We start from the raw sequence: 57,671 nt of genomic DNA on the forward strand, positions 1-57,671 counted from the left end.
GGGTCAGCTCGAACTTGACCGTATAGGGATCGACGACGGTGACGCCGGAGAGGCTCTCGGCCTTGCCGGCGGCGACATCGTCATAGCCCTTGATCGAGCCGAAAAAGCCGGCGCCGGGGCTCTGGGTCTTTGGATTGGTGACGCGGTCGAGCGAATATTTCACGTCGTCGGCGGTCATTTCGCGGCCGTTGTGAAATTTCACGCCATGGCGCAGCTTGAAGGTGAAGGTCTTGCCGTCGGGCGCGATCTCGTAGCTTTCGGCAAGGTCGGGCTTCAAATTGGTGGTGCCCGGTTCGTAATCCATCAGCCCGTCGAACAGGCTCTTGATCATCGACCAGTTCTGCCAGTCATAGCCGATCGCCGGATCGAGCGTGGCGACATCGTCCTTGTAGGTGATGGTGATGGCGCCGCCCTGCTTGGCGTTCGGATCGATCGCGTCTTCGGCGCGAACACTTGTCATGCCGAGCATCAGCGCCAGCGCCGATGCCGCTACCGTGGATGCGAGAAACTTTTTCATTTTTATGTTCCCTTTCTCTGTCTGGTTTTCATTTTCATCTGAGCTTGATGCGGGGGTCGATGAAGGGCGCGATGACGTCGGCCAGCAGATTGCCGAGCACGATGGCGAAGGCCGAGACCAGGGTGACGCCCATGATGATCGGGATGTCCACGCGCTGGATGGCCTGCCACGCCAGCTGGCCAATGCCAGGCCAGCCGAACACGCTTTCGACGACAACAATGCCACCCATGAAGATGCCGATGTCGATGCCGATCATGGCGATGACCGGCAGGATGGCGTTGGGCAGCGCATGGCGGAACAGGATGGCTCGCCGCGCCAGGCCCTTGGCGCGGGCGGTGCGGACATAATCCTGGCGCAGAACATCGATCATCGACGAGCGCATCATGCGGGCGTACCAGCCGGCGCCGAGTATGCCCATGGTCAGCGACGGCAGCACGAGATGACGCCAGGTGCCATAGCCGCCGATCGGGAACCAGCTGAGCCGCACGGCAAAGACGTAGAGCAGCAGCAAGCCGACGACGAATTGCGGCGCCGAGACGCCGACGAAGGAGGCGACCATCAGCGTCTGGTCGGTGGCGGTGCCGCGCTTGACGGCGGCGATCAGGCCCATGCTGAGGCCGAGCAGCAGCTCGCACAGGATGGCGCCGACCATCAGCAACAGGCTGGCCGGCAGCCGCGAGACGATCAGCTCGGTGACTTCGGAGCGCTGGATGTAGGAGCGGCCGAGATCGCCGCTGATGAGCTTCGTAAGATAGCGCCAGTACTGGACGATGAAGGGCTGGTCGAGGCCGAGCTGCTGGCGGATGTTCTCGACCGTCTGCGGCGTGGCGCTGCGGCCGGCGATCTGGCGCACCGGGTCGGCCGGCAAGAGATAGAGCAGCGCGAAGGTGATCAGCGAGACGCCGAGCAGGATCAGCAGCGACTGGATCAGGCGGCGGCCGAGATAGGCGATCATGCCCGGCCCCTTTGCGTCGGATCGAGGATGTCGCGCAGCGCGTCGCCGATCAGGTTGAAGGCCAGCGCCAGCGCCAGGATCGCCGCGCCGGGAAAGAACACCAGCCAGGGTGCTGCCTGGAAGTAGGTCTGGTTCTCGAAGATGATGTTGCCCCAGGACGCGGTCGGCGGCTGCACGCCGATGCCGAGGAAGGAGAGCGTCGCCTCCAACAGCACCGTGGTCGAAATGCCGAGCGTGCCCCAGACGATGATGGTCGGCAGGAGATGCGGCAGGATGTGGCGAAACAGGATGCGCGGTGCGCTCGCGCCGATGGTGCGCTCGGCGTCGATGAACTCGCGTTCGGCGAGCGAAGAGGTCTCGGTGTAGATAACGCGGGCGGTCTGCACCCAGTTGACCAGGGCGATGACCATGGCGACGATCCACAGGCTTGGCTCGAACACCGCGGCCAGGCAAATGGCGAGCAGCAGTGCCGGAAACGCCATCATCAAATCGGTGAAACGCATCAGCGCACTGCCGATCCAGCCACGGAAATAGCCGGCGACAACGCCGACCAGCGTGCCGATGAACAGCGCCACGCCATTGGCGACGATGCCGATGATCAGCGAGGTGCGGGCTCCGTAGAGGATGCGGGTCAACAGGTCGCGGCCGAGCAGGTCGGTGCCGAGCCAGAATTTTGCATCCGGCGGCAGTGGCGAGCCCTCGATGGTCAGGCCGTCGAACATCTGCTCGTTGGGATCATAGCCGGTCAGCCATGGCGCCAGCACGGCGCCGGCGACAACGGTGGCGACGATCACCAGCCCGAGCAGCGCCAGACGGCGTTTGACCAGCCGGCGCCAGACGCCGGCGCGCGGCTTGACCGACATGCGCCCTGGTGCGGTGAGATCAGGCGCGATGGGACTGGTCATCGCCGCCTTCTTCCCCCGTTGCTTCTTCACTTGTCATGGCCACGATCCGCCGCGCGGCATCCTCGACGCTGATCTGCCAGCTCATCGCCAGCGAGCGAAGCTGCGCATAGGCGCGGCCGTCATCGGCGCCTTTCGCCAGTGCCGTCACCGCGCGCACGATGGTCTGGCGCTCGGCGACGCGCTGGCGAAGCGAGGCGATTTCGCTGGCCAGGTGTTTTCGCGCCTCGAAACTTTGCCTTGCGATCAGCAGTGCGCTGTAGACGCCGGCATTGCCGACCGGCTTCAAGAGCTGGGCGTCGGCCTTGTGCGACAACGCCCATTCGATGCGGCCGGGCGCCTCGGAACCGATCAGCGCCACCAGCGGCATCGGCGCTTCGCCCGGCTTCCACGGGAATTGCTCGTCGAAGCCGAGATCGGCGTCGAAGAAGACGAAATCGGCCGCCAGCGCCTCGGGCGGCAGTTCGGGCCAGCAGTCCAGCGTGATCAGGCCGATGGCCGACAATTGCCTGGTGATCGCCTGCACCGTCGGATGCGGGCGGTGCAGGATGAAGGCCCTGGCGCCGCCGAGATTGGGGATGCGTGGGGTTCTCGTCACGACACCACCCTCAGGCGCGGGCGGCCGAATGTTTTTGCCGGGTCGTAGCGCGACAGATACGGGTCTGGCGCGACTTCGTCCTCGCGGCTGACGACCTCGAAGAAGCCATCCGCGATGCGCCCGATGATCACCGGCAGTGTCGCGTGCTGGGAATGGGCGTCGATGGCTATCGGCCCGAGCCGGGTGGAGAAGCGACGTTCTGCGAAGGCTCTGGAAAATTCCGCCGGACCGGCTTCGTGATTGCTGGAGAGCACGTCGGCCATCACCTGCACGGAGGCATAGGCGGAGGCCTCGAAAGACGAGGCGAAGGCGGCCGGCCGCGGCGCGAAATACGGCCCGACCGACAGATGTCCCTTGCCGGATTCACCGATCGCCGGCAGCTCACCTTCGGTGAGGTTGCAGGAGATGACGGGACAAGTCTCGGGACTGAAGGCGGCATCCTCGTGACCCAGGTCGCGATAGGCCGCGAGGAAGGCGTAGGACGAGGTGCCGATCAGGTTGTTGAGGACGAAGTTCGGCCGCGTGGCGCGGATCTCCGCGATCAGCCGCGACACATCGGTCTCGCCGATGCGCAGGTAGCGTTCGCCCAGAACCTTGCCGCCGGCATCGGCGATCAGGTCGCGCGCGACGCGGTTCATCTCCCAGCCCCAGATGTAGTTCGAGCCGAGCAGGAAACCGTTGGCGCCGAAACGCGGCACGACATGCGCCATCAGCGGCACCAGATGCTGGTTGGGGCAGGCGTGCATGTAGACGACGTGCTCGTTGGCCTCGAAGCCCTCATAGGGGCAGGCGTACCAGAGCATGCCGCCCGCCTTCTCGAGCACCGGAATGGTTTCCTTGCGGCTCCACGAGGTGACGCAGCCGACGACATGGCGCGCGCTGCTGGTCCTGAAAATATCCTCGCACAGCGTCGCGTAGCGGTCCGCATTGCTTTGCGGATCGCGCTCGACCGGCACCAGTTCGATGCCTGAGCTGCGATCGGCGTTGATGTCGGCGATGGCGCGCATGGCGCCGATGCGGCACGCATCGGAGACGAGCTGATAGCTCCCCGAGCGGGAATACAGGATGCCGATCTCGATACGCCGTTTCAAACAGATCCCCAAAATGACAATGCCCCGCAGCCAGCGCCGCAAGGGCGAGGCATACGAGGCATTCTTGCCGCCCGGCGATCAGAGCCGGTATTTTGCGCTAGCGTATTCTGTCCGGCGGGTCAGTCAAGCCCTCAACGATATTTGCGTGACCGTCATCGCTGTTTCGCTGCCGCCGGCTATCTGGCCGCCGGCCTCTGAGCGTGTTGACGGGCATAGGTCACACAGGCGTCCACCGTGCTGACACAAAGCGCGTCGCGCCTGTTCGGCAAATTGTTGTCGCCGGCATAGGCAACTTCGGCGACGCGGCCGTCGACTATGCGAATTTGCGTGTCGCAATAACCGCCGGGAGCGACATTGACGGAGCCGCCGACCGCGGGGATCGCGCCGACCGCCAAAGTCGGAACCACAATGCTGAGATTGCCGCGCTGGACGATGCGCTTGTAGGTCCAGATCTGGCCCGATCGGCCGGCGTCGGCGGTGGCGGTCGGAAACCCGGCGCACATTCGAACATCGGCTTCGCTGAGGCCGACCATCTCCTTGCGGGCGGCCGCCGCCGTTGGATCAACCTTGGCGATACGCGACGTATCGTCGGGAACGACGCAGGAAGACTGGATGCCGACACAGAGAACAGCGAGGGCAAGCTTTTGAATGCAGGAAAATATCATGCCGACTGTCAGATTGGTCCGATGTCAGATTTGCGTGGCGCCCGCCGCTCCTTTCTACCTAGGCAGACAGGCGAAGGGATCAACCCGTTCAGCTTCACGAAAAAGTGGCTGTGGCTGCAACATGGAGAATTGCGCGTCACGGGTCTGCATTTCACGCAGGATCAATGGCCCTGCAAGTGCCTCCGGCGCCAGGCGGCGGGCGCTTCGCCGACCCGCGCGCGAAAGAACCGTGAAAAATACGCCGGGTCGTCGAAGCCGATCTCGTAGGCGATGTCCTCCACCGTGCGTACGGTGAACAGCAGCAGACGCTTGGCCTCCAGCAGCCGCCTTTCGCTGACGACCCGCTTGACGCCGACGCCCAGCACCGCATGGGCAGCCTTGTCGAGAAGATGCGGCGTGGTGGCCAGCGCCTCGACGTAGCGATCGACCGGCCAGTTGTCGCGGAAATGCGCGTCGGCGAGCCGACGCAGGCCCCGCGCCAGCGAAGCATCGGAAGAGGCGGCGGATGCGGTCACGCCGGGGCTGAGGCGCGCAATGTGGGAGAGTGCGACTGCGATCAGCGCCGGCAGGACCCTGTCATTGCCGGCTTGCGCCTCGGCATATTCGGCGGCGATCATCTCCAGCACCGCCGCCAGTCTCGCCCACGCCGCGTGTCGTGGCAGACCGTCGGCAAAGACCGGCCTGTCCAGCGGCAGCAGGCTGTGAGCGGCGATGGCCGCGAGCGCGCCGTCGGCGACCGAGACGACGATGGCGTCGGTGCCGGGTCCGATCGAGAAGCCATGCACGACAGCGCTCGGCACGAAGCTGACGGCAGGCGCCGAAAAGTCCCAGGATCGGTCTTCGATACGGTAGTTGCCGGAGCCGCTGGTCCAGTAGGTGATCTGGCCCATCTGCGGATGCTTGTGCGCCGCAACCTGACCAAGATGGATATTGCTGCGCGCAAGCACCGTCTCGACATGCAGGAAGCCGACATCGAGCGGCCTTACCGGCTCGCCATAGACGAAGAAGTCGGGGATGGAATTCTGGCTCATGGCGCCCGAAAAAGTCCAATCGGTTTTGCCGTTCCGTCCATAACAGATGCATGCCCAAGGTGCTAGTGTTGCGGCTTAAGAGGAGGACCATCATGCGATCAGAAGACTTCCGCGCCGACAAGGCACGGCCGTTCACCGGGGCCGAGTATCTGGAGAGCCTGCGCGACGGCCGCGAGGTCTATATCAATGGCGAACGCATTGCCGATGTCACCACGCACCCGTCGATGCGCAATTCGGCGCGGTCGCTGGCGCGCCTCTACGATGCGCTGCATGATCCCCTGCGACGGGACACGCTGACCTCGCCGACCGACACCGGCTCGGGCGGCTACACCCACAAATATTTCCGGGTTGCCAAATCCTCTGGCGAACTCGCCGCCCAGCAGACGGCGATCGCCGAGTGGTCACGCATGTCCTATGGCTGGATGGGGCGCACGCCCGACTACAAGGCGGCGCTGATGAACACGCTCGGCGCCAATGCCGACTGGTACGGGCCGTTCAAGGACAATGCCCTGTCCTGGCACAGGCGTGCCCAGGAAGCCGCACTGTTCATGAACCATGCCATCGTCAACCCGCCGATTGACCGCCACAAGCCGGCCGAACAAGTGAAGGACGTCTTCGTCCACATCACCAGGGAGACGGATGCCGGCATCTACGTCTCCGGCGCCAAGGTGGTGGCGACGTCCTCGGCGCTGACGCACTATAATTTCCTGGCGCAGGGATCGGCGACGGTCACCGAGGATCCGTCGCTGTCGGTGATGTTCATCGTGCCGATGAATGCGCCTGGAATAAAGATGTTCTGCCGCGTCTCCTACGAGCAGACCGCCAACACGATGGCGGCACCCTTCGACTATCCGCTGTCGTCACGCTTCGACGAGAACGACGCGATCCTGGTGCTCGACAATGTCTTCATCCCCTGGGAGGACGTTCTGGTGCTGCGCGACGCGCAGAAAATCCTGTCCTTCCATCCGGCATCCGGCTTCATGCATGGCTATTGCTTCCAGGGCTGCACGCGTTTCGCCGTCAAGCTCGATTTCCTCGCCGGCCTGCTGGCCAAGGCGCTGCGCGCCACGGGCGGCGATGCTTTCCGCGGCAACCAGGCGGCACTGGGCGAGGTCATCGCGCTCAGGCACATGTTCTGGAGCTTTTCCAACGCCATGGCCTACAACCCGATCCCGTGGGCGAATGGCGCGGTGCTGCCCAATCTGGAAGCCGCGCTCGCCTACCGCACCTTCATGTCGGAAGCCTATCCGCGCGTCATCGACACCGTGCGCCGGGTGATCGCGTCCGGGCTGATCTACCTGCCGTCGTCGGTGCGCGACTTCAACAACCCCGAGATCGACAAGTATCTGGCGCAATATGTGCGCGGCTCCAACGACATGGGCCACATCGAGCGCATCAAGATCATGAAGCTTTTGTGGGACGCGACCGGCACCGAGTTCGGCGGCCGCCACGCGCTCTACGAGCTCAACTATGCCGGCGCGCCGGAAGAGGTGCGGCTGCAGGTGCTGAAAGGAGCTGAGCGCGGCGGGCGGCTGAAGGCGATGGAAGAGCTCGTCGACACCTGCATGGCCGACTATGACGAGAATGGCTGGACGGGCGATACCTGGTTCAATCCGCTTGTCTCAACGGCCGAGTGAAACCAGATGGCCACGCAGATTTCGAAAGCCGATTTCCGCGACGCCATGGCGAGGGTCTGCGCGCCGGTCAACATCGTCACCACCGATGGCCCGGCAGGGCGCGGCGGCTTCACCGCCACCGCCATGTGCAGCGTCTCCGACGAGCCGCCGACGCTGCTGGTGTGCATGAACGGGCGCTCGACGCAGGCCGCCATGTTCCTGTCCAACCAGCGCTTCTGCGTCAACGTGCTGACGCATGACCACATGCATCTGGCGGGAAAATTCGCTGGCGCGGCCAGGGACATGGAGGCACGCTATGCCTCGGCGCGCTGGCAGACGCTGACCTCCGGCACGCCGGCACTCTCGGATGCGATCGTCAATTTCGATTGCGAGATCGAGACTGTACATGTCGTCGGCACGCACAATGTCATGATCGGCCGCGTCATCGACGTCCGGCACGGCAGCGGCGGCTCGGCCCTGCTCTATGTCGACCGCAGCTATACGCAGCCCACGCGGCTGGGCAGCTTTGGCGGGTGAAGCCGGGCGTCAGACGGTTTGGTGGCGGAAAGGCCTCCGCCTATCCCGTACGCGGCCGTGCCATCAGCCAGTCTTTCACCCCCGCCGATCCAGCCTCGCCACCAGCCGGTCCCCCGCCCACTGGATGCCGCAGACCAGGATGATCAGCACGATGACCACCGCGATCATGACGGACGTCTCAAATCGTTGATAGCCGTAGCGGATGGCGAGGTCGCCGAGGCCGCCGGCGCCAATGGCGCCGGCCATGGCCGAGGCACCGATCAGCGTCACCAGCGTCACCGTGAAGCCGGCGACGATGCCGGGCAGGGCTTCCGGCACCAGCACCTCGCGGATGATCGTCCAGCGGTTGCCGCCCATGGCGCGCGCCGCCTCGATCAAGCCACGGTCGACCTCACGCAACGACACTTCGGCAATGCGCGCGTAATAGGGCGTGGCGGCGATCGACAGCGGCACGATGGCTGCCCATGTGCCGATCGAGGTGCCGACGATCAGCCGCGTCACCGGGATCAGTGCCACCAGAAGGATGATGAAGGGCACCGAACGGAAGCCGTTGATGACGGCGCCGAGCGCCCGGTTCACCCACAGGCTTTCGGCAATCCCGCCGCGTTCGGTGGCGATCAGTGCCAGGCCGAGCGGCAGGCCGAAGACCAGCGAGATGAGGCCGGAGGCGGCTGTCATCAGGACGGTTTCCCAAATCGAACGCAGCAGAAGTTCAAACAGGATCGGCGACATGGCCAAGCACCTCCACCCGCGCCTGGCGGGTCTTCAGGAATGTGATGATGTCAGCGAGATGATTTGCATCGCTGCCGGGAACAGACAGGAACAGCGTGCCGACGGGCTGTTGCTGGATATGGTCGATGCCGCCGTGGATGAGGCGGAAGGCGCCTGGAACAGCCGTGGCAAGGTCGGACAGCAACGGGCCGCGTGCCGCATCGCCGGCCACGTCGACGCGCAGGATCGTCTCCGCGCCGGCCGCCGGCAGCAGCCGGGCCGCCAGTTCGGCTGGCAGCTGCGGCCGGATGGCGCCGAGCAGGCTTTTGGTGATGTCTGATTGTGGGTCGGCAAACACCGACCAGACCGGCCCTTGCTCGACGATGCGCCCGGCGTCGATCACCGCAACGCGGTCGGCGATCGAGCGGACCACCTCCATCTCATGTGTGATCAGAAGGATGGTCAGCCCAAGCTGCCGGTTGATGTCCTTGAGAAGGGCGAGGATGGAGCGCGTTGTTTCCGGATCGAGCGCCGAGGTGGCTTCGTCCGACAAGAGCAGCGCCGGGCGTGCTGCCAGCGCCCGGGCGATGCCGACACGCTGCTTCTGGCCGCCCGACAGTGACGCCGGATAGGCTTTTGCCTTCTCGGACAGGCCGACGAGGTCGAGCAGTTCGGCGGCGCGCTTCAGTCGCTCGGCCTTCGGGCGGCCCTCGATCTTCAGCGGCAGCGCCACATTGTCTTCGACGGTCTTGGCCGACAGCAGGTTGAAATGCTGGAAGATCATGCCGATGCGCCGCCGCAGCGGCTGCAGCTCGCGCTCGCCAAGCCGGCTGATCTCTCGGCCTTCGATGAACACCTCGCCGGAGTCAGGCCGTTCCAGCCCGTTCAGGCAGCGGATCAGCGTCGACTTGCCGGCGCCGCTGCGGCCGATGATGCCGAGGATCTCGCCCTTGCGCACGGTCAGCGAGATGCCGTCGAGCGCCGCTGTCACACCGAAGCGGCGCTTGAGCTCGACGAGGCGCACGACGTCCTGAGACGGGTCGGGCCGGCCATGGGTCGGATCGGCGGTTTCTCCGGATGCCGTGATATGCTGGTTCATGAATGTTCCTGTTCCCGAAAACGCAATCGCGGCCCGCGCCTAAGCGCGGGCCGCTGTTGCTCTCGAACCGGGCTTCCGGTCGACGATCGGATCAATAGGCGCTGAGGCCGGTGCCCTTGTAAACCTTGTCGAACTCGGCCTTCACCGCCTCGTTCTGATAGGAGGCGACCAGCGTCTTCACCCAGGCTTCGTTCTCGTTGCCAGCCTTCACCGCGATGAAGTTGCGGTAGGGATTGTCGGCGATCGGCTCCTGCGCGATGCGGTTTTCCGGCGTCAGGCCGCTTTTCAGCGCCCAGTCGGTGTTGACCACCGCGGCGTCGAGATCCTCGACCGAGCGGCCGACAATGCCGGCGTCCAGCTCCTTGATCACCACCTTCTTCGCGTTCTCGGCGATGTCGGCGGTGGTGGCCAGAATACCGGTGCCGTCCTTCAATTTGATCACGCCTTCATTCTGCAGCACGCGCAGCGCCCGGCCTTCATTGGATGGATCGTTCGGCACGCCGACGACCGCGCCCTCGGGCAGGTCGGCGACTGCTTTGTACTTCTTCGAGTAGAGGCCGATCGGCCACACGCCGGTATAGCCGACGCGCACGATATGATACCCTTGAGTCTTGATCTGGTTGTCGAGATAGGGCTGGTGCTGGAAGGCGTTGGCGTCGATTTCGCCGCGCTCCAGCGCCTCATTGGGCTGGGTGTAGTCGTTGAACACCACGGTTTCGATGGAGAGGCCCTTTTCGGCGGCCTGGGCGACGACGACTCGCCAGACATCCTCGTCCTCACCGCTGATGATACCCACCTTGATCGCCTTTTTGTCCTCGGCGAACGATGCGCCGGGCGCCATCAGGCTGCCGATCGCCACGGCCGAGGCGAACAGCAGAGCAAGGCCACTGCGCCGGTTGACGGTTGACCCCGGGGAAGATGGCAAAGTGTTCTTGAAGTCGGACATGATTGATCTCTGTGGTTGTGAAGTCATGGCAGCCAGGCGGATTGCCTAGCCTTGGTCACATCCTCAGAAATTCTATCAAGTTTATCAAAGAACGGGTTTCGCCGTTCTCGCCAAAGCCGGGAATATTCTCTCAAAATTTTCAAGAGCGTGAGCAAAAGCCGCCGCTTGACCGGCCGCAGCGGGTCGCGGCGCGATCTTGCGCGCCTCTGGAGGTCGTCAGATTCTCAGAGAGCCCGGCGTGCCGTCAAAGCGCGATCCACGCCGTCTTCAGTTCCAAATATTTCTCCAGCGCGTGAAGCGACTTGTCGCGGCCGAAACCGGACTGTTTGACGCCGCCGAGCGGCACGGTGATGTCGGCGCCGCCATAGGTGTTGACGTGGACGACGCCGGCATTGATGGCGCGCACCATGCGGTGTGCTGTGGAGAGGTTGGCGGTCCACACCGCCGAGGCGAGCCCGTAGACGGTCGAATTGGCAAGCCGCACCGCCTCCTCCTCGGTCTCGAAGCGCATGACGCCGAGCACTGGCCCGAACACCTCCTCGCGCGCAAGCTGCATGTCTTGCGTGACATTCTCGAAGATCGTCGGCGCCATGTAGCTGCCGCCGGTCTCGGTCAGAATCCGCTCGCCACCGGTGACCAGCTGGGCGCCTTCTTCCGTCGCCCTGGCAACGAAACCGAGGTTCTTGTCCAGCTGTTCGGCGCTCGATACCGCGCCGACATCGCTGGTGAGATCGAGCGGATCGCCGACTTTCAGCTGCGTGGTTGCCGCGACAAGTTCGTCCATGAACCGATGATAGACCGCTGACTGGACCAGAAGCCGCGAGCCGGCGACGCAGACCTGGCCGGAATTGCGAAAAATGCCGTTGGCCGAGACGACCGCCGCCTGTTTCAGGTCTGAGGCATCGGCAAAGACGATGTTGGGCGACTTGCCGCCGAGTTCGAGGAAGACGCGCTTCAGATTGGAGCGAGCGGAATATTCGAGCAGCCGTCGACCGACCGGCCCCGAGCCGGTGAAGGCGATGGCGTCGACATCCATATGCAGGCCGAGCGCTTCGCCGGTGACCGCGCCACGGCCGGTGACGACATTGAGCACACCGGCGGGAAGTCCGGCCTCGCTTGCCAATTCGGCCAACCGCAGCAGCGTCAGCGAAGCGATTTCCGGCGGCTTGACCACCACGCAATTGCCGGCGGCAAGTGCGGGCGCGATCTTCCAGGCGCCGATCATCAGCGGAAAGTTCCACGGCACGATGACGCCGACGACGCCGAGCGGCTCCTTGTGGATCAGTCCGAGCACATTGTCGGCCGTTGGCGCGATCTCGCCGTAGACCTTGTCGATCGCCTCGGCATAGTAGCGGATGGTGCCGGCGGCCGAGAGCGGTTCGGCCTTGTAGGCCATGCCGATCTCGGTGCCATTGTCGCGCACGCCGAGCACGGCGAGCTCGTCGGCATGCTTTTCGACCAGCTCGGCGAACTTCGTCAGCACCTTCTTGCGAAAGGCCGGCGCTGATCGCGACCACGAGCCCCTCTCGAACGCCTTGCGCGCCGACTTGACGGCGCAGTCGATATCGGCGGCATTGCCGTCGGCGATGCTGGCGAAAGGTCGGCCGTCGATCGGCGACGTCACCGGCAGGCTTTCGCCGCTTGTTGTCTCGATCTGCACGCCATCGATGAACAGGCCCCGTGCGCCGATCTCCGTCTGGCGCAGCGTGTCGATGGCATTCTGACTGATCATGGGTGACGGACTCCCAGGGAAACATGCAATGTGGTTGGCGCGCGGAATTCCCAGCCGCGAAACACCGGCTCCTTGCCAGGCACAAGGCTGAGATGGGGGAAGCGCAGAAGCAACAGCCTCACCGCAAGGCACATCTGCTCGCGTGCGAAAAACCGGCCCGAACAGAAATGATGGCCGAAGCCGAAGGCGGCATGATTGCCTTCGTCGCGGTTGATGTTGAAGCGGTCGGGATCGGCAAAGCGGCTCTCGTCGCGGCTTGCCGAGGAGACGAGTGCGGCGACCGCGGCGCCGGCCGGGATCGTCACGCCGCCAAGCTCCACCGCCTGCGTCGTCTGCCGCGTCTGCGTGCCGATCGGCGCCACCCAGCGCAGGCCCTCGTCGACCGCCTTCGGCACGAAGGTCTCGGGATCGGCGAGCACCTGCCGCATCTGTTCGGGATGGCCCAGCAGACCGGCGAGGATCGAGCCGGCGCCATGTCCGGGTTCCTGCATGCCGCCAAGCAGGATGACCTTGATGCTTGGCATCAAAAAATCGATTGGCCGCGTCGTGCCCTCCGGCATGCCGTCATGCAGCATGTGCGACAGCGCCGAGTCATCTGGCTGGCGCGCAAGTCTTTCCAGCGTCGGCAGGATGGCGTCGCCGACCTCGGCACTGATCGCGTCGGCGATCTCCTGCCGCTTCGGGTCGTTCTCGAAATTGATGGCGCCCTGGGCAAGGCCATAGAACCAGCGGCGCAGCGTCGGCATGTCGATGTCGGCAAGGCCGAGCGAGCGTGCCAGGCTGAGCGTCGACACCGGTTCGAAATAATCGGCCATCAGCTCGGCGGAGCCTTGGTTGGCGATCCGGTCGAGAAAGGGTTCGGCAATCGACCGCACGAGGTCGCCGGCATAGGCGGCGACGGTGCGCGGCCGGTATTTCGGATCGACGCCTTGGCGCAGTTGTTTGTGCGTCTCGCCATCGGTGGTCAGGATGGTCGGCTTGCCGAAGGAGCGCTCGACCGGCGACGAGCCGACGACGGCGGAGAAGATGTCGGGCGACTTGGCGACGCTCTCGACATCCTTCCAGCGGGTGACGAACCACAGATTGACCGCGGGCACGAAAGCGACAGGCGCACTGCGCCTGAGCTCTGCATAGATCGGGTAGGGATCGGCTTCCAATGCCTCGACGGTTATATTTTCGGCAAAGCTCAAATCCGCCACTCCCCTTGTGGTGTAAGGGCGGCGTGGCACGCCGCCCCTTTGCTTTTCTCAATCTTTCAGCGGCTGGCCGAGGTTTTCGAAGGCTATGGGATCGCGGCTCTTCAGCGCGCTGGCCAGCAGCAGGCCGACGATCGCGGCGATCAGCACCAGCCCCGGCAGGAACACGCCAAGAAAGCCGCCCGCCCCGGACAGGCTGCCGAAATTGATGACGATCAGGTAGATGATGATGACGAAAGCGATGAAGGTCAGCCCGGGCAGGATGGTGGTCTTCAGCGCGTTCTCCTGGGCTGCCGGGTTGGCGCGGAAGAACATCACCACGGCAAGCGATGCCACCGCCATCATGACGATGACGCCGAGCGTCGCGACATTGGTCAGCCACGAAAACAGCGCCAGCACCGGATCGAGGCCGAGCACGGCGAACAGGCCGACGACGATCGCAGCGAGCACGCTCTGGATGACGGAAGCGACATGCGGGCTCTGGTGCACCGCATGCGTCACGCCAATCGTCTGCGGCAACAGTTTTTCGCGGCCCGAGACATAGATATAGCGCGCAACCGCATTGTGGAACGCCAGCACGCCGGCAAACAGGCTCGACACGAACAGGATGCTCATCGCCTGCGACAGCATCGTTCCGGCGTAGCGGTCGGACAGGCCGAACAGGAAGGTCGTTGGATCCTGCAGCCCTTGCAGCGTCGGCAGCAGCTTGTCGACACCGGCGCCGACCGCCATCAGCCATGCCGTGAGCATGTAGAAGACGCCGATCAGCACGACCGAAAAATAGGTGGCGCGCGGAATGGTGATCTTTGGATCGCGGGCTTCCTCGGCATAGATCGTCGTCGCCTCGAAACCGATGAAGGCGGCAAAGCAGAACAGAATGGCGATGGCCGGCGAGCCCGATGTGATCTGGCTCCAGCTGAACGGCGCCGCCGACAGGCCGCTATCGCCGCCGGTCTTGAGGATGGCGATGTCGAGGACCAGAACCACAAGATATTCGCACAACACCAGCACCGTCAGGATCTTGGCGGAGAGGTCGACCTGCCGATAGCCGAGCACGGCGACCAGCGCGATGGCGATGAAGCTCCACACCCACCAGGGCAAATTGATGCCCCAGCCGGCGAACAGGCCTGATGTCGCGGCGCCGAGCAGGCCCATGACCCCGATCTGCATGGCATTGTAGGACAGGATGGCGATCAGCGCGGTGGCGCCGCCGGCCATGCTGCCGAGGCCGCGCGCGGCATAGGCATAGAAGGCGCCGGCATTGCCGACATGGCGTGACATGGCGACATAGCCGACCGCGAACAAAAGCAGCAGGATGGTGACGATCAAATAGGTGCCGGCAAAGCCGGCGCCATTGCCCATCAGCATGCCGAGCGGCGTGCCGCCGGCGACGGCCGTGAGCGGGGCGGCCGCCGAAATCACCATGAAGGTGATGGCGCCGACGCCAAGACTGTTCTTGCGCAGCCTGTTGGCCGGCGCCTGTTCTGCAACTGCTGTCATCGATCCCTCCTGTTTGCAAACCCTTGAGTTCGCCGGCCGAATGGCCTGTCCCATGCACTCTGGCGGTTGGTTCATTATTTGAACCGCTATTTTGAATATAGACTTGCAAACAATGCCGATGCCTGTCAAGTTAATTCACACGTTAAATGATTATCCCGAACCGGGAGGCAAATTTGAGTACGGTCGGAAAAGCGATCTCGCTTCTGGAGCTGTTCAGCGTCGACGAGCCCGAGCTCGGCCTGTCCGATCTGGCGCGCCGCTCGGGCTTCGACAAGGCGACGACACGGCGGCTGCTGGTTGCGCTGGCCGGCCATGGTTTTGTCGAGCAGGATATCGGCACGCGGCACTATCGCCTCGGCGCCGGCCTGTCGCGGCTGGCGCGCATCCGCGAAGCGCGCTTTCCTTTCCTGCAGACAGCTGTTCCGCTGGTGCGGGACCTGGCAGCATCGACGGCCGAGACCGTGCATTTGTCGGAATTCGGCGTCGACAGGCTGGTCACCGTTCATGTCGAGCATCCGGCATGGGCGAACCGGGTCAACATCGACATCGGTCAGTTGCTGCCCCTGCATTCGACCGCGTCGGGCATCGCCTATCTGGCCTTCGCCCGCGACGAGACCGTCAAGGTGTGCCTGACGGGTTCGCTCGACGCCTTCACGGCCCATACGCTGATCGAGGCAGCGGCCATCTCAAGATCCATGGGCGAGGCGCGCGAGCGCGGCTATTCGATCTGCGACCAGGGCTATGAGGAAGGCGTGATCAGCGTCGCGGCGGCAATCCGCGCGGCGGATGGCTTTGCGCTCGGCACCATCGCGGTGGCGGCGCCAAAGGCCAGAACGACGGCAGCCGCGATCACGGAGCGGGGACTTGCCGTGAGGGAGGCGGCACGGGAGATTTCCATGCGCCTCAACGGCGAAAACCTGCAAATCTTGAGGAGGCAGGCCTGATGCCCTCGGAGACTGCGGCCCGCATCCTGGTCATCGGCACGGGCGACACAAAGGCCGAAGAGCTGTTGTTCATGAAACAATGCATCGAGGCATCGGGCGGCCGCGCCGTGATGATGGATGTCAGCGTGCTCGGCGACCCGCCCTACAGCCCGGACCACGACAAGCACGCCGTGGCGCGGGCGGTGGATGTGACGATCGCCGAGATCGTTTCGAGCGGTGATGAGAACACCGCCATGACGCTGATGGCCGGCGGCGCGGTGCAGCTGGTGCGCAAGCTCCATCAAAGTGGCGAGATCGACGCCTTCATCGCCATCGGCGGTTCGATGGGGACAGATCTGGCGCTCGACGTGGCGCTTTGCCTGCCGCTCGGCGTGCCGAAATTCGTCGTCTCGACCATCGCCTATTCGCACCTCATCCCGCCCGAGCGCGTCGCGCCCGACCTGATGATGATCCTCTGGGCCGGCGGGCTGTACGGCCTCAACTCGATCTGCAGGCTGGTCCTGTCACAGGCCTGTGGTGCGGTCGTCGGCGCGGCCAGGATTGTGCTGGAGGCCCGCATGTCGGCTCCGGCAATCGGGCCGACCATCGGCATGACCTCGCTCGGCAGCAGCTGCCTGCGCTACATGAAGACGCTGAAGCCGGCGCTGGAACAGCGCGGCTATGACGTTGCCGTCTTCCACACCACCGGAATGGGCGGCCGCGCCTTCGAATCGATTGCCGGTCAGGACCATTTTTGCGCGGTGTTCGACTTCAGCCTGCAGGAAATTACCAATCATCTCGCGGGCTCCGTCGTCAGTTCCGGCACCGACCGGCTGGAGAATGCCGGCGCTCGCGGCACTCCGCAGATCGCCGCACCCGGGGCGGTCGACATGGTCGATCTGCCGACCTGGCAGGATTTGCCGGCTAAATTCTCGACGCGGCCCTTTCATGCCCACAACAGGCTGATCGCGTCGATCACCGTCGATGCCGACGATCGTCGACAGGTCGCCAGGACCATCGCCGCCAAGCTCGGCGCCGCGAAAGGCCGCTCCGCCTTCATCCTGCCTACCGGCGGCATCCAGGAATGGGACGTGCAGGGCGAGCCGCTCTATGAACCCGAGGCTCTCGCGGCCTTCGCAGATGAAATGCGCAGGGCTATTCCCGCCGGGGTCGAGTTCCACGAGATCGACGCTCACATCAACAGCGACGACTTCGTCGGCAAGGCGCTCGAGATATTCGACCGCTGGGTCGAGGAAGGCATCGTCCCGCGCGGCAAGCCGGCCAAGGGAGTGGCAGCGTGAGCGCTGTTCCCGCCCAGGCACTGGTCCTCGATTTCGGCGGCGTCGTCACCCGGACGCTGTTCGAGACGCATGCCTTGACCGAACAGGCGCTCGGCCTCGCGCCGGGGACGCTGCAATGGCGCGGGCCGTTCGATCCGGGCAGCGATCCGCTGTGGCGCGCCATGCAGGCCGACGAGATCAGCGAGCGCGACTACTGGCGCTCCCGCACCAGTGAGGTCGGCCGGCTGGTTGGCGAGGACTGGCAGACGATGGAGACCTTCGTCCAACGAGCGCGCGGCGCCGAGCCGGAAAAGGTGGTGCGGCCCGAGGCCGACAGCGCCATTCGCACGGTGCATGCGGCCGGTTTTCGGATGGCGATCCTGTCCAACGAACTCGACCTGTTCTACGGCGCCGATTTCCGCCGGCGGCTGCCATTGCTCGGCCTGTTCGACCTCATCGTCGACGCCACCTATACCGGCATCCTCAAGCCCGACCCCCGCGCCTATGCCTTGGTCACCGAGGCGCTCGGCCTGCCTGCCGGCGCTTGCGTCTTCGTCGACGACCAGCGGCGCAATGTCGATGGCGGCTGTGCTGCCGGCATGCGCACGGTCCATTTCGACGTCGCTCGCCCGGCTCATTCCTATGCCGAGGCCCTCGGTCATTTCGGCCTCGTCCCAATTGCCTGAGATTTTTTTGCGGAGCCTTGTATGCGCGACATCAATTTTCTCACCGAAACCAACGCCAAGCCGATCTGGCACCCGATGGCGCATCCGGCCGAGATGCGGGCCAACCCGCCGAAGGTGATCATGAAAGGCGAGGGTGTGATGGTCACCGACATAGCCGGCAACACTGTGCTCGACGCCGTCGGCGGTCTGTGGAACGTCAATCTCGGCTACAGCTGCGACCCGATCAAGCAGGCGATCGCCGACCAGCTTTCGGCGCTGCCCTATTATTCCGGTTTTCGCGGCACTTCGACAGGACCGTCGATCGAACTCGCCTACGAACTCTGCGAATGGTTCGAGCCGGAAGGCATGGTGCGGACCTTCTTCACCTCGGGCGGCTCGGATTCGGTCGAAACGGCACTTCGGCTGGCGCGGCAATACTGGAAGATCCGCGGCCAGGCCGACCGGACAAAATTCCTCGCCTTGAAGAAGGGCTATCACGGCACGCATTTCGGCGGCGCGTCGGTCAACGGCAATGCCAATTTCCGCCGCAACTACGAGCCGCTGCTGCCCGGCGTCTTCCACATTCCCGCCCCTTGGACCTTCCGCAACCCGTTCGATGAGACCGACCCAGCGCGGCTGGCGAAACTGTGCGCCAAGGCGCTGGAGGACGAAATCGCCTTCCAGGGCGGCGACACCATCGCCGCTTTCATCATGGAGCCGGTTCTCGGCGCCGGCGGCGTCATCGTTCCGCATGAGAGCTTCATGCCACTGGTGCGTGAGATCTGCGACCGCCATGAAATCCTGCTGATCGCCGACGAGGTAGTGACGGGCTTCGGCCGCACCGGCGCATGGTCGGGCTCGCGTCTGTCCGGCGTGAAGCCGGATTTCATGACCATCGCCAAGGCGATCACGTCAGGCTATTTCCCGCTCGGCGCGACCTTGATCGGCGGAAAAGTCGCCGATGTCTTCGAGGCCGACAAGACCAGTTTTGGTGCGATCGGCCACGGCTATACCTATTCCGGCCACCCGGTCGGCTGCGCGGCGGGTCTGGCGGCGCTTGCCGAGACCAAACGGCTTCGCCTGAACGAGAACGCTGCGGCACGGGGCGTCGAACTCGCGGCCACGCTGGAGGGGCTGAAGGCCAGGCACGCGATCGTCGGCGATGTCAGGTACAAGGGCCTGATGGCGGCGCTGGAGCTGGTCTCGGATCGCACCACCAAGAAGCCGACCGACAAGAAAACCATGGCCGTGGTTTCGGAGGCGGCCTACGAAGCCGGCGTCATGCTGCGTGTCTCCGGCAACGCCATTATCCTGTCGCCGCCGCTTATCATCACCGCTGCCGATGTGACGAAGATCGGCGAAGCATTGGATGCAGGCCTGTCGAAGGTGTGACGGTTTAGCTGGACACAACGGAGTTTCAAGACGCAATGAGTCAACCGCAAGAAGCACTGGTTAGCCGGCGTTCGCGCCTGCTTGGCGCGAAATCGCAATTGTTCTACGACGAGCCCGTGCATCTGGTGCGCGGCGAAGGCGTTTGGCTCTACGATGCCGATGGCCAAAAATATCTCGACGCCTACAACAATGTTGCCCATGTCGGCCACTGCCACCCGCATGTGGTCGAAGCCCTGTGCCGGCAGGCCAGCCTGCTCAACACCCACACGCGCTATCTGCACACCGCCATCCTTGATTATGTCGAGCGGCTGACCGCGACCTTCGATGCCAGCCTGTCGTCCGCCATCCTGACCTGCACCGGCAGTGAGGCCAACGACATCGCGCTGCGCATGGCGCAGGCCGCCACCGGCCGCATGGGCGTCATCGCCACCGACGCCACCTACCATGGCAACACCACGGCGGTTTCGCAGCTCAGCACCCGCATGCCGCCGGTCGGTGGCCGCGCCCGCAATGTCAGGCTGGTGCCGGCGCCTGACAGCTATCGCCATCAGGATGCGATGGCCAACGGCAAAGCCTTTGGCGACGCGGTGCGCGAAGCCATCGCCTCGCTGGAGCAGGATGGCATCGGCCTGTCCGGCATCATCCTGTGTCCGCTGCTCGCCAATGAAGGCTTTCCGACGCTCCCATCCGGATTTTTCGACGACGCGATGCGCGCGGTGCGTGACGTCGGCGGACTGGTCATCGCCGATGAGGTGCAGCCTGGTTTCGGCCGCACCGGCAGCCATTTCTGGGGCCACCAGCGCGCCGGCTTCGTGCCCGACATCGTCACCATGGGCAAGCCGATGGGCAACGGCCATCCGGTCGCCGCGGTGGTCACCACCAAGGACACATTGGCGACCTTCCGCAACGCTTTCCGCTACTTCAACACCTTCGGCGGCAACCCGGTTTCCTGCGCGGTGGCGAATGCCGTTCTCGACGTCATCGAGCAGGAAGATCTCGTCGCCAACGCGCGTAATGTCGGCGCCTATGCGCTTGGGCTGCTGCGCCCGCTGGCGGATCGGCATGAATGCATCGGCGAGGTCAGGGGCGCCGGCCTGTTCTTCGGCGCCGAGCTGGTTCACGACCGCGAGACGCGCGAGCCGGCGCCCGACATTGCCGAGCAGGTCGCCAACCGCATGCGCCACCGCGGTGTGCTCATGGGCAAGACCGGCATCCACGGCAATGTGCTGAAGATCCGCCCGCCCATGCCGTTCTCGCGCGACAATGCCGACGTCCTGATCGGCGTCCTCGACGAGGTGCTGGGTGAAGTCGGCGGAGTGAAGGCGTGAACGCTGTTTCCACGCAATCCGAGCCCGAGACGGCAGCCGATGTCACCGAGCTTGCCAGGCGTGCGCTCGCCCATTGGGGTATTCGTGAGGGTGAGCCGGAGCTGCTGAAATTCCGCGAGAACGCGGTGTTTCGCGTCATCTTGCCAACAGGCCAGCCGGCCGCCATGCGCATTCATCGGCTTGGCTATCACACGGATGCCGCCCTGCGCTCGGAACTGCAATGGATGGGCTTTCTGCAATCGGCCGGCATCGCCACGCCATCTGCGGTCGCCACGCCGGCCGGCGATCTGTTCGTGCTTGCCAGCGCGAACGCCTCAATGCAACCCCGGCAAGTCGATTGCCTGAGCTGGCTGGAAGGCCGCGCCGTCGGCGCGCGAGGCGTGCCGCTGGATTTTACGCCCGAGCAGGCTAGACAGGTCTTTACCGCGATGGGCCGAACCATCGCCCACATGCACAATGTCACGTCTGCCTGGACGCCGCCCGCCGGCTTTGCCCGCCATGCCTGGGATTTCGATGGCTTCTTCGGCGCGAACCCGAATTGGGGCCGCTTCGAGACCTCGCCCTTCCTCGACGGCCCTCATCGCGAGCTGGTTTTCCAGGCGCGGGAAAAGGCCGTGAAGGTGCTGTCGGAGCATGAACGCAGCGCCCGCAATTTCGGCATCATCCACGCCGATCTGGTGCGCGAGAATGTGCTCGTCCATGACGGCGCGATCCGCATCATCGACTTCGACGATTGCGGCCATGGCTGGCACATGTACGACCTTGCCGTCGCGCTCTACCAGAACCGCGATGAGGCGATCTATCCGCTGATCGAGGCCGCTTTGCTCGACGGCTATCGGCAGGAGCGGGCACTGACCGCGCGCGACATCGCCGCGCTACCACTGTTTTCGGCCTTGCGCGCCTTTGCTTTCCTCGGTTGGGTGCAGAGCCGCGTCGAAGGCGACATCACCAGGGATGTCGGCCAGCGTATGTCGGCCATCGCAGCCGATGTGGTGATTGCCTATCTGCGTGGCGAATAGGGCCGATCGATAAGAACTGGCGGGTCGTCAGCCCTTCGCGAAATGGATGCTGACCGTGCCCGAACTGCCGAAATCGGCGACGATCGTGTCGCCGGGCCGCGCCTCGACCGGGCGCACGAACGATCCCGAGAGCACCACCTCGCCAGCCGCGATCGACATGCCGTAGCGGGCGAGCCTGTCCGCCAGCCAGGCGATGCCCATGGCCGGGTGGTTGAGCACGCCGGCGCCGAGCCCGGTTTCCTCGACCTCGGCGTTGCGCGAGACGATGGCACCGATCCAGCGCATGTCGGCCTCATCAGGACGTTGCCGCCGGCCGCCGGTGACAATGCCGGCATTGGCGGCATTGTCGGAAATCGTGTCGAAGAAGGTGCGCACCTTCTTCGTCTCGGCATTGACGCGCTCGATGCGCGTATCGAGGATTTCCAGCGCCGGTGTGATGTAGTCGGTGGCGTGGAGCACGTCGGAGATGGTCACGCCGGGGCCTTTCAGCGGCGCCTTCATGACGAAGGCGATCTCGGCCTCGACGCGCGGCTGGATGAAGCGGCCGGCCGGCACCGTCGCGCCGTCATGGAAGAACATGTCGTCGAACAGCACGCCCGAATCCGGCGTGTCGATGGCAAGCGCGTACTGCATTGCCTTCGATGTCAGCCCGATCTTCCAGCCCTTCGGCTTCAGCCCGGCATCGATCTTGCGCGCCACCAGCGCCGCTTGCACGCGATAGGCGTCCTCCATCGTCGCATCGGGAAAATCGAGGCTGAGCAGACGGATCTGGCGGCGCGACCGCTCGGCCTCGAACAGCCGTGCCGCGGCGTCCTCCACCTGTTCCGGGGTCATTGCGCTGCCTCGTCGACGACACCGTTTCTGAGCACGCCGATGCCTTCGGCCTCCACCTCGATCACGGCGCCGGGCTTCAGCCAGATCGGCGGCTCAAAGCGGGCGCCGGCGCCGGCCGGCGTGCCGGTGACGATGATATCGCCCGGCACCAGCGTGGTGAAGGTCGAGATGTAGTTGATGATCTTGCGGAAGGAAAAAATCATCCGGCTGGTGCGGTCCTGCTGGCGCAACTCGCCATTGACGCGGGTGGTCAGCGCGATATCGGCGATCTGCGCCTCTTCGCTGAACGGCACCAGCCATGGGCCGATCGAGCCGCTGCGGTCGAAATTCTTGCCTTGCGTGACGTTGAACTTGGCATGCCGCACCCAGTCGCGGATGGTGCCTTCATTGCACAGCGAGAGCGCCGCGATATGGCCGAGCGCGTCGGCCTCGGCAATGCGCCGGCCGGCCTTGCCGATGACGATGACGATCTCGCCCTCATAGTCGAGCTGCGGTGATTCCGGCGGCCGCACCAGCGGCGCGCCATGGCCGACGAAAGATCGGGGGAAGCGGATGAACAGTGACGGGTTGGAGGGCGCTGCCTGGCCGTCCTTGTACTCCTCGTTGCGGTCCGGATAGTTGACGCCGACGCAGATGATCTTTTCCGGTGACGGGATCGGGATTTCATAGGCGATGGCGTCGAGCGGGAAATCTGCGGCGAAGGCCTCGGCCGCTTCCGCCAGCCGCCGCAAGGCGCCGGCCTCGATCACTTCACGCAGCGTCGGCCATTGGCCGTAACGAGCCGACAGGTCGATGACGCCCTTGCTCGTGATCGCGCCATAGCGCGCCTTGCCGCCGACTGTGAAGGTGGCGAGCCGGCCATGTCCAGTCATCCGTGTCTCCTCGTAAGGTTCATCGTCACGGCGCAATGATCGGCGAAGCCGCCAAATCCGGCTGGCGTGCCTTCGCTCCGGCAAACACACTGCCCTCCTCGAACCAGCTTTTCGGCGCCGGCGCGCCCCACAGCGTCTGGCGTTGCCGGTCCTTGAGGTCCCATTTGATCGGCTCGAGGTCCGGATCGACCGTCTGGTAATCCGAACAGTAAATCTCGATGCGGTGGTTGTCCGGGTCTCTGACATAGAGGAAGAAGGCGTTGGAAATGCCGTGCCGGCCGGGGCCGCGTTCGATGTTCGGCAAATAGCCCGTCGTTGCCATCAGATCGAGCAGGTCGATGATGTTGAGCGGCGTCGGCACCCAGAAGGCGACATGGTGCAGGCGCGGCCCGATGCCGTTGGTGAAGGCGATGTCGTGCACGCCGCCCTTGCGGTGCGTCCACGCCGCCCACAGCTTCCCGCTGCTGGCATCCTCGGTGTATTCGGTGACGCGAAAGCCGAGCTCGTTGTAGAAGGCGACCGACTCGTCGACGTTCGGCGAGAAGCAGTTGAAGTGGTCGATGCGCAGTGGCTTGACGCCCTTGTACAGCGCATATTTCTGGTGGATCGGCGGCAGCCGCTCCATCTCCGCGTAGAATTCAAGCGGAATGCCGTGCGGATCGCGGGTGCGGAAGGTGCGCGACTGGTAAGGCCGCTCGACCCATTCCACCGGCAGGCCCTTGTCCTTGAAGAAATGCACTGCCTTGTCGAGGTCTTCATCCGAGAAGACCTTGAAGCCAAGGTCGCGCGCTTCTGCCGTGGCCGCCTTCTTCAGCACGATGCAATGGTGCCCACGCTCCTCCAGCGCCCTGAGATAGATGGTGTCCGATGTCTCGTCGGTGACCTGCAGGCCGAGCGTATCGACATAGAAGGCGCGGGATTTGGCGAGGTCGGTGACGGCCAGCTCGACATGGCTGAGGCGCACGATGTTGAAGGCGGGGTAGAGATTGGGCTTGGGCAAGGGCATCTGATTTCCTCCGGTCAGCCGCCGAGTTTCTGGATCGCGTGCGCCGTCGTCGCAAAGGCTACGTTCTTCGTCTCCATGTAGAAGTCGAAGGAATGGTCCCCGCCGTCGCGGCCGATGCCGGAATTCTTGACGCCGCCGAACGGTGTCGGCAAATGGCGCACATTCTCCGAGTTGACCCAGATCATGCCGGCGTCCAGCGCATCGGTGAAGCGGAAGGCGCGGGTGACGTCCGAGGTCCAGAGATAGCCGGTCAGGCCGTATTGCGTGTCGTTGGCCAGCGCAAGCGCCTCGGCCTCGTCGTTGAAGGGAATGGCGCTCAGCACCGGCCCGAAAATCTCCTCCTGCGCAATGCGCATGCCGTTGGTGACGTTGGTGAACAGTGTCGGGCCGACATAACAGCCGCCGCCCGGCCCATCGACCTTGCCGCCGCCGACGGCGAGCGTGGCCCCCTCCGACCTGCCGATCTCGATATAGGACAGCACCTTCTTTTCATGCACCGGATGGATGAGCGGCCCGACCACCGTTTTCGGATCGAGCGGGTGGCCGACGACGATGCGCTTCGCCCTCTCCGCGACTTTGGCGGTGAAGCTTTCATATATCGAGGCTTCGACCAGCAGCCGCGACGACGAGGTGCAGCGTTCGCCATTCAGCGAATAGATCATGAATACGGCGGCGTCGGCGGCGCGCTCGAGATCAGCGTCGGCAAAGACGATCACCGGGTTCTTGCCGCCAAGCTCGAAATGCACGCGCTTCAGCGTGTCGGCGCCTTGTTTCATGATCATCGAGCCGGTGCGGCTCTCGCCGACAAAGCCGATCGCCTTGATGTCGGGATGCTCGGTCAACGCCTTGCCGGCATCTTCACCCAGGCCGTTGACCAGGTTCCAGACACCCTTCGGCAGGCCGGCCTCCTCGGCGATCTCGACCAGCAGGCGGGCGGTCAGCGGCGAGAATTCAGCCGGCTTATGAACCACGGTGCAGCCGGCCGCCAGCGCCGGTGCGATCTTCCAGGTCGACAGCATGAACGGCGTGTTCCACGGCGTGATGATGCCGACCGGGCCGATCGGAACGCGCGTCGTGATGTTGACCTGGCCGGACGTCCGCAGCGTCTCGCCGTCTCGGGCTTCGGGTGCACGGTCGGCGAAGAAGCGGAAATTCTCGGCACCCCGCAACGCCGCCTTGGCCATGAACTTCAGCGCCTGGCCGGTATCCATGGATTCGACGAAGGCTATCTCCTCGGCACGCGCCTCGATCGCGTCGGCGATTCTGTGCAGCAGCTTCTTGCGCGCTTCGCCCGGCATGGCGGCCCAGGCCGGAAACGCAGCCTTGGCTGCCCTGGCGGCGCGGTCGATGTCGGCGGCTCCGCCGCGCGCGACGCTTGCCAGCGGCTTCAGGTCGACCGGCGACAGCGTTTCGAACGTCGCGCCGTCGAGCGCCGGTACCGCCTCGCCGCCGATCTGGTTCAACACGCCGTCGCGCTTGAAGCGGGCCAGATAGGCCTCGGCCTTGTTCAGATTGCCTTGCAGGTCGGACATATCGGGTTCCGTCACTTGCCGCGCAGTCGCGGGTGGATTGCGTTTCTCTTCCAACTCAGCTCCGGGTCGATTTCCCGGATTTCGAGCGACAGGGCGAAATGCGGGGTCTCGAACAGGGTGGCAAGGTATTCGCTCACCGCCGCGAAGACGGCCTCGCCGGTCCGCTTCTTCTCATCAGGGCTGCGGCCGGTGCCGATGCGGAACGACATGTCGAGAAAGGCGTTTTCCGGCAGACTGTCGGCCATCGCGTAAGCCTCGGCGCGAAAGGCCCGCACTCGCACGGCGCCGGTCTCGAACAGCCCGGTGTCCAGCACGGTGCGCAACACCAGCGCGCACAATTCGCCCATGTCGACCCTGGCATCGAGATTGGCTGAATACTCGATGGAAAAGTGTGGCACGGCGTTTCCCTGGTCTATTGCTTTTGTTGTAGTTAACGCGTTAATTACATGCAGCGCCGACGAAGTCAAGTCTTGCATCGGCCTTGGCGCAACGATACGGGATGGCAGCAACGGGCCCTGGCAGGCGGATTCGGCTGAGGGAAGGCCTGTTTTCGATCGCAAGCGTGGGAGGCTCTTTTCTTGCTGCCTGAAAACACCCGTCGTTCCCTGCCGATGGCGCTGCTTCATGCCCGCGAAGCGGTGATGGCGCGGTTTCGGCCGATGCTTGCGGCGCATGACGTGACCGAACAGCAATGGCGCGTGCTGCGCGTGCTGAGCGAAGCCGGCCCGGTCGAGGCGACGGAACTCGCCGACCGCGCCTCGGTTTTGCCGCCCAGCCTGACGCGCATCATCAAGGCGCTCGAGGGCCGCAAATTCATCACCCGCAACAAGGCCGAAGGCGACGGCCGACGCGTCGTTCTAACCATTGCGCCCGCCGGTTCCGCCCTGATCGACGCCCTGTCGCCGGAGCGTCGCGTCATTTATGACGACATCGAACAGCGCTTCGGCCACGAAAAGCTCGAGCAGTTGCTCGATCTGCTGGAGACGCTGATCGACGGCGAGAGCTGATCGTTCCGGCTACCGCGGAAGTTTCGACGGTCGCTTGGGTTGACGGCCCGCATACCTTGGGAATGGCCGAAACACCCGATGGGGGTCAGCTAACCTCGCAACCTCGCCCCTTCCGGATCGAAGAAGGGTATCGGCGCCGCCACCGCACGCGTCGGCTTACCACCGATATCAATGCTCAATTCGGTGCCGACAGCCGTGAACGGCAGCCGCAGATGCGCGGTGGCCAGCACCTTGCCGAGGGAATAGCCGTGGTCGCTGTAGGTGACGATGCCGGCGTCCTCGCCATCGGCCAGAATCCTGGCATCGGCCGCGGCCGGCTTGTCGCCGTCGAGGATCAGTCCGACCCATTGCTCGTCGAGGCCCTTGTCGCGAACCTTGAGCAAAGCTTCGCGGCCGATGAAATCGCCCTTGTCGAACTTGATCCAGCGGTCGAGGCCGACATGGAACGGGGTGCGGGTCTCGTCCATGTCGATGCCGTGCGCCGGATAGGCCTTTTCCAGGCCCAGCGTGAACATCGCCAGCACGCCATAGGGTTTCAGGCCAAAGTCACGGCCGGTGCGCATCAGCGCGTCCCAGAGAGAGGCCGCCTCGTCGGCCGGCACGAACAGTTCGAAGCCGAGTTCGCCGGTGACGCCGGTGCGCGAGATCAGTACTCTCGTGCCGTTGATATGGCCCGACGTGAACGACCAGCGCTTCAGTCCATCCAGATCGGCATCCGCGATCAACGCTTTCAGCAGTTCGCGCGAGCGCGGACCCTGGATGGTCGGGAAGGCGATGGCCGCCGTGATGTCGGTGACATAGGCCTTGCGGCCCTGAGCGTGATGCTGCAGCCAGGGCAGCATCTTCAGGCGGTTGACCGAGCCGGTCACCAGCATGAAGTGCTCCGGGCCCAACCGAAACACGGTGAGGTCGTCCATGATGCCGCCATCCTCGCGGCAGACCGTGGAATAGCGGACCTGGCCCGGTTTCATGGCAGCGGCATTATTGACGATGACATGGTTGACCAGCGCCTCGGCCTCCGGCCCCTTGATATCCATCTTGCCCATCGTGCTGAGATCCTGCACGCCGACATTCCTGCGGGTGTTCAGGTGCTCGTCGGCAATGCCGGAATAAGTTTTGGCCGAGATGAAATCGCCCCCGACACGACCCATGGTCGCGCCCAGCCCGACGATGCTGCTGTAGAAAGGGGAACGCCGCTCAGCCAAGGAAATCTCCATCGTTCATGAAAAACGGCAGCGCCAGGCAGCGCTGCCGGAAGGCATTTGTTGTCGTTCTCAGCTGCCGTAGACGTCGAAGGAAAAGTATTTGTCGTTGATTTCCTTGTACTTGCCATTGGCGCGCAGCGCGTCGATGGCCGCATTGAGCTTGTCGGCCAACTCCTTGTTGCCCTTCTGCAGGGCGATGCCGACGCCGGGGCCGTGTATGGCCGGATCGGCCGTCAGCGTGCCGAGCAGCTTGCAGCAGGCGCCGTCTGGCTTCTTCAACCACTCGGTCAGGATGATCGAGCCGTCCATCATCGCGTCGAGGCGGCCATTGGCCATGTCGGTGCGGGCATCGTCGCCCGTCGGATAGGCCTTGACCGTCGAGCCTGCATATTTCTGGTCGGCGAATTTCTGGTGTATGGTCGCGGCCTGCACGCCGAGCGCCTTGCCTTTCAGATCGTCCGGCGAGGTGCCTGATATGGTCGAATCCTTCGGTACGGCGATGGCCGGCGGCGTCTGGTAGTATTTGTGGGTGAACTCGATCTTCTCGGCCCGCTCGGGCGTGATGGTGATGTTGATGATGGCGTCGAACTTGCCGGCCTGCAGCGCCGGTATGGAACCATCGAAATCCTGCACGCTGAACTCGCACTCGGCCTTCATCTCGGCGCACAGCGCCTTCCCCAAGTCGATGTCGAAGCCGCCCAGCGTGCCGTCGGCACTGGCGTAATTGAAGGGCGGATAGGCGCCCTCGGTGCCGATCCTGAGTTTTTTGTCCTGGGCGGAGGCGGCGCCCGTGGCAAGGGTGAGAGCGACGGAAGCGGCAAGCACGGAACGACCGAAAAGACGCATGTTCGAGTTCCCCGTTGAAAGCGGGAAGTCTACGGGCTTTCATGATCCCGGCGGAGACGGAAACGACATGCGCTGCGGCGATCGCGGCGCGGCGAGCGGACCAAGCCCTCACGATTGGTCGTGCGTTAGCCGGCGCGCTGCTTGTTCGTCGCTGTCCGGTCGATGCCGAGTTCGCCTGCCGAGAGGACAACGCCAAATTTTTCGTTGGCTTCCTCGACCGTATAGTAACCCAACGCCACGTCGCGCAGCACCAGATCCGGATCGCGCTGCAGCGGATCGCCGTAGCCGCCACCGCCCGGCGTGCCGACACGCACGCGGTCGCCGGCCTTGAGCGCGATGTCCTGCTCCTTGGACAAATGCGGCGGTACATGTTCCTCGCCGTTGCGGAAGACGGTCACCATGTTGACCGCGCCATCCCTGCCGCCGAGTGCGCCTTGGGGGCCGAAACGGCCGTGATCCATGACGAAAGAAGCACGGGCGTCGCCGCGCAGGATTTCGACCTCATAGGCGAGGCCGAAACCGCCGCGATGCTTGCCGGCGCCGCCTGAACCTTCGCGCAAGGCATAGTGGCGGTAGAGCACCGGGAATGCCTGTTCCATGATCTCGACCGGCGGCGATTTGGAAATGCCGATGGTCGAGCAGCCATTGGTCAGTCCGTCATGGCCTGAATTTCCGCCGTAACCGCCGCCGGAGATCTGGTACATGACGTAATCGCGGCCGCGCGCCGGGTCGTTGCCGCCGAGCGCGAAATTGCCGCTGGAGCCGGCGGGCGCCGCCGTCACCTTGTCCGGCAACGCCTGCACCATCGCCGCGAACACCGCTTCGGCGATGCGCTGCGACACTTCAGCCGCGCAGCCCGAGACCGGGCGTGGATATCTGGCGTCGAGGAAAGTGCCTTCCGGCCGCTTGACTTCAAGCGGTTCGAAGGCACCGGCGCTGATCGGCACATCAGGGAAAATGTGGCGCATGGCGAGATAGACCGACGACAAGGTCGTCGCCAGCACACTGTTCATCGGCCCGGCGCAGGGCTTTGACGAGCCGGTGAAATCGAAGGTCAGCGTATTGCCCTGTTTCTCCACCGCGAGCGCGATGGTCAGCGGCTCGTTGACCACCCCATCGGAATCGACAAACGCCTTGGAATGGTAGGTGCCGTCGGGAATGGCTGAGATGTTGGCGCGCATCTGCTCGGCCGCGCGGCGGCGCAGTTCGGCGATCGCCTCGACAACCGTTTCATCACCGTAACGATCCAGGATCCCATTGAGCCTGTCCTGACCGATCAGCAGTGCCGCAGCCTGGGCGCGGATGTCGCCGATGCGCTGGTCGGCGACACGGATGTTGGAGCAGATGATGGCGTAGATCTCCGGATCGAGCACGCCCTTCTTGAACAGTTTTACGGGCGGCAGTCGCAGGCCTTCCTGCTCCACGGCAGTCGCCGAGGCTGAAAATCCCCCCGGCACCGAGCCGCCAATGTCAGGCCAATGGCCGGTATTGGACAGCCAGCAGAAAATCTTGCCGTCCCGGTAGACCGGCATGGCAAAGCGCACATCCATCAGATGCGTGCCGCCGAGATAGGGATCGTTGACGATGTAGATGTCGCCCGGCTCCGGGGCCAAGCAGCGGCCATCGGCGATCATCTCGATCACCGTCCTGGTCGAATATTGCATGACGCCGACGAACACCGGCAGGCCCTGGCTGCCTTGCGCGATCAGCGAACCATCGACGGCCGAATAGATGCCGTCGGAGCGGTCATTGGCCTCGGCGATGACAGGCGAGAAGGCGGCGCGCGAGAAGGTCAGGTCCATCTCGTCGCAGACCTGCTGCAGTGCCGCCTGCAGGACCGAAAGGGTGATGGCGTCGAGCTTTGCCCTATCAAGATTTGGCATCTCAGGCCTCGCCAATGTCGATGATGATGTTGCCGTCGGCGTCGCTGCGTGCGCGGTCGCCGGGCTCGAGCACGGTGGTGGCGTCCATCTGTTCGAGGATCGCCGGCCCTTCGATTTCAGCGTCGAGCGGCAGTTTTTCGCGCGCGTATACCGGCGTGTCGTGCCAGCGTCCGCTGTACCAGACCGGCCGGATCTCGCGCCGCGCCTCGTCGAGCGTTGTTGCGCGCCCAGCCGGGTCGATCAGGCGCGACAGGTCTATCGACGGGCGGACGCCCGTCACCGAGGTGTTGAGATTGACGAGGTTGGCGCGGATTTCCGGCAGTTCGACCTTGAAGCGGGCAAAATAGGCCTTTTCGAAAAGCTGCTGCAGCGTTGCCCGCGTCACCGATGAGGACGGCAGCGGCACGTTGATGATGTGGGTCTGGCCGACAAACTGCATGTCGGCGGAGTGCGTGACGCGGATCGTCTCCGGCTTCACCGCTTCCTTGCCGATCAGCTCTTCGCCTTCGTTCCGGTGGCGTTCCAATACAGTATGAAGCTGAGTTTCGTCGAGCACCGCCACCGGCTGGTTGATGGTGTTGACGAAGTCATGGCGCAGGTCGGCGACAACGCAGCCAAGTGCGTTGGTGATGCCCGGACGCGCCGGTACCAGCACCCGGGGCAGGCCGAGTTCGCGCGCCAGGGCCGTTGCGTGCAGCGGGCCGGCCCCGCCAAAGGCGAACAGCGCGAAATCACGAGGGTCATGGCCGCGCGACACCGAGACCATGCGGATGGCGCCCGCCATCTTCATGTTGCCGAGCCGCAGCACCGCGCCCGCCGCCTCGACGCCGGACAGGCCGGTCGCCTTGCCTATCTTGTCTTCGAAAATGCCGGTGACGCGCTCTGATGTGACGGGATTTTGGACCGCCAGCAGCTTCTTCGGCGCCAGCCGGCCGAGCACCAGATTGGCGTCGGTGATGGTCGGCTCGAGACCGCCGCGTCCGTAGCAGATCGGGCCGGGATTGGCGCCGGCACTTTCCGGACCGATCTGAATCAGGCCGGCCGCATCGACGCGGGCGATCGAGCCGCCGCCGGCGCCGACCGTGTGCACCGCCACCATCGGCACATGGATCGGCATCGCATATTCGATCTCGATCTCGTTCGAGACTGCCGGCTCGGCATTGCGGATCAGCGCCACGTCGGTCGAGGTGCCGCCCATGTCATAGGTGACGAGGTTTTCGAAGCCGGCGCGTTTTCCCGTGTAGGCGGCGGCGATGACGCCGGAGGCCGGGCCGGACATGACCGTCTTGGCCGATTCACGTGTGACGAAGCGGGCCGAGATCATGCCGCCATTGCCGTTCATGATCAGGAAGTCGCGGGCATAGCCTTTCGCGCCCAATTCCTTGCGCAGCCGCTCGACGTAGCGCTCGAGGATCGGCTGCACGGAGGCGTTGACCGAAGCGGTCACGCCGCGTTCGAATTCGCGCGCTTCCGACAGCAGCGCATGGCCTGCCGTGATGTAGCCGTTCGGCCAGAGTTCGGCGGCGATTTCGACGGCGCGCCGCTCATGTGCCGGGTTGGCGTAGGAATGCAGGAAATGGATGACGAGGGATTCGCAACCGGCCGCGATCAGCGTCTGCACGGCGTCGCGTATCTCGGTCTCGTCGAGCGGCGTGCGCACCGCGCCCGACGCTTCGACGCGCTCCGAGACTTCGAGCCTGAGATTGCGAGGAATGATCGGGACGAAGCTGCCGGTCATGCCATAGGCCTGCGGCCGCGTGCGCCGGCCCAGTTCGATCACGTCGCGAAAACCGCGCGTGGTGATCATGCCGGTTTTCGCCAGCCGGCGTTCCAGCACCGCATTGGTGGTGGTGGTCGTGCCATGCACGATGAGGTCGATGCCGCCGATCGGAAATCCGGTGGCGCCGAGTGCCGAAACCACACCGAAAGCTTGGTTGTCCACCGTGGTCGGCGTCTTGGCCAGATACACCCGGCCGCCGTCGCTTCCGTCGATCAGGAGCAGGTCGGTGAAGGTGCCGCCGACATCGATACCGGCGACGACATTTCCCCGGGAATTGCGCGCTTGCGCCGAAATATTCTCTTCCATCGTCGAAACCCGAAATGCGCGGACTACGGATATGCGCCAGTTTGGAAAGCTGTTTTAAGGGAGCATCTTGACGCAAATATCGTTTGTATACTAATAAATTCCGGACACAAGAGCTTGCCGCTTTGCAGTGTGCGAACAGCACGCCGGGACCTGAATGGTCCGGGCGCGCAGGTGAAAGTTTGGCGCCCGCGTCCGTAAGCTGGGCCAGAAGGTTGGATTTGATGAACACCACATCCGCTCTCAACACCGTCGGCGCCCGACCGCTGCAGTTCCCTATACCGGCCAACGTCTATGCCGAGACCGTCGTCTCGGTGAAGCACTATACCGATCGGCTGTTCTCGTTCCGCATCACCCGTCCGCAGTCGCTGCGCTTCCGCTCCGGCGAGTTCGTCATGATCGGCCTGCCCAATGCCGAGAAGCCGGTGTACCGCGCCTATTCGGTGGCGAGCCCGGCCTGGGACGAAGAGCTGGAATTCTTCTCGATCAAGGTGCCGGATGGTCCGCTGACCTCCGAGCTGCAGAAGATCCAGGTCGGCGACACGATCATCATGCGCCAGAAGTCGACCGGCACGCTGGTGGTCGACGCGTTGACGCCGGCCAAGCGGCTGTTCATGATCTCGACCGGCACCGGCATCGCGCCTTTCGCCAGCCTGCTGCGCGACCCCGACACCTACGAGAAATTCAATCAGCTGATCCTGACCCATACCTGCCGCGACAATGCCGAGCTGACCTATGGCCAGGAACTGGTCGCGGCGCTGGAAAGCGACCCGCTGATCGGCGAGCTGACCACCGGGCGCGTCACGCTCTACAATTCGACGACCCGCGAGGAATCGGCACGCATGGGCCGCATCACCGCGCTGATCGGCTCCGGCAAGTTCTACAGCGATCTCGGCATCGACAAGCTCAACCCGGAAACCGACCGGATCATGATCTGCGGCTCGATGCATATGCTGAAGGACGTCAAGGAACTGGCCGAAAGCCTCGGCTTCGAGGAAGGTTCGCTGAGCCACCCGGCGACTTTCGTGGTCGAGCGCGCTTTCGTCGGCTGAGCCGCACCTGACATTTCGAAGTCTGCGTTTTTGACCACACGGTCAAAAACTGCTGCTTTCGCGGCCTTTTTCGGATATCACCGTCTGCAGGACTCGTGAAATACGACTTCACGGGCTATCTTCGGCACACGTCGCTGAATGAAAGGGCAGGAGATGAGCAGCACAATCCGCGAAGCCGATGTTGGCTCGTCCAAGGTGACGCCGCTGCCGGCGCGTGCCGCCGCCAACACAGCCGTTCCACCGGACCATCGCATTGCGCGCAATCCAGGCATGAAGCTCGACCTCGGCTTCATGGAATCGGTGCGCAGCGTCAATCGCTCGGCGCTGGAACGGCGCGTCGCCAGCCTGACCAAGCGGCGCTCGATAAAGGCCGACAACCAGGCGGCCTGGCTGCTGCGCGCCGTCGCCTGCATGGATTTGACGACGCTGAATTCCAACGACACCGAGGAGCGCGTGCGCCGGCTCTGCGCCAAGGCGATCAATCCGTTCCGCCGCGACATTGTCGAGGGTCTCGGCATATCAGGTGAAACCATCCGCCCGGCCGCCGTCTGCGTCTACCATCCCTTCGTTGCCACCGCCGTCGATGCGGTGCGCGGCACCGGCATCCATGTCGCCGCCGTCTCCACCGCCTTCCCGCATGGCCTTACGCCGCTGTCGACCCGCCTGCAGGAGATCGAGGCCTCGGTCCGCGACGGCGCCGACGAGATCGACGTCGTCATCCCGCGCGGCCTGGTGTTCGGGGCCAAGTGGCGGGAGCTTTACAACGAGATCGTCTCGATGCGCGCCGCTTGCGGTGACGCGCATCTGAAGGTCATCCTCGGCACCGGCGACCTCGCAACGCTGCGCAACGTCATGCTGGCCTCGATGGTGGCGATGATGGCGGGCGCCGATTTCATCAAGACCTCGACCGGCAAGGAAAGCGTCAACGCGACGCTGCCCGTCGGCCTCGCCATGGTCCGCGCCATCAGGGCCTATTTCGAGGAAACCGGCTATCTCATCGGCTTCAAGCCGGCCGGCGGCATATCCACGGCCAAGGCCTCGCTCGACTGGCTGGTGCTGATGAAGGAAGAGCTCGGCCGGCCATGGCTGGAGCCAGACCTGTTCCGCTTCGGCGCGTCGAGCCTCTTGACCGACATCGAGCGCCAGCTCGAGCACCATCTGACGGGACACTATTCGGCCAATCATCGCCACGCGATGGCTTGAGAGATTTACCCCCACCCCGATCGGCAAGCCGATCGACCCTCCCACAAGTGGGAGGGGTGAAGGAGGCGCCCAATGAACATTCTCGACCGCTACCACGCCATGGAATACGGCCCGGCGCCGGAAGCCCGCAACGAGGCCGACGCCTGGCTTGCCGCGCGCGATTTCGGCAAGGCGCTGTTCATCGGCGGCGACTGGAAAGCCGCGTCCGGCGGCAAGACCTTCAAGACCAGCGAGCCGTCTTCCGGCAAGCTGCTGGCCAACGTCTCGGACGCCAATGCCGCCGATATCGACGCGGCGGTTGCGGCCGCCGCCAAGGCGCTGCCGAAGTGGTCGGCAGCCTCAGGCTATGTCAGGGCCAAGGTGCTCTATGCCATCGGCCGCGCCATGCAGCGCCACCAGCGCCTGTTCGCGGTGCTTGAGACAATCGACAATGGCAAGCCGATCCGTGAAAGCCGCGACATCGACGTGCCGCTGGCGATCCGCCATTTCATCCACCATGCCGGTTGGGCGCAGGCGCTGGACAAGGATTTCCCCGGCCACAGGGGTGTCGGCGTGGTCGGCCAGATCATCCCGTGGAACTTTCCGCTGCTGATGCTGGCCTGGAAGATCGCGCCGGCGCTCGCCGCCGGCTGCACCGTGGTGCTGAAGCCGGCCGAGTTCACGCCGCTGACCGCTATCCTGTTTGCCGAGATTTGCGAACGCGCCGGCGTGCCGAAAGGCGTCGTCAACATCGTCCAGGGTGGGCCGGAAGCGGGCGCGGCAATCGTCAACCATCCCGGCATCCAGAAGATCGCCTTCACCGGCTCTTCCGAGGTCGGCAAGATCATCCGCAAGGCTACCGCCGGGTCAGGGAAAAAACTGTCGCTGGAGCTCGGCGGCAAATCGGCCTTCATCGTCTTCGAAGACGCCGATCTCGACAGCGCCGTCGAAGGCCTGGTCGATGGTATCTGGTTCAACCAGGGCCAGGTCTGCTGCGCCGGCTCGCGGCTGCTGGTGCAGGAAGGCATCGCCGACGCCCTGATCGCCAAGGTCAAGACGCGGATGAGCCGGCTGCGCGTCGGCAGCCCGCTCGACAAGAACACCGATATCGGCCCGCTGGTCGACTTGACCCAGCTTGACCGCGTCAAGGGCCTGGTTGCCGAAGGTGCCAGGCAGGGCGCCGTCTGCTGGCAGCCGGATGCGGCGCTGCCGTCTTCCGGCTACTACCATCTGCCGACGCTCGCCACAGGTGTTTCGCCGGCTAACATATTGGCACAAGAAGAGGTGTTCGGCCCTGTTCTGGCGACCATGACCTTCCGCAACACCGAGGAAGCGATCGAGCTAGCCAACAACACGCGCTACGGGCTCGCCGCCTCGGTGTGGAGCGAGAACGTCAACCTTGCTTTGCACGTCGCGCCGCAATTGAAGGCCGGCGTGGTCTGGGTCAACGGCACCAACATGTTCGACGCCGCCTGCGGCTTCGGCGGCTACCGCGAGAGCGGTTTCGGCCGCGAGGGCGGGCGCGAGGGCATGTTCGAATATCTCACGGCAAAGCTGCCGCTCGGCCCGGTCATCAAGCCGGCGACGACCTCCGCACAGCCAGTCGAGCAGCCGGACGGCGACACGATCGACCGCACCGCAAAGCTGTTCATCGGCGGCAAGCAGGTACGGCCGGACGGCAATTATTCGCTCGCCATCGCCACCGCCAAGGGCAAGCTTGCCGGCGAGGTTGGGCTCGGCAGCCGCAAGGATATCCGCGATGCCGTCTCTGCCGCCCGCGGTGCCAAGGCCTGGCCGGAGGCGACCGCCTATAACAGGTCCCAGGTGCTCTATTATCTGGGCGAGAATCTTTCCGGCCGTGCCGGCGAGTTCGCCGCCCGTCTCACCGAATTGACCGGCGCTACGCCCAAGGCCGCGCGGGAAGAGGTGGAACAATCCATCGAACGGCTGTTCCTCTATGCCGGTCTGGCCGACAAGTTCGAGGGCCGCGTGCACCAGCCGCCGGCGCGTGCCGTGACGCTGGCGCTTCATGAACCGGTCGGCGTCGTCGGCATCGTCGCCCCCGATAGCTCGCCGCTGCTCGGCCTGATATCGCTGGTCGCACCGGCTCTGGCCATGGGCAACACCGTGGTCGCGGTGCCGTCGGAGCGCTACCCGCTGCTGGCGACCGATCTCTACCAGGTCATCGAATATTCCGACATTCCCTCAGGCGCCATCAACATCGTCACCGGTCGCAGCGCCGAACTCGCCGGCGTGCTGGCCAAGCATGACGATGTCGACGGGCTCTGGGTGTTCGCCGACGCAGAGACCTGCGCCAAGGCGGAGGCAGAGTCCATCGGCAACCTCAAGCGCGTCTGGAGCGGCAATGGCCGCAGCCTCGACTGGGCATCCGACGAAGCCGCCGGCGACGCCTTCCTGCGCCGCGCCGTCGAGGTCAAGAATGTCTGGGTGCCTTACGGCGATTGATGTCCCGCCGCGCCGTTGAGACGGTTCGGGGTTGACGCACGGACAGATGTTCTTTAACGAGAAAAAACATCTTTATCAGTGAACGGTCAGCGGCGCAGGCTGCACGATCACGCGTGACTGGCACATGACGCCTTGGCCAGCCGCAGGTAGACCCGGACTATCCCAGCGGACGAGGAGAACAGCATGGCGGATCTGGCAGGCAAGGTCGTTGTCGTCACGGCAGCGGCGCAAGGCATCGGCAAGGCCAGCGCACTGGCGTTCGCAAAAGCTGGCGCCATCGTCCACGCCACCGACATCAACGAGGCACTGCTGGCGGAACTCGCCAGGACGCCGGGGATCAAGACCCGCAAGCTGGACGTACTCAACGACGAAGCCGTCAACGCCGCCTTTGCCGAGATCGATGTCGTCGACGTGCTGTTCAATTGCGCCGGTTTCGTCCATGCGGGCTCGATCCTGGAGATGAAGGACGGCGACCTCGATTTCGCGCTGAACCTCAATGTGCGCGCCATGATCCGCACCAGCCGGGCCGTGCTGCCCGGCATGCTGGAACGCGGCGACGGATCGATCATCAACATGGCCTCGCTGGCCAGTTCGACCAAGGGCGTGCCCAACCGCTTCGTCTATGGCCTGACCAAGGCCGCCGTCATCGGCCTGACCAAGGCGATCGCCGCCGACTATGTCGGCAAGGGTATACGCTGCAACGCCATCTGCCCCGGCACGGTCGAGAGCCCGTCGCTGCAGGACCGCATGCACGCGCAAGGCGACTACGATGCCGCCCGCGCAGCCTTCATCGCCCGCCAGCCGATGGGCCGGCTCGGCACGCCGGAGGAGATCGCGGATCTCGCCGTCTATCTGGCCGGCGCCACCTATACGTCAGGGCAGGCCTACAATATCGATGGCGGCTGGTCGATCTGACTGCGGAAATCTTGCCGAGCCGGACGATCCGGCCCTTTCCCGGCGTTTGACAGGGGATCGAAGAGTCTGAAAATCCCGCGCGCCGGCTATCTTGTATGGCGATCGCGCTTGTCCGTAGTCAGGTCGATGGGTACGGTCCGCCCGTTCCTTGAAGGCGCAATCGCCTTGGCGGAAAGTTTGCAAAAGGCCACGAGGCCGCAATCAGGAGAAGGATTTAGATGAAACTGCTGCGCTATGGCGAGGTGGGAAGCGAACGTCCCGGCCTGCTCGATGCGGATGGAACGATCCGTGATCTCTCCGCTCACGTCACCGATATCGGCGGCAAGACGCTCGACCCGGCATCGCTGGCGGCACTGGCCAAGCTCGATCCGAAGTCGCTGCCGGCGGTTTCCGGCAGCCCGCGCCTCGGCGCCTGCGTTGCCGGCACCGGCAAGTTCATCTGCATCGGCCTCAACTATTCCGACCATGCCGCCGAAACCGGCGCCACCGTGCCGCCGGAGCCGATCATTTTCATGAAGGCAAGCTCGGCCATTGTCGGGCCGGATGACGACGTGCTGATCCCCCGCGGCTCGGAGAAGACCGACTGGGAAGTCGAACTGGCCGTAATCATCGGCAAAACCGCCAAATATGTCAGCGAGGCCGATGCGCTCGACTATGTCGCCGGCTACAGCGTTGCCCACGACGTCTCCGAGCGCGCCTTCCAGGCCGAGCGGCAGGGCCAGTGGACCAAGGGCAAGAGCTGCGACACGTTCGGCCCGACCGGCCCATGGCTGGTAACCAAGGACGAAGTGGCCGATCCGCAGAACCTCAAAATGTGGCTGACCGTCAACGGCAAGACGATGCAGAACGGCTCGACCAAGACCATGGTCTATGGCGTCAAGTATCTGGTTTCCTATCTCAGCCAGTTCATGTCGCTGCACCCCGGCGACATCATCTCCACCGGCACGCCGCCCGGCGTCGGGCTGGGCATGAAGCCGCCGGTGTTTTTGAAGGCCGGCGATGTGGTGGAACTGGGCATCGAGGGCCTGGGCCAGCAGAAGCAGACGTTCAAGGCGGACGTTTAGGCAGGAGCTCTTACCTTCTGCTCTTGTGGGCTCCTGAAGGAGCGAAGACGGCTTGGCGCCCTTCCTCTACCCCGTCGATCGGGGGAGAGGTGTCGAGCGAAGCTCGACGGAGTGGGGGTCGACTGCTCGGCGAGAGACTAGGCGCTCACTGGGTCGTGCCTAATTTTCGGCGACTGTGCTCGGGGGAAGCGGCTTCCCCCACTCCGTCGCCGCTTCGCGGCGCCACCTCTCCCCCCTCCGGAGGGAGAGGAAAGGAGCGCCGGTGTGTCTACTTCAGCACCTTGCCATCCGCCCCAAACCTGTACGTCTTCGCCGGATCCGGCGTCGCATAGAGCGTGGCTCCCGGTTCTGCATCGTACACCCCAAAAATCCTGACCGTAATCAGCCCGGCCTTCTCGCAATCGAGATACAGATTAGTGTCGGCGCCGAGGTGCTCGGCATGCACCACCGTTCCCTTCCAGGCGCCGGATTTCGGATCGACGGTCAAATGTTCCGGCCGCACGCCGATGGTCTTGGCGGTTTCGCCGAGCCTGGCGCCGTCGACGAAATTCATCTTTGGTGAGCCGATGAAGCCGGCGACGAACTCATTTGCCGGCGAATTGTAGAGCTCCATCGGGCCACCGATCTGCTCGATTTTCCCTGCGTTGAGCACCACGATCTTGTCGGCCAGCGTCATCGCCTCGACCTGGTCGTGGGTGACGTAGATCATCGTCGCCTTCAGCCGGCGATGCAGCTGCGCGATCTCCAGCCGCGTGTTGACGCGCAGTGCTGCATCGAGGTTCGAAAGCGGCTCGTCGAAGAGAAAGAGCTTGGGTTCGCGCACCACGGCGCGGCCGATGGCGACACGCTGGCGCTGGCCGCCGGAGAGTTCGGCCGGCCGCCTTTCGAGATAGGGCTCCAGCGACAGCATCGACGAGGCGATGCCGATGCGGCGGTCGATCTCCGGGGCGGGCGTGCCGGCCTGCTTGAGGCCGAGGCCCATATTGTTCTTCACCGTCAGATGCGGATAGAGCGCATAGGTCTGGAACACCATGGCGATGCCGCGCTTGGCCGGCGGCGTGGCCGAGACGTCCGCGCCATCGATGACGACGCGGCCCGAGGTCGAGTCCTCCAGCCCGGCAATGACCCTGAGCAAGGTCGACTTGCCGCAGCCGGACGGCCCGACGAAGACAACGAACTCGCCGTCGTTCACTTCGAGGTTGATGCCCTTCAGCACCTCGACCGGCCCAAAGGCCTTCTTCACGTTCTCGATGTTCAGCGAGCCCACGGCTTCGTCCCTGTTCTAGAGTTTGACGGCGGTGCCACTGCGCACGCTCTCGTCGGCTGCAAGGCAGACGGCGAGCGATTTGACCGCGTCGTCCATATGTTTGGTGAGATCGAGATCCTCGCGGATCGCCTTCAGCACGAAGGCCTGTTCGAGGTCGCAGAGATCCTGATGGCCGGGTTCGCCCTCCATCGACAGCATCTCGTCGGCGTTGAGAAACTTGCCGTCCGCGCCGGTCGCCGCACTGTGCAGGCGGATGGTCGAGGTCTTGGTGTGGGTGTCGATGTCATCGGACTTCACACCTTCCTTCATGACGATCGACACGCAGCCATTGGGCGAGATGACGTCCTTCACGAAGAACGCCGTTTCCGAAATCATCGGACCCCAGCCGGCTTCGTACCAGCCGACCGAGCCGTCGTCGAACAGCACCTGCAAATGGCCGTAATTGTACATCGACTGCGCCACCTCGTCGGACAGCCGCACGCCCATGCCACGCACCTCGATCGGCTTCGCATCGGTGATCTGCAGCATGACGTCGAGATAGTGCACGCCGCAGTCGACGATCGGCGACGTCGTCTGCATCAACTGCTTGTGCGTCTCCCAGGTGTGGCCCGAGGATTGCTGGTTGAGGTTCATGCGGAACACGTAGGGCCCGCCGAGCTTGCGGGCTTCGGCGATCAGCCTGATCCAGGACGGGTGATGGCGCAGGATGTAGCCGATCACCAGTTTCCTGCCGTTAGCCTTCGCCGCCGCGACGACGCGCCTGGCGTCGGCCACCGTCGTTGCCAAAGGCTTCTCGACGAAGACGTGGCAGCCGGCCTCGAACGCCCTCACCGCATAGTCGGCATGGCTGTCGGAATAGGTGGCGATGCAGGCGACATCGGGCTTTTCCTCGCGCAATGCCTCATCGAAGGAGCGCCTGATGCCGTAACCCGACAGCCCGTCCGGCAGCGGCACGTCGGAGCGATTGATCAGCGCCCCGATCTGGAAACCTGGATTGGTATGATAAGCCAGCGCATGGCTGCGACCCATATTGCCGAGCCCGGCGACGACGACGCGAAGAGGTGTTTCAGAACTCACTTGACGGCTCCGGACGTGATGCCGCGGATCAGCTGCCGCGAGAAGATGACGTAGAGGATCAGCACCGGCATGATCGCCAGCGACAGGGCTGCCAGGATGGCGTTCCAGTTGGTGACGAATTGGCCGAGGAACAGCTGCGCGCCGAGCGTCACGGTCTTGGTTTCCTCCGACGGCGCCAGGATCAGCGGGAACCACAGGTCGTTCCAGATCGGGATCATGGTGAAGACGGCGACGGTCGCCATCGAGGGCCTGACCAGCGGCAGCACCAGGCGGAAGAAGATGGTGTATTCGGACAGGCCGTCGATGCGGCCGGCATTCTTCAGATCGTCGGACACCTGCTTCATGAATTCCGACAGGATGAACACGGCAAGCGGCAGGCCCTGCGCGGTGTAGACCAGGATCAGCGCCGTCAGCGTGTTGACCAGCCCGCTCGCCACCATCAATTGCAGGATGGCGACGGTGCCCAGCCGGATCGGGATCATGATGCCGAGCGCCAGATAGAGCCCCATCAGCGAGTTGCCGCGGAAGCGGTATTCCGACAGGGCGAACGCCGCCATGGCGCCGAACAGGAGCACGAAGAACAGCGAGGCGACGGTGACGACGAGGCTGTTCTGGAAATAGTGGATGAAGTCGCCCTGGCCGATGACGGTCGTGTAGCCGATCAAGTCGAAGGTCTTTGGCGTCGGCGGCGTCAGCGGCGCGCCGAAGATGCCGGCGCGGGACTTGAACGAATTCATGATGACGAGGATCACCGGAAACAGCGCGATTGCCGTGTAGGTCAAAAGGATCGCGTGGGCGCCGATGGTGCGGGGCACGGAACGGGTGGCGGTGCTCATCTCTCGGCCCCTCAGAACTGATAGCGACGCAGGCGCGTCTGGACGAGGAAGAGGTAGACGCAGACGCCGCCGAGGATGATCAGGAACATCATCGTGGCAATCGCCGCACCCATATTGGGGTCGCCGGTCTGCAGCTGGAAGCCGAAGAAGGCGCGGTAGAGGAAGGTGCCGAGAATGTCGGTCGAATAGTTTGGCCCGGCGAGCGCGCCTTGCGCGGTGTAGATCAGGTCGAAAGCGTTGAAATTGCCAACGAAGGTGAGGATCGAGATGATGCCGATCGACGGCAGGATCAGCGGCAGCTTGATCTTCCAGAACTGTGAAAGGCCGGTAATCCCGTCGCATTCGGCGGCCTCGATCACCTCTTCGGGGATCGACAGCAGGGCGGCATAGATCAGCATCATCGGGATGCCGACGAACTGCCACACCGAGATCAGGCTGAGTGCGGTCAGTGCATATTGCTCCTTGCCGAGCCACGGCGTGAACAGGCTTTTCAGGCCGACGATATCCATCAGATGCGGCGCCACGCCCCACAGCGGCGACAGGATCAGCTTCCAGGCGAAGCCGACGATAACGAAGGACAGGATGGTCGGAACGAAGATCGCCGTGCGGTAGAAGGCCGCGAATCTCAGTTTCGGGCTGGACAGCAGCGCCGCCAGCATGACGCCGATCGGGTTCTGCACGATCATGTGGATGATGAAGAACCAGACATTGTTTCTCAGCGCGTTCCAGAAACCCACCGACCAGTTGGGATCGCCGAACAGGGTGCGGAAGTTTTGCAGCCCGACGAAGACCTGGTGCTGCTCGATGTTGCGGAACAGCGACAGCTGCAGCGTGCCGGCGAGCGGCAGGATCATAATCGCCGTGTAGACAAGCACGGCCGGCGCCAGGAAGATGCCGATGTGCCAGCGGAACGATCTTTTCGGTCTGATATCTGCGGCCATGAGTTCGGTCCCCGCCGTCTCTCGGTTCCAAAGGGTATCGATCTAGATGATGCCTCGATGCACGGCCCGAACATTCCTGCCCGATGCGGCAAGAACAAAGGCCTGCGACTGATCAGCTAGCCTTCCCCGATGAGAGGGTAAGGCCGGGAGGCGGTGCCGACAATCGCTATCTGAATAAGCGCACTCTGAACGAGGTAGTCCGGAACCGGCCAGGCCTGCGCCCGGCCGGTTCCGTTGCCTGAGCTCTTACTTCGCCGGCTTGTACCAGCTGTCGAGACCGGTCTGCAGCTTCTTGGCCGCGGCTTCCGGCGTATCGGTGCCGTTGATGACGTTGGCCGATTCAACCCAGGTCTCGTTCTCGAGGTTCGGCGTGCCGCGCGACAGGATCTGGTAGGTCGAGCGGATCGTCGACTTGCACTTGCCGCGCCAGGAGACGAATTCCTGCGCCAGCGGGTCTTCCATCTTCACCGGCGCGGAGTTCAGGCTGAAGAAGCCCGGCAGCGCGTTGGCGTAGATGGTGGCGAAATCCGGCGAGGCGACCCAGGACAGGAAGGTCTTGGCCGCATCGGCGTTCTTCGAAGCCGCATTCAGGCCCATGCCGATATCGGTATGGTCCGATATGTAGCAGGTGTCGCCGGCCTTCTCGACCGGCGGCGGGAAGGCGCCCATCTTGAACTGCGCCTGGGTGTTGAACAGGCCGATTTCCCACGAGCCGGCCGGATAGATGGCGGCGCGGCCGAGCGTGAACAGGTTCTGGCTGTCCGGATAGGTCTGCGCCTCGAAGCCGTCGCCGAGATAAGGCTTCCACTTGGCCAGTTCCTCATACGGCGCGACCCAGTCCTTGTCGGTTAGCTTCTGCTCGCCCTTGATCAGTGCTGCGCGGCCGTCCTCGCCCTTCCAGTAGTTCGGGCCGATGTTCTGGTAGCCCATGGTCGCGGCTTCCCAGAGATCCTTGGTGCCCATCGCCATCGGGATGTAGGTGCCGTCGGCCTTGATCTTGTCGAGCGCAGCGAAGAACTCGTCGCGGGTCTCCGGCACCTTGATGCCGAGCTTGTCGAAGGCATCCTTGTTGTAGATGAAGCCGTGGATGACCGATGCCATCGGCACGCAGAAGCTCGCCTTGCCGTCGTCGGTCTGCCAGGCGGACTTGGCCACCGGCGAGAAGTTCTCCATACCGGGCAGCGCCGAGAGATCAGCAAGGTTGCCCTTCTTGAACAGCTCGAGCGACTTGTCGAACGGGCGGCAGGTGATCAGGTCGCCCGCCGAGCCGGCGGCGAGCTTGGCGCCGAGCGCTGCGTCATATTCGGTCGGAGCCGATGGCGCGAACACCACCTTGATGCCTGGGTTCTTGGCTTCGAAAGCCGGGATCAGCTTGTCCTTCCAGATGGCAAGGTCGTCGCCGCGCCAGCTTTCGATGTTGAGCGTTACGTCTTCGGCATAGGCAACCCCGGCCGAGCCGAGAATGCTGGTGCCCAAAAGCAGTGCCGTCAGTAGTTTCGTTGTCATGCTCAGTCTCCCTGTTGACCTTTTTCAGGTTCGGTTTTGATGAGAACAGAGGCTTTTGAGCCCTTGCACCCCTCGCAAGCCTGTTTCACCCCGATGAAAATCGGGATGAACCAGGCTCTATTTCTCTGTTCGAGCATGATCTTTTCCGAAAAGCGGCTTCCACTTTTCGGGATCATGCCCCAGCGCGGAAAGGGCCGGCCGCAGCTTCTGGCCGGCCTCTTCCAGTATCTTCTGCGCCGCGTCAGTGCTGTCGGCGCCGGCGGCGAGCAGAATGGCGGTCTTGACCGCGCCGCCGCTCTTCTCGAGCAGGCGGGCCGCTTCGTCCGTGCCGCGCCCGCTGACGGCGGCGACGATGCGCGCCGCGCGGTCGCGCAGCTTGATGTTGTCGGCCATGAGATTGACCATGTAACCGTCATGCACATGGCCGAGATGGATGGCGGTCAGCGTCGACAGCATGTTGAGCGCGATCTTCTGGGCGGTGCCGGCGCCCATGCGCGTGGAGCCGGCGATCAGTTCCGGCGGCGTTTCGAGCAGGATGGCGGTTTGTGCCTGGCGCAGCAGCGCAGAGTCCCTGTTGTTGGCGATGCCGATGGTGGCAGCGCCGCGGCGGGCAGCCTCCTCGATGGCCCGCACGGCATAGGGCGTCGTGCCGCTGGCGGAAATGGCGATCAGGCAGTCGCCCTTGCCGAGGCCGGCCTCGGCGACCGCTGCCGCAGCCTCCTCGGTATCGTCCTCCGGCCCGCCGGCGAGTGTGCGGAAAGCGTCGTCGCCGCCGGCGATCAGGATAGCGATGCGGTCGCGGTGAATGCCGAAGGTGCCCGGCAGCTCCAGCGCATCGGCCAGCGCCATCAGGCCTGAGCTGCCGGCAGCGGCGTAGGCGAGCTTGCCGCCGCTGTTCAGCCTGCCGGCAATGATCTCGGCGGCCCTGGCGATGGATGGAATGGCGTGGCGCACGACCTTGGCGGCTTCGATCTGCGCATCGGCCAGATAGGAAAGGACGGTGTCCGGGGCCTGGATGTCCAGCCCCTCGGCATTTTTGTGAAGCGCTTCGGTGCGCGTTTCGGCCATCCCGGTTCCTCCAATACCATAACAATACCAAAAAAATACCACTTGTCCACACGCATTAACGAATTCGCTGGTAGGAAGGCGTCGAGTCGACGAAATATTCAGATTTTTCAATAAAATACGGCTTAATCTTTTTGAAACGGAAATTAACCCTTGGCTATTGGTATTTTATTGGTATTATCCGCCCGGAGGAGAAATCACGTGAATTTCGTGCTCGGAATCGATGGCGGCGGCACCAGCTGCAGGGCCGCCCTGGCAACGGCGGACGGCACGGTGATCGGCCGCGCCAAAAGCGGCGCCGCCAACATCCGCACCGACCTGACCGGCGCCCGCTCGAACATCGTCGAGGCCGCGCGGCAGGCGTTTCTCGCCGCCGGGCAGAATCCGGAACTGATCCCGCGGACGCCGGCCATTCTCGGGCTGGCCGGCGCCAATGTCGGCACCTACCGGCAGCAGCTCGAAGCGATCCTGCCGTTCAGCATCAGCCGCGTCGAGACCGACGCCGAGATCGCGCTGGAGGGCGCTGTCGGCTCGGGTGACGGCGCCATGGCGATCCTCGGCACCGGCACCGCCTATATGGCGCGCAGACAAGGCAAATCGCGGGCCATCGGCGGCTGGGGTTTCCAGGTCGGCGACCAGGGCAGCGGCGCCCGTATCGGCCGCGACCTGCTCGAACAGACACTGCTTGCCTATGACGGCGTTCGCGCCGGTTCGCCGCTGACGCACAGCATGCTGGCCGTCTTCCGCAACAACCCGGAAGACGTCGTCGAATTCACCACCAATGCCAAGCCGGGCGATTTCGGCGGCTTCGCACCCAAGGTGTTCGAGCATGCCGAGAAGGGCGACAGCGTCGCCAACTGGATCCTCGACAGGGTGGTCGCCGATGTCGAAGCCTCGCTCGGCGCGCTCGACCTTGCTGACGACGCGCCGCTGTGCCTGCTCGGCGGGCTGGCGCCGCTCTACGCGCCGCGCCTGTCTGCCCGCTACCAGGCACTGCTGAAGCCGCCGCTCGACGACGCGCTGGGCGGCGCGGTGCAGATGGCGGTCCGCCTTTTCGCCGGACACGCGGAGGCAACTCGATGAGCGAGGCCGCCGACCAGATCTTCGCCACGCTAAAACATCAGGCGCAAAGCGGCGCGCCGCTTTATCTGCAGCTTCGCAAGAGCATCGAGGACGCGGTCAATCGCGGCCTGATCGGGCCGGGCGACGCGCTGCCTTCCGAGCGCGACATCGCCACCAAGGCCGATATTTCGCGGGTCACCGTGCGCAAGGCGGTGCAGGATCTGGTCAAGGGCGGCATCCTGGTGCAGCGCCACGGCTCCGGCACTTTCGTGGCGCCGCGTATGGAGCGTGTCGAACAGTCGCTGTCGCGGCTGACCTCGTTCACCGAAGACATGGCGCGGCGCGGCATGGCTGTGCGTTCGGCATGGCTCGACCGCGGCCTTTACGCACCTTCGCCCGACGAGATGATGGTGCTCGGCCTGTCCTCGAGCGAACTGGTGGCGCGCGTGGCGCGCCTGCGCATCGCCAACGACACGCCGCTGGCGATCGAGCGCGCCTCGCTGTCGGCCAGCGTGTTGCCCGACCCGGCCGATATAGGCTCCTCGCTCTATGCGGCGCTGGAATTGACTGGCAACCGGCCGGTGCGCGCCGTGCAGCGCATTTCCGCCGCCAATCTCGGCGACAGCGACGCGCGCCTGCTCGAAGTGCCGCCAGGCATTGCAGGCCTGCACATCGAACGCATCTCCTATCTGGCGAGCGGCAAGGTGATCGAATTCACCCGCTCCATCTACCGGGGCGACGCCTATGATTTCGTCGCCGAACTGCGGCTGACCGGGCCGAGCGAAGAGGGCCGACCATGAGCACGACAGAGCCGACCATGTCGGCAGAAATGACCCATATGCGGCGCGAGATCGAGGAGGTCCCGCAAGCGGTCGCCCGCCTGCTCGACGGCTCCGGCGCGGTGCTGACCGAGGCCGGGCGCGGCATCAGGGAACGCGACCCGCAGTTCGTCGTCACCGTGGCGCGCGGCTCGTCCGACCATGCCGCCACCTTCATGAAATACGCCGTCGAGCTGACCGCGGGCCTGGCCGTGGCGTCTGTCGGACCGTCGATCGCCTCGATTTATGGCCGCAAGCTCAGGCTCGCCGGCTCGGCCTGCCTGGCGATCTCGCAGTCGGGCAAGAGCCCCGATATCGTCGCCATGGCCGAAACCGCGCGGGCGGGGGGCGCGCTGACCGTCGCCATCACCAACACCGCTGATTCGCCGCTGGCGCGTGCTTCGGACTATGCGATCGATATCCTGGCCGGCCCCGAGCGCAGCGTGGCGGCCACCAAGACCTTCATCAATTCGGCGGTCGCCGGCCTCGCTCTGATGGCGCACGCCACCGGCGACGATGCGCTGTTGGCCGCACTTGCCCGCCTGCCGGAACATTTCAGCAAGGCGATCGCCTGCGACTGGATGAGCGTGCTCTCTGAGACGATCGAGAAGCAGAAGTCGCTGTTCATCCTCGGCCGCGGACCGTCGGCAGCGATGGCCAATGAAGCGGCGCTGAAATTCAAGGAGACCTGCGGCATGCATGCGGAAGCCTATAGCGCGGCCGAAGTCATGCACGGCCCGCTGGCGCTGATCGGCCCCGATTTTCCGGTGCTGGCGCTGGCTGCGCGCGACGCCTCCGAACCGTCCATTGCCGAGGCCGCCGACAGCCTGGCGGCCAAGGGCGCGCCGGTGTTCGTCACCTCCGCGCTTGCCAAACGCGCCGTGCGCCTGCCGCATGTTGCCACCGGCCATCCGCTGACCGATCCGCTGACGCTGATCGTCTCCTTCTACATGTTCGTCGAGGCCTTTGCCCGCCATCGCGGTCTCGATCCGGACACGCCGCGCAATCTTCGCAAGGTGACGGAGACAGTATGAGCGATCGCTTTGCCCTGACTGGCGCCCGGATTTTCGACGGCGACGACTGGCATGAAGGCCACGCACTTGTCGTGCGCGACGGTCTCGTCGAGGCCATTCTGCCCACTGGTGCCATCCCCTCGGATATCCGCGTCGTCGACACCGGTGGCGGCCTTCTGGCGCCGGGGTTCGTCGACCTGCAGGTCAACGGCGGCGGCGGCGTCATGCTCAACGACCACCCCGATGTCGCTTCAATCGAGACCATCTGCCGCGCGCACGCGCCCTTCGGCACGACGGCGCTGCTGCCGACGCTGATCACCGACACGCCTGCAATCACGGCCGCCGCTGTCGCCGCCGGCGAGGCAGCGGCGCGCCAGAAGGTGCCTGGGTTTCTCGGACTGCATCTCGAAGGCCCGCATCTGTCGGTCGCCCGCAAGGGCGCGCATGATCCGGTGCTGATCCGGCCGATGACGGATGCCGATCAGGCGATGCTGATCGCCGCGCGGCAAAAACTACCGTTGCTGCTCACCACCATTGCCCCTGAATCCGTCGAGCCGGCGCGCGTCGCGGTGCTCGCCAAAGCGGGCATCATCGTCAGCCTTGGCCACTCCGATACCGGCTATGCCGCCGCCAGCGCCTTTGCCGCGGCCGGCGCCTCGATGATCACCCATCTGTTCAACGCGATGAGCCAGATCGGCAACCGAGAGCCTGGCCTGGCGGGCGCGGCCATCGACATCGGCACCTTGTCGGCCGGTCTCATCGCCGACGGCATCCATGTCGACCCGGCCACCATCAAGATCGCGCTGCGCGCCAAGCAGGGGCCGGCCAGGATCGTGCTGGTCACCGACGCCATGGCGACAATCGGCACCGAGATGACGTCGTTCACGCTCAACGGCCGCACCATCTATCGAAGGGACGGCAGCCTGAGGCTCGCCGACGGAACGCTGGCGGGCGCCGATCTCGACATGATCTCGGCCGTTCGTTTCATCCACCGGGTCGTCGGGGTCGAGCTTTCCGAAGCTTTGCGCATGGCCTCACTCTATCCGGCGCAAGCAATCGGTCAGTCGCACCGGCTTGGCCGATTCGCCAACGGCACGGCTGCGGATATTGTCGCGCTGTCGGACGATCTCGACACGAAGGGCGTCTGGATCGGCGGCGAAAAGGTTTTTGCGGCCGGCTCCGACACTGTGCGTTGATATCAGGTCAAGTCGGCTGACGTCATGAAACCTTTTGATTTTGAGGTCGTTGTCGGAGCGTATGTCCGAGGCGAAACCCAAATTGAAACAGGCCGACGGCATCAAACCGCGCGGTGCCTTGAAGCCGCCACAGAAAGCGCCGCGTGACCAAAGGCCACGCCACGAGGAGCTGCGCGAAAAAAAGCTGTCGAGTGCCGAAGCTGCCCCGGAGGTCGACGGCCAGCCGGGGCCACCACCGGATGCTGTCGAGCCCGATCCGCAACTGACGCCCGAAGGGGCCGAGCAGGAGCGCAAGAAATATCTGCTGCGGCGTTTCTGGATCAGCGCGCGCGGTTACTGGAGCCGGCGCGGCGACCGGCTTGCCTGGCCATTGACGATCGGGGTGCTGCTGCTGATCTGCATCAATATCGGCTTCCAGTATGGCATCAATGTCTGGAACCGTTCGATGTTCGATGCCCTCGAGCAGCGCAACGCCCGCAGCGTCTATTTCCTCAGCGCCGTCTTCGTGCCGCTGGTAATCTGCAGCGGCAGCCTTGTCGTCGCGCAGGTCTACCTGCGCATGACGATCCAGCGCCGCTGGCGTTCCTGGCTGACCACCGCGGTCATCGCGCGCTGGCTGGCAGGCGGCCGCTACTACCAACTGAATCTCGTCGGCGGCGACCACCAGAACCCCGAGGCCCGCATGACCGAGGATCTGCGCATCGCCACCGAGTCGCCGGTCGATTTCATCGCCGGCGTCCTCAACGCGTTCCTGTCTGCCTCGACCTTCATCGTCGTGCTGTGGACCATCGGCGGCGCGCTCACTTTGCCGATCGGCGGCGAGAGCATCACCATTCCCGGCTTCCTGGTCATCACCGCGATGATCTATGCCGCCATCACCTCGACCGCGATGGTGGTCATCGGCCGCAATTTCGTCCAGCTCTCCGAGCGGAAGAACCAGGCGGAGGCCGAACTGCGCTACACGCTGACGCGCGTGCGCGAAAACGGCGAGAGCATCGCCTTGCTGGGCGGCGAGGAAGAGGAGCGCAGCGGCATCGACAGGAATTTCGGCCATGTGCTGAGGCAATGGGCGCTGCTGACGGGCCAGCACATGCGCACGGCGGCGGTGTCGCAGGGATCGAGCCTGTTTGCGCCGGTCGTGCCGATCCTGCTGTGCGCTCCAAAATTCCTCGAAGGCTCAATGACGCTTGGCGAGGTGATGCAGGCAGCGTCCGCCTTTGGCATCGTGCAAGGCGCGTTCGGATGGCTGGTCGACAACTACCCGCGTCTTGCCGACTGGAACGCCTCCGCGCGGCGCGTAGCTTCGCTGATGATGTCGCTCGACGGGCTCGAGCGTGCGGAGCAGAGCGATGCGCTTGGACGCATCCAGCACGGCGAAACCGACGACGGTGCCATGCTCAGCCTCGACGATCTCTCCGTCACGCTCGACGACGGCACCGCCGTGGTCAAGGAGACCGAGGTTGCGATCGAACCCGGTGAGCGGGTGCTGGTGGCCGGCGAATCCGGCTCGGGCAAGTCGACGCTGGTGCGGGCCGTCGCGGGCCTGTGGCCGTGGGGCGGCGGCAGCGTCAATTTCCACGCCGACAGGCGACTGTTCATGCTGCCGCAACGCCCCTACATCCCTTCGGGCACGCTTCGCCGCGCGGTCGCCTATCCCGCGGCGGCGGACAAGTGGACGATCAAACAGATCAAGGCCGCCCTCGACAAGGTCGGCCTCGCCTACCTTGCCGAAAGGATCAAGGAAGAAGCGCCATGGGACCAGACGCTGTCGGGCGGCGAAAAGCAGCGTCTCGCCTTCGCGCGCCTGCTGCTGCACCGCCCCGATATCGTCGTGCTGGATGAAGCAACCTCGGCGCTCGACGAGAAGAGCCAGGACACCATGATGGCGACGGTGATCCGCGAATTGCCTGATGTCACCATCATCAGTGTGGCGCACCGGGCCGAGCTGGAAGCCTTCCACAGCCGCAAGATCACCCTGGAACGGCGCGAGGGCGGCGCCAAGCTTGTCAGCGACATCAACCTCGCCCCACGCAAGCGCAACCTGCTGAAGCGTGCCTTGTGGGGTTCCGGCAGCCGGGCCGAAAGGCCGCGCAAGGAGTAAGGCGCCCCTGCCCCAGGCACCGCGCAACTATGGTGCGTATATGTCCTTGTAGGTATCGCGCAGCACGTTTTTCTGTACTTTGCCCATGGTGTTTCGCGGCAGTTCATCGACGAAGATCACCCGCTTCGGGTGCTTGTATTTCGCCACCCGCCCGGCGATGGCGCCGAGAATTTCGGCACCGGTGATCCGCGATGACGGCGCACGCACGACGACAGCGGTGACACCTTCGCCGAAATCCGGATGGACAACGCCGATGACGGCGCTTTCGCTAACCCCGTCGAGCGCGTCGATCTCGCTTTCGAGTTCCTTCGGATAGATGTTGTAGCCGCCCGATATGATCAGGTCCTTGCCGCGGCCGACAATGTGGACGTAGCCGTCGGCGTCGATCATACCGAGATCGCCGGTGATGAAAAAACCGTCGGCTCGGAATTCCGCCTTGGTCTTCTCCGGCATGCGCCAATAGCCGCCGAAGACGTTTGGGCCCTTCACCTCGATCATGCCGACCTCGCCCTGCGCAAGCGGTGCGCCGCTGTCTGGATCGGCGATGCGAAGCATGACGCCGGGCAAGGGGAAACCGACGGTACCGGCGCGCCGCTCGCCCTCATAGGGGTTCGAGGTGTTCATGTTGGTCTCGGTCATGCCGTAGCGTTCGAGGATCGCGTGGCCGCTGCGCTCGCGCCAGGAGTTGTGCGTCTCGGCCAGCAGCGGCGCCGACCCGGAAATGAACACACGGATGTTTTTTGCCGCCTCATGGTCCAGTCCATCTTGCTGCAGCAGGCGCACGTAGAAGGTCGGCACGCCCATCAGGGCCGTGGCACGCGGCAGCAGCGAGACGATGCGGGCCGGATCGAACTTCTGCTCGAACAGCATCGAGGCGCCGGCCATCAGGACGACATTGGCGGCGACGAACAGGCCGTGCGTGTGGAAGATCGGCAATGCGTGGATCAGCACGTCGTCTCCAGTGAAACGCCAGTGCTCGACCAGCACGCGCGCGTTCGAAGCAAGATTCTCGTGGCTGAGCATGGCGCCTTTCGACCGGCCGGTGGTTCCCGACGTGTAGAGGATCGCCGCGAGGTCATCCGGCCCACGCGCTACGTCATGAAAATCCATCGGCAGCCGCGAGGCCTGATCGGGCAGCGATCCCCGGCCGTCCCGGCCGAGCGTGACGGTGACGGCGCCCGACTTTTCCGCCAGCGCGCCGATGTCGGCCGCTCTTGCCGGATCGCAGACGACCAGGCGTGGTTCTGCGTCGCCGAAGAAATACTCCAGCTCGGCCAGCGTGTAGGCGGCGTTGAGCGGCAGGAAGACGGCGCCGGCTCGCAGGCAGGCGAGATAGAGCATGACCGCTTCCGGGCTCTTCTCGACCTGCACGGCAACGCGGTCACCGGGTTCGACATCGAGTTGCAGGAGCGCATGCGCAAGCTGCGCCGAGCGGGCCAGCATATCGCCATAGGTGAGCGAGCGGCCATCATCGGTTTCCATCAGCAAGCGCGCTGGCGCCGGCATCCGGGACCGGAACGCATCGAACAGATGATTGCTCATGAAGACTTCCCTGGGTGCGGCGGCGCCGAGCATGCGCCTGTCGCGGCATGCCTCGGCGGCGAGAGTTCGCGGTTCTTGGCCACGCCGTCAAGCCCGCCGACAGCGGTTCACGCCAGCCGCGCTCGGCGCGGATTGCGAGCAAGAAACGAGCGCAAGAGCCCGCCAGGACACGACTGCTATCGCCGAGCGCGTTTGCGGGCGAGTTCCTTCGTTTCGTCGTCCTGCTCGAAGCGCTTCATGCACATGGCGGCAGTCAACTGGTAGTGATTGAGCAGTGCCTCGACGGCACCGTCGGCATTGCCGTCCAGGGCACATTCGGCGATCAGGCGATGCTCGCCGAAATCGTCGCGCTGGACGCCTTCGCCATCAATGGCCATTTGCCGGTAGCGATACGCGTGATCGGAGAGCTGGTCGCAAAATCCCACCAGCCATTGCGACCGGCAGGCCGAAATCAGCACCCTGTGGAAGATGCGATGCAGCCTCTCCCAGTCGGGATTGAGCGAAAAGAGATCCTGCGGAGACAGACGTGACGCGCGTCCCAGGCGATGCAGCGCCAGCACGAGCTGTTCTTCCCATTCGGCGGTGCGGTGGGCGATGGATTCGCGAAGCGCCCGCTCCTCGAGCCAGCAGCGGGTGCGCGTCAGCTCATCGAGCTCCGACGCACTGACCGGCATGATGAAGAAGCCTCGCTGATCGTGCCGGCCGAGAAGTCCTTCCGAGGCGAGGCGATTGAGAGCTTCGCGGACAGGCGAGGCGCCGGCTCCATATTTGGAGACCACCCATTCGACCCGCAGCTTGCTCTCAGCCTCAAGAACACCCCCGAGAAGATCGTCCCGCAATTGCTGATAGACCGTACTGGCAAGCGTACTCTTCGGTCCCGCAGCGTCATCGTTCAGATTGGCAGCTCCGTATGTCATAGCGACTCCTTGTCCCCAAGACTTGTCCTGGGCGATTCGAGTCCGAAAGCATTCGCCTTCTCGTACTTGTACCATACAGTGCGAGCATTCGCCTGCTCAAGCAGAAGATCGCGTTATTGTACTTTAGCACGAAGGAATATGCGGCATCTAGAGCTCAATGCTGTAATTCCGCGCATTTTCACAACCTGCGGAAACTTAACATGTTTTGTATGCACGCAGGAGAATCTGTTCTTTCTGTTCTTTTGTATTCGCGCGGGATCAACTGTCTGCTGTGAGGACCCTTGAGGCCGAATCAGGCAGCTGCTCCAGATCCGATACCGTTGCGCATCAGACCATCACAAGCCTCGGCCAGTACCAGAACCTTAGCCGGCATGCCGGGCAGAACGCGGGAACAGCGCTGGTTAGCCGGCTGCGCGGTCGGCTGCCGTCCTGATCGCCTGGATGTTCTGACGGTAAGCCTCGACGCTGCCGCCTTTGAAGATGGCGGCGCCCGCCACCAGCACGTCGGCGCCGGCAGCGGTGACCAGCGGCGCGGTTTCGGCCGAAACACCGCCATCGATCTCGATGCGGATCGGCCGGCCGCCGATCAGGGCCTTGACCCGCTTCACCTTGTCGACGATGGCCGGGATGAAGGCCTGGCCGCCGAAGCCCGGATTGACGGTCATGATCAGGATCAGGTCGAGCCGGTCGAGCACATATTCGACCACGCTTTCCGGCGTCGCCGGATTGAGCGACACACCGGCCTTCTTGCCGAGGTTCCTGATGGTCTGCAGCGAGCGGTCAAGATGCGGGCCGGCTTCGGCATGGACGGTCAAACCGTCGCAGCCGGCCTCGGCGAAAGCGGCCAGATAGGGGTCGGCCGGGGCAATCATCAGATGGCAGTCGAAGAAGGCCTCGGTGCGGTTGCGGATCGCCTTGATCACCGGCGGGCCAAAGGTGATGTTGGGCACGAAATGCCCGTCCATCACATCGAGATGGATCCAGTCGGCGCCGGCCGCCGCCACCGCTTCGACCTCATCGCCGAGTTTGGAAAAATCCGACGCCAGCACCGACGGTGCAATCAGGGTCTTTCTGCTCATGGATGCGGCCTTTCCGAGTGCCCTTCTCGTTCGGCCACTCTATCGACTGCCTAATGCGCTCCAGCCGACTTGTCGAGGGCACGGGCGCGGCGGCTGCACGGCCGGAGGTGGCGTTGCGGCGTCCGCGATCCTGTTGCAGCCAATTTCCGCTTGCCTCGGAGCCATAAGAAAACCCGCCGGATTGCTCCGGCGGGTTTCTGGTCTGGCGTCGAGCAGATCGTTATTGCTGCTGGAGCTTCAGGATTCTGTCTGGAACCGGATCCTGCTGCTGTTCGACCTGCGGCCTGCGCCGTGGCAGTACCTGCTGCAGCAGCAGGCCGGGGTTGAGCTCCAGCGACGGTTGCCCGCGTACCGCCCGGCAGTTCGGATAGCGTCCGATCGTACCTTCCGGGCAGCGCCGCCTGATGATCGGCTGGCACTGGCCGTTGATCATCTGCGAGCCCGGTGCGCATTCCACCTCTTGCCTGGGCTTGCGGCATGCGCCGTTGATCACCTGCGTCCCACGCGGACAGACACACTCACCACGCTTGTTGTGGACCTGGCCCCGTATGTCGCATTGCTCCTGCGTCGGCTGCTTGCGCCGGCAGGCATTGCCCCGCACCTCGGTACCCCTCGGGCAGACACAATTGCCGTTGGCGTCGTGGACCTGACCACGGATGGTGCACTGGTCAGGCTTTGGCCGGATCGGACGACAGGCGCCATTGCGCACCTCGGTCCCTCTCGGGCAGACGCAGTCTCCATCCGCGTCGTGAACCTGACCACGGATGGTGCACTGCTCAGGCTTCGGCCGGATCGGGCGGCAGGCATTGCCCCTGATCTCCGTTCCCCTGGGGCAGACACAATCGCCATCGGCATTGTGGACCTGGCCACGGATGGTGCACTGCTCGGGCTTGTCGGTCCTGACACATCTGCCGTTCTCAAGCCCGGTTCCGCGTGGGCAGACGCAACGTCCGTCCTCGGTGCGAATCTGGCCTTCGAGCAGCACACAGCGCTTCGGCTGTTCCGGCTTCGGCACGATACCGCCGCCCGGCGAGCACTGGCCGTTGCGATAGGTGGTGCCTTCGGGGCAAACGCAGCGGCCGGCATCGTTCATGACGAAGCCTTGCGAGCATTCCTTCTTTGCCTCCTGGCTAATGGTGAAGGGATGGCAGGCATAGGCCTTGCCGCGATCGCCCTGCACATTGGCCTGATCGCCGCCAAGCACGTCGCCACCGCCTTGCACCCGTGTGTCGGGAGAGAGCACGCCGACGCAGTTCTGGCCACTGACATTGCCCTGCAGATTGGCCAGACGACCGTCGTCGGGAATGACCACGGTGACATGATGCACCCGGCTTTCGCCGGCGCCGAGCGACAAATTGGCAATGCAGGACGCAGGCAAGGTTGCCGGTTCCGGCGAGCAGCCGAAGGGCGGATCGATCGACGTGATCTCAACGCCTTCCAGCCTGCCGAGACCCTCCACGCCGATCGCATCGCCAATGCGGACCGGCCCGGAGAAGGCGGTCGCTCCGTCATTGGTGACGGTGATCTCGAACGAGCAGGGTTGGCCGAGCCTGCATTCGCGGTCGCCGGTCTTTTCGACACGGATGGTCGAGGCGCCGCCG

General features: G+C 64.3%; 51 protein-coding genes (2 of these 51 only partly in view). 19 read left to right on the forward strand and 32 right to left on the reverse strand.

What is annotated here, in order from left to right:
- The 7 genes from EJ079_RS06230 to EJ079_RS06260 form a co-directional block, all read right to left on the reverse strand.
- Positions 1–517: the start of an ABC transporter substrate-binding protein gene (locus tag EJ079_RS06230; RefSeq protein ID WP_127395846.1), read on the reverse strand. The gene continues 1,127 nt to the left of window position 1, outside the view; 517 of the gene's 1,644 nt are visible here — the first part of the coding sequence; it begins with the start codon at positions 515–517; its stop codon lies off the left edge, out of view.
- Positions 518–551: 34 nt separating this feature from the next.
- Positions 552–1,472: an ABC transporter permease gene (locus tag EJ079_RS06235; RefSeq protein WP_127808395.1), complete on the reverse strand. Its 921-nt coding sequence runs from the start codon at positions 1,470–1,472 to the stop codon at positions 552–554.
- Positions 1,469–2,335: an ABC transporter permease gene (locus EJ079_RS06240; RefSeq protein WP_206622027.1), complete on the reverse strand. Its 867-nt coding sequence runs from the start codon at positions 2,333–2,335 to the stop codon at positions 1,469–1,471. Before EJ079_RS06240 ends, EJ079_RS06235 begins: the two co-directional genes overlap by 4 nt.
- Before the next feature lie 19 nt (positions 2,336–2,354).
- Complete coding sequence (locus tag EJ079_RS06245) at positions 2,355–2,972, reverse strand: ANTAR domain-containing protein (RefSeq protein ID WP_127268207.1); 618 nt, start codon at positions 2,970–2,972, stop codon at positions 2,355–2,357.
- A complete protein-coding gene (locus tag EJ079_RS06250) occupies positions 2,969–4,063 on the reverse strand; it encodes a transporter substrate-binding protein (protein ID WP_127808397.1) in 1,095 nt (364 codons plus the stop codon). The genes EJ079_RS06245 and EJ079_RS06250 overlap by 4 nt, the downstream gene beginning before the upstream one ends.
- A 176-nt stretch (positions 4,064–4,239) precedes the next feature.
- Positions 4,240–4,728 carry a hypothetical protein gene (locus EJ079_RS06255; RefSeq protein ID WP_127808398.1) on the reverse strand — a complete coding sequence of 163 codons (489 nt, stop codon included), beginning with the start codon at positions 4,726–4,728 and terminating at the stop codon, positions 4,240–4,242.
- A gap of 161 nt (positions 4,729–4,889) precedes the next feature.
- Positions 4,890–5,759 (reverse strand): helix-turn-helix domain-containing protein, encoded by an 870-nt coding sequence (locus EJ079_RS06260; protein WP_127808399.1) that lies wholly within the window; start codon positions 5,757–5,759, stop codon positions 4,890–4,892.
- A gap of 92 nt (positions 5,760–5,851) precedes the next feature.
- Between EJ079_RS06260 and EJ079_RS06265 the strand changes: the two genes are divergently transcribed.
- Together EJ079_RS06265 and EJ079_RS06270 are read left to right on the forward strand one after the other, a co-directional pair.
- Positions 5,852–7,396, forward strand: a complete 1,545-nt coding sequence (locus EJ079_RS06265; RefSeq protein ID WP_127808400.1) for a 4-hydroxyphenylacetate 3-hydroxylase N-terminal domain-containing protein — start codon at positions 5,852–5,854, stop codon at positions 7,394–7,396.
- A gap of 6 nt (positions 7,397–7,402) precedes the next feature.
- Positions 7,403–7,912: a flavin reductase gene (locus EJ079_RS06270; protein WP_127328062.1), complete on the forward strand. Its 510-nt coding sequence runs from the start codon at positions 7,403–7,405 to the stop codon at positions 7,910–7,912.
- Positions 7,913–7,987: 75 nt separating this feature from the next.
- Here EJ079_RS06270 and EJ079_RS06275 read toward each other — a convergent pair whose 3' ends face one another.
- From EJ079_RS06275 to EJ079_RS06300, 6 genes are all read right to left on the reverse strand, one after another.
- On the reverse strand, positions 7,988–8,644 hold the full coding sequence (locus EJ079_RS06275) for a methionine ABC transporter permease (protein WP_127266743.1): 657 nt from the start codon (positions 8,642–8,644) through the stop codon (positions 7,988–7,990).
- Positions 8,625–9,722, reverse strand: a complete 1,098-nt coding sequence (locus EJ079_RS06280; RefSeq protein WP_127808401.1) for a methionine ABC transporter ATP-binding protein — start codon at positions 9,720–9,722, stop codon at positions 8,625–8,627. Before EJ079_RS06280 ends, EJ079_RS06275 begins: the two co-directional genes overlap by 20 nt.
- A 91-nt stretch (positions 9,723–9,813) precedes the next feature.
- Positions 9,814–10,668 (reverse strand): MetQ/NlpA family lipoprotein, encoded by an 855-nt coding sequence (locus EJ079_RS06285; protein ID WP_127808402.1) that lies wholly within the window; start codon positions 10,666–10,668, stop codon positions 9,814–9,816.
- 244 nt (positions 10,669–10,912) lie between these two features.
- Positions 10,913–12,400, reverse strand: a complete 1,488-nt coding sequence (locus tag EJ079_RS06290) for an aldehyde dehydrogenase (RefSeq protein ID WP_127808403.1) — start codon at positions 12,398–12,400, stop codon at positions 10,913–10,915.
- Positions 12,397–13,590, reverse strand: a complete 1,194-nt coding sequence (locus EJ079_RS06295) for a cytochrome P450 (RefSeq protein ID WP_127808404.1) — start codon at positions 13,588–13,590, stop codon at positions 12,397–12,399. Before EJ079_RS06295 ends, EJ079_RS06290 begins: the two co-directional genes overlap by 4 nt.
- Before the next feature lie 57 nt (positions 13,591–13,647).
- The gene (locus tag EJ079_RS06300) at positions 13,648–15,096 is read right to left on the reverse strand and encodes an APC family permease (RefSeq protein WP_127808405.1); all 1,449 of its coding nucleotides are present in this window, start codon (positions 15,094–15,096) and stop codon (positions 13,648–13,650) included.
- 173 nt (positions 15,097–15,269) lie between these two features.
- Here EJ079_RS06300 and EJ079_RS06305 point away from each other — a divergent pair, with 173 nt between their 5' ends.
- The 6 genes from EJ079_RS06305 to EJ079_RS06330 are packed head-to-tail and all read left to right on the forward strand — an operon-like array spanning position 15,270 to position 21,703.
- A complete protein-coding gene (locus EJ079_RS06305) occupies positions 15,270–16,040 on the forward strand; it encodes an IclR family transcriptional regulator (protein ID WP_127808406.1) in 771 nt (256 codons plus the stop codon).
- Positions 16,040–17,320, forward strand: a complete 1,281-nt coding sequence (locus tag EJ079_RS06310; RefSeq protein WP_127808407.1) for a Tm-1-like ATP-binding domain-containing protein — start codon at positions 16,040–16,042, stop codon at positions 17,318–17,320. Before EJ079_RS06305 ends, EJ079_RS06310 begins: the two co-directional genes overlap by 1 nt.
- A complete protein-coding gene (locus EJ079_RS06315) occupies positions 17,317–17,985 on the forward strand; it encodes an HAD-IA family hydrolase (protein WP_127808408.1) in 669 nt (222 codons plus the stop codon). Before EJ079_RS06310 ends, EJ079_RS06315 begins: the two co-directional genes overlap by 4 nt.
- Positions 17,986–18,006: 21 nt before the next feature.
- Positions 18,007–19,356, forward strand: a complete 1,350-nt coding sequence (locus EJ079_RS06320) for an aminotransferase class III-fold pyridoxal phosphate-dependent enzyme (RefSeq protein ID WP_127808409.1) — start codon at positions 18,007–18,009, stop codon at positions 19,354–19,356.
- Positions 19,357–19,391: 35 nt separating this feature from the next.
- Entirely contained in the window at positions 19,392–20,684 is a 1,293-nt protein-coding gene (locus EJ079_RS06325; RefSeq protein ID WP_127808410.1) for an aminotransferase class III-fold pyridoxal phosphate-dependent enzyme, read from the forward strand.
- Positions 20,681–21,703, forward strand: a complete 1,023-nt coding sequence (locus EJ079_RS06330; RefSeq protein WP_127808411.1) for a phosphotransferase — start codon at positions 20,681–20,683, stop codon at positions 21,701–21,703. The genes EJ079_RS06325 and EJ079_RS06330 overlap by 4 nt, the downstream gene beginning before the upstream one ends.
- A 27-nt stretch (positions 21,704–21,730) precedes the next feature.
- Here EJ079_RS06330 and hpaH read toward each other — a convergent pair whose 3' ends face one another.
- From hpaH to EJ079_RS06355, 5 genes are read right to left on the reverse strand one after another with little or no spacing between them, the layout of a single operon-like run.
- Positions 21,731–22,537, reverse strand: a complete 807-nt coding sequence (hpaH, locus tag EJ079_RS06335; RefSeq protein WP_127808412.1) for a 2-oxo-hept-4-ene-1,7-dioate hydratase — start codon at positions 22,535–22,537, stop codon at positions 21,731–21,733.
- Positions 22,534–23,409, reverse strand: coding sequence for a fumarylacetoacetate hydrolase family protein (locus tag EJ079_RS06340; RefSeq protein ID WP_127808413.1), 876 nt, complete (start codon positions 23,407–23,409; stop codon positions 22,534–22,536). The genes hpaH and EJ079_RS06340 overlap by 4 nt, the downstream gene beginning before the upstream one ends.
- Positions 23,410–23,434: 25 nt before the next feature.
- Positions 23,435–24,415, reverse strand: a complete 981-nt coding sequence (gene hpaD, locus EJ079_RS06345; RefSeq protein WP_127808414.1) for a 3,4-dihydroxyphenylacetate 2,3-dioxygenase — start codon at positions 24,413–24,415, stop codon at positions 23,435–23,437.
- Between the two features lie 14 nt (positions 24,416–24,429).
- Positions 24,430–25,947 (reverse strand): 5-carboxymethyl-2-hydroxymuconate semialdehyde dehydrogenase, encoded by a 1,518-nt coding sequence (gene hpaE, locus EJ079_RS06350; RefSeq protein ID WP_127808415.1) that lies wholly within the window; start codon positions 25,945–25,947, stop codon positions 24,430–24,432.
- Positions 25,948–25,958: 11 nt separating this feature from the next.
- Positions 25,959–26,345, reverse strand: a complete 387-nt coding sequence (locus EJ079_RS06355; protein ID WP_127808416.1) for a 5-carboxymethyl-2-hydroxymuconate Delta-isomerase — start codon at positions 26,343–26,345, stop codon at positions 25,959–25,961.
- Between the two features lie 213 nt (positions 26,346–26,558).
- On the opposite strand from EJ079_RS06355, the gene hpaR reads away from it, so the two are divergent.
- Positions 26,559–26,954, forward strand: a complete 396-nt coding sequence (gene hpaR, locus EJ079_RS06360; protein WP_127276380.1) for a homoprotocatechuate degradation operon regulator HpaR — start codon at positions 26,559–26,561, stop codon at positions 26,952–26,954.
- Positions 26,955–27,043: 89 nt separating this feature from the next.
- On the opposite strand, the gene EJ079_RS06365 is transcribed toward hpaR, so the two are convergent.
- From EJ079_RS06365 to EJ079_RS06380, 4 genes are all read right to left on the reverse strand, one after another.
- Positions 27,044–28,159, reverse strand: coding sequence for an aminomethyltransferase family protein (locus tag EJ079_RS06365; protein ID WP_245481820.1), 1,116 nt, complete (start codon positions 28,157–28,159; stop codon positions 27,044–27,046).
- 69 nt (positions 28,160–28,228) lie between these two features.
- A complete protein-coding gene (locus EJ079_RS06370; protein ID WP_127808418.1) occupies positions 28,229–29,005 on the reverse strand; it encodes an ABC transporter substrate-binding protein in 777 nt (258 codons plus the stop codon).
- 125 nt (positions 29,006–29,130) lie between these two features.
- On the reverse strand, positions 29,131–30,888 hold the full coding sequence (locus tag EJ079_RS06375; protein ID WP_127320872.1) for a hydantoinase B/oxoprolinase family protein: 1,758 nt from the start codon (positions 30,886–30,888) through the stop codon (positions 29,131–29,133).
- A 1-nt stretch (position 30,889) separates the two neighbouring features.
- Positions 30,890–32,974, reverse strand: a complete 2,085-nt coding sequence (locus tag EJ079_RS06380) for a hydantoinase/oxoprolinase family protein (RefSeq protein WP_127808419.1) — start codon at positions 32,972–32,974, stop codon at positions 30,890–30,892.
- Positions 32,975–33,195: 221 nt separating this feature from the next.
- On the opposite strand from EJ079_RS06380, the gene EJ079_RS06385 reads away from it, so the two are divergent.
- The 5 genes from EJ079_RS06385 to EJ079_RS06405 all read left to right on the forward strand — a co-directional run bounded on the left by EJ079_RS06385 (position 33,196) and on the right by EJ079_RS06405 (position 39,650).
- Positions 33,196–34,023 (forward strand): ferredoxin--NADP reductase, encoded by an 828-nt coding sequence (locus tag EJ079_RS06385; protein ID WP_127397248.1) that lies wholly within the window; start codon positions 33,196–33,198, stop codon positions 34,021–34,023.
- Positions 34,024–34,176: 153 nt separating this feature from the next.
- Positions 34,177–35,226 carry a deoxyribose-phosphate aldolase gene (gene deoC, locus EJ079_RS06390; protein WP_127380899.1) on the forward strand — a complete coding sequence of 350 codons (1,050 nt, stop codon included), beginning with the start codon at positions 34,177–34,179 and terminating at the stop codon, positions 35,224–35,226.
- A 72-nt stretch (positions 35,227–35,298) separates the two neighbouring features.
- Positions 35,299–37,671, forward strand: coding sequence for an aldehyde dehydrogenase family protein (locus EJ079_RS06395; protein WP_127808420.1), 2,373 nt, complete (start codon positions 35,299–35,301; stop codon positions 37,669–37,671).
- Positions 37,672–37,854: 183 nt separating this feature from the next.
- Positions 37,855–38,586 carry an SDR family oxidoreductase gene (locus EJ079_RS06400; protein WP_127808421.1) on the forward strand — a complete coding sequence of 244 codons (732 nt, stop codon included), beginning with the start codon at positions 37,855–37,857 and terminating at the stop codon, positions 38,584–38,586.
- 218 nt (positions 38,587–38,804) lie between these two features.
- On the forward strand, positions 38,805–39,650 hold the full coding sequence (locus EJ079_RS06405; RefSeq protein WP_127328023.1) for a fumarylacetoacetate hydrolase family protein: 846 nt from the start codon (positions 38,805–38,807) through the stop codon (positions 39,648–39,650).
- A 268-nt stretch (positions 39,651–39,918) separates the two neighbouring features.
- On the opposite strand, the gene EJ079_RS06420 is transcribed toward EJ079_RS06405, so the two are convergent.
- The 6 genes from EJ079_RS06420 to EJ079_RS06445 all read right to left on the reverse strand — a co-directional run bounded on the left by EJ079_RS06420 (position 39,919) and on the right by EJ079_RS06445 (position 46,345).
- Complete coding sequence (locus EJ079_RS06420) at positions 39,919–40,917, reverse strand: ABC transporter ATP-binding protein (RefSeq protein WP_127808422.1); 999 nt, start codon at positions 40,915–40,917, stop codon at positions 39,919–39,921.
- Positions 40,918–40,932: 15 nt separating this feature from the next.
- Entirely contained in the window at positions 40,933–41,994 is a 1,062-nt protein-coding gene (locus tag EJ079_RS06425; protein WP_127808423.1) for a Gfo/Idh/MocA family oxidoreductase, read from the reverse strand.
- On the reverse strand, positions 41,991–42,830 hold the full coding sequence (locus tag EJ079_RS06430) for a carbohydrate ABC transporter permease (RefSeq protein WP_127380895.1): 840 nt from the start codon (positions 42,828–42,830) through the stop codon (positions 41,991–41,993). Before EJ079_RS06430 ends, EJ079_RS06425 begins: the two co-directional genes overlap by 4 nt.
- An 11-nt stretch (positions 42,831–42,841) precedes the next feature.
- A complete protein-coding gene (locus EJ079_RS06435) occupies positions 42,842–43,771 on the reverse strand; it encodes a sugar ABC transporter permease (protein ID WP_127397587.1) in 930 nt (309 codons plus the stop codon).
- A 246-nt stretch (positions 43,772–44,017) separates the two neighbouring features.
- Complete coding sequence (locus EJ079_RS06440; protein WP_127321312.1) at positions 44,018–45,277, reverse strand: ABC transporter substrate-binding protein; 1,260 nt, start codon at positions 45,275–45,277, stop codon at positions 44,018–44,020.
- 117 nt (positions 45,278–45,394) lie between these two features.
- Positions 45,395–46,345 carry an N-acetylmuramic acid 6-phosphate etherase gene (locus tag EJ079_RS06445; RefSeq protein ID WP_127397589.1) on the reverse strand — a complete coding sequence of 317 codons (951 nt, stop codon included), beginning with the start codon at positions 46,343–46,345 and terminating at the stop codon, positions 45,395–45,397.
- A 198-nt stretch (positions 46,346–46,543) separates the two neighbouring features.
- On the opposite strand from EJ079_RS06445, the gene EJ079_RS06450 reads away from it, so the two are divergent.
- The 5 genes from EJ079_RS06450 (at position 46,544) to EJ079_RS06470 (ending at position 52,532) form a co-directional block, all read left to right on the forward strand.
- A complete protein-coding gene (locus tag EJ079_RS06450) occupies positions 46,544–47,425 on the forward strand; it encodes an N-acetylglucosamine kinase (protein ID WP_127808424.1) in 882 nt (293 codons plus the stop codon).
- Positions 47,422–48,204: a GntR family transcriptional regulator gene (locus EJ079_RS06455; protein ID WP_027040192.1), complete on the forward strand. Its 783-nt coding sequence runs from the start codon at positions 47,422–47,424 to the stop codon at positions 48,202–48,204. The genes EJ079_RS06450 and EJ079_RS06455 overlap by 4 nt, the downstream gene beginning before the upstream one ends.
- A 17-nt stretch (positions 48,205–48,221) precedes the next feature.
- On the forward strand, positions 48,222–49,256 hold the full coding sequence (locus tag EJ079_RS06460) for an SIS domain-containing protein (RefSeq protein ID WP_164873926.1): 1,035 nt from the start codon (positions 48,222–48,224) through the stop codon (positions 49,254–49,256).
- Positions 49,253–50,431, forward strand: a complete 1,179-nt coding sequence (gene nagA / locus EJ079_RS06465; protein WP_127808425.1) for an N-acetylglucosamine-6-phosphate deacetylase — start codon at positions 49,253–49,255, stop codon at positions 50,429–50,431. The genes EJ079_RS06460 and nagA overlap by 4 nt, the downstream gene beginning before the upstream one ends.
- Positions 50,432–50,492: 61 nt before the next feature.
- On the forward strand, positions 50,493–52,532 hold the full coding sequence (locus EJ079_RS06470; protein ID WP_127808426.1) for an ABC transporter ATP-binding protein/permease: 2,040 nt from the start codon (positions 50,493–50,495) through the stop codon (positions 52,530–52,532).
- A 27-nt stretch (positions 52,533–52,559) separates the two neighbouring features.
- Here the strand turns inward: EJ079_RS06470 and EJ079_RS06475 are convergent, their stop codons facing one another.
- The 4 genes from EJ079_RS06475 to EJ079_RS06490 all read right to left on the reverse strand — a co-directional run.
- A complete protein-coding gene (locus tag EJ079_RS06475; RefSeq protein WP_127808427.1) occupies positions 52,560–54,074 on the reverse strand; it encodes a malonyl-CoA synthase in 1,515 nt (504 codons plus the stop codon).
- A gap of 176 nt (positions 54,075–54,250) precedes the next feature.
- Positions 54,251–54,991: a GntR family transcriptional regulator gene (locus EJ079_RS06480; protein ID WP_127397125.1), complete on the reverse strand. Its 741-nt coding sequence runs from the start codon at positions 54,989–54,991 to the stop codon at positions 54,251–54,253.
- A gap of 401 nt (positions 54,992–55,392) precedes the next feature.
- Positions 55,393–56,070 carry a ribulose-phosphate 3-epimerase gene (gene rpe / locus EJ079_RS06485; protein WP_127397126.1) on the reverse strand — a complete coding sequence of 226 codons (678 nt, stop codon included), beginning with the start codon at positions 56,068–56,070 and terminating at the stop codon, positions 55,393–55,395.
- Positions 56,071–56,290: 220 nt separating this feature from the next.
- On the reverse strand, positions 56,291–57,671 hold the 3' portion of the coding sequence (locus tag EJ079_RS06490; RefSeq protein WP_127808428.1) for a hypothetical protein. Its footprint extends 2,357 nt past the window's final position; 1,381 of the gene's 3,738 nt are visible here — the last part of the coding sequence; its start codon lies off the right edge, out of view; its stop codon occupies positions 56,291–56,293.

Origin of the sequence: Mesorhizobium sp. M7A.F.Ce.TU.012.03.2.1, assembly GCF_004006095.1 — a bacterium.
In the GTDB taxonomy this organism is placed as follows: Bacteria; Pseudomonadota; Alphaproteobacteria; order Rhizobiales; family Rhizobiaceae; genus Mesorhizobium.

What these genes read in the sequence shown, in the direction of transcription:
- EJ079_RS06235 (WP_127808395.1), bottom strand. Translation starts at nt 1,472, where the DNA reads ATGATCGCCTATCTCGGCCGCCGCCTGATCCAGTCGCTGCTGATCCTG.
- EJ079_RS06240 (WP_206622027.1), bottom strand. Translation starts at nt 2,335, where the DNA reads ATGTCGGTCAAGCCGCGCGCCGGCGTCTGGCGCCGGCTGGTCAAACGC.
- EJ079_RS06255 (WP_127808398.1), bottom strand. Translation starts at nt 4,728, where the DNA reads ATGATATTTTCCTGCATTCAAAAGCTTGCCCTCGCTGTTCTCTGTGTC.
- EJ079_RS06260 (WP_127808399.1), bottom strand. Translation starts at nt 5,759, where the DNA reads ATGAGCCAGAATTCCATCCCCGACTTCTTCGTCTATGGCGAGCCGGTA.
- EJ079_RS06265 (WP_127808400.1), top strand. Translation starts at nt 5,852, where the DNA reads ATGCGATCAGAAGACTTCCGCGCCGACAAGGCACGGCCGTTCACCGGG.
- EJ079_RS06270 (WP_127328062.1), top strand. Translation starts at nt 7,403, where the DNA reads ATGGCCACGCAGATTTCGAAAGCCGATTTCCGCGACGCCATGGCGAGG.
- EJ079_RS06275 (WP_127266743.1), bottom strand. Translation starts at nt 8,644, where the DNA reads ATGTCGCCGATCCTGTTTGAACTTCTGCTGCGTTCGATTTGGGAAACC.
- EJ079_RS06280 (WP_127808401.1), bottom strand. Translation starts at nt 9,722, where the DNA reads ATGAACCAGCATATCACGGCATCCGGAGAAACCGCCGATCCGACCCAT.
- EJ079_RS06285 (WP_127808402.1), bottom strand. Translation starts at nt 10,668, where the DNA reads ATGTCCGACTTCAAGAACACTTTGCCATCTTCCCCGGGGTCAACCGTC.
- EJ079_RS06290 (WP_127808403.1), bottom strand. Translation starts at nt 12,400, where the DNA reads ATGATCAGTCAGAATGCCATCGACACGCTGCGCCAGACGGAGATCGGC.
- EJ079_RS06300 (WP_127808405.1), bottom strand. Translation starts at nt 15,096, where the DNA reads ATGACAGCAGTTGCAGAACAGGCGCCGGCCAACAGGCTGCGCAAGAAC.
- EJ079_RS06310 (WP_127808407.1), top strand. Translation starts at nt 16,040, where the DNA reads ATGCCCTCGGAGACTGCGGCCCGCATCCTGGTCATCGGCACGGGCGAC.
- EJ079_RS06320 (WP_127808409.1), top strand. Translation starts at nt 18,007, where the DNA reads ATGCGCGACATCAATTTTCTCACCGAAACCAACGCCAAGCCGATCTGG.
- EJ079_RS06325 (WP_127808410.1), top strand. Translation starts at nt 19,392, where the DNA reads ATGAGTCAACCGCAAGAAGCACTGGTTAGCCGGCGTTCGCGCCTGCTT.
- hpaH (WP_127808412.1), bottom strand. Translation starts at nt 22,537, where the DNA reads ATGACCCCGGAACAGGTGGAGGACGCCGCGGCACGGCTGTTCGAGGCC.
- EJ079_RS06340 (WP_127808413.1), bottom strand. Translation starts at nt 23,409, where the DNA reads ATGACTGGACATGGCCGGCTCGCCACCTTCACAGTCGGCGGCAAGGCG.
- hpaD (WP_127808414.1), bottom strand. Translation starts at nt 24,415, where the DNA reads ATGCCCTTGCCCAAGCCCAATCTCTACCCCGCCTTCAACATCGTGCGC.
- hpaE (WP_127808415.1), bottom strand. Translation starts at nt 25,947, where the DNA reads ATGTCCGACCTGCAAGGCAATCTGAACAAGGCCGAGGCCTATCTGGCC.
- hpaR (WP_127276380.1), top strand. Translation starts at nt 26,559, where the DNA reads ATGGCGCTGCTTCATGCCCGCGAAGCGGTGATGGCGCGGTTTCGGCCG.
- EJ079_RS06370 (WP_127808418.1), bottom strand. Translation starts at nt 29,005, where the DNA reads ATGCGTCTTTTCGGTCGTTCCGTGCTTGCCGCTTCCGTCGCTCTCACC.
- EJ079_RS06375 (WP_127320872.1), bottom strand. Translation starts at nt 30,888, where the DNA reads ATGCCAAATCTTGATAGGGCAAAGCTCGACGCCATCACCCTTTCGGTC.
- EJ079_RS06380 (WP_127808419.1), bottom strand. Translation starts at nt 32,974, where the DNA reads ATGGAAGAGAATATTTCGGCGCAAGCGCGCAATTCCCGGGGAAATGTC.
- EJ079_RS06385 (WP_127397248.1), top strand. Translation starts at nt 33,196, where the DNA reads ATGAACACCACATCCGCTCTCAACACCGTCGGCGCCCGACCGCTGCAG.
- deoC (WP_127380899.1), top strand. Translation starts at nt 34,177, where the DNA reads ATGAGCAGCACAATCCGCGAAGCCGATGTTGGCTCGTCCAAGGTGACG.
- EJ079_RS06395 (WP_127808420.1), top strand. Translation starts at nt 35,299, where the DNA reads ATGAACATTCTCGACCGCTACCACGCCATGGAATACGGCCCGGCGCCG.
- EJ079_RS06400 (WP_127808421.1), top strand. Translation starts at nt 37,855, where the DNA reads ATGGCGGATCTGGCAGGCAAGGTCGTTGTCGTCACGGCAGCGGCGCAA.
- EJ079_RS06405 (WP_127328023.1), top strand. Translation starts at nt 38,805, where the DNA reads ATGAAACTGCTGCGCTATGGCGAGGTGGGAAGCGAACGTCCCGGCCTG.
- EJ079_RS06430 (WP_127380895.1), bottom strand. Translation starts at nt 42,830, where the DNA reads ATGAGCACCGCCACCCGTTCCGTGCCCCGCACCATCGGCGCCCACGCG.
- EJ079_RS06435 (WP_127397587.1), bottom strand. Translation starts at nt 43,771, where the DNA reads ATGGCCGCAGATATCAGACCGAAAAGATCGTTCCGCTGGCACATCGGC.
- EJ079_RS06440 (WP_127321312.1), bottom strand. Translation starts at nt 45,277, where the DNA reads ATGACAACGAAACTACTGACGGCACTGCTTTTGGGCACCAGCATTCTC.
- EJ079_RS06445 (WP_127397589.1), bottom strand. Translation starts at nt 46,345, where the DNA reads ATGGCCGAAACGCGCACCGAAGCGCTTCACAAAAATGCCGAGGGGCTG.
- EJ079_RS06455 (WP_027040192.1), top strand. Translation starts at nt 47,422, where the DNA reads ATGAGCGAGGCCGCCGACCAGATCTTCGCCACGCTAAAACATCAGGCG.
- EJ079_RS06460 (WP_164873926.1), top strand. Translation starts at nt 48,222, where the DNA reads ATGTCGGCAGAAATGACCCATATGCGGCGCGAGATCGAGGAGGTCCCG.
- nagA (WP_127808425.1), top strand. Translation starts at nt 49,253, where the DNA reads ATGAGCGATCGCTTTGCCCTGACTGGCGCCCGGATTTTCGACGGCGAC.
- EJ079_RS06470 (WP_127808426.1), top strand. Translation starts at nt 50,493, where the DNA reads ATGTCCGAGGCGAAACCCAAATTGAAACAGGCCGACGGCATCAAACCG.
- EJ079_RS06475 (WP_127808427.1), bottom strand. Translation starts at nt 54,074, where the DNA reads ATGAGCAATCATCTGTTCGATGCGTTCCGGTCCCGGATGCCGGCGCCA.
- EJ079_RS06480 (WP_127397125.1), bottom strand. Translation starts at nt 54,991, where the DNA reads ATGACATACGGAGCTGCCAATCTGAACGATGACGCTGCGGGACCGAAG.
- rpe (WP_127397126.1), bottom strand. Translation starts at nt 56,070, where the DNA reads ATGAGCAGAAAGACCCTGATTGCACCGTCGGTGCTGGCGTCGGATTTT.